The 57,069-nt window shown below is 73.2% G+C and carries 50 protein-coding genes and 3 pseudogenes (2 of these 53 only partly in view); 24 read left to right on the top strand and 29 right to left on the bottom strand.

Annotated elements, in window-relative coordinates; all coding sequences use genetic code 11:
- Positions 1-179 carry the 3' end of a LysR family transcriptional regulator gene (locus tag IE273_RS04905; protein ID WP_189813892.1) on the top strand. Its footprint begins 748 nt before the window's first position, so the window shows 179 of its 927 coding nt (coding positions 749-927); its start codon lies off the left edge, out of view; the stop codon is at positions 177-179.
- Between the two features lie 283 nt (positions 180-462).
- On the opposite strand, the gene treY is transcribed toward IE273_RS04905, so the two are convergent.
- Positions 463-2,832 (bottom strand): malto-oligosyltrehalose synthase, encoded by a 2,370-nt coding sequence (treY, locus tag IE273_RS04900; RefSeq protein ID WP_189813891.1) that lies wholly within the window; start codon positions 2,830-2,832, stop codon positions 463-465.
- A 618-nt stretch (positions 2,833-3,450) separates the two neighbouring features.
- Positions 3,451-5,562: a glycogen debranching protein GlgX gene (glgX, locus tag IE273_RS04895; protein ID WP_189813890.1), complete on the bottom strand. Its 2,112-nt coding sequence runs from the start codon at positions 5,560-5,562 to the stop codon at positions 3,451-3,453.
- Positions 5,563-5,760: 198 nt separating this feature from the next.
- On the opposite strand from glgX, the gene IE273_RS04890 reads away from it, so the two are divergent.
- The 4 genes from IE273_RS04890 to IE273_RS04875 all read left to right on the top strand — a co-directional run bounded on the left by IE273_RS04890 (position 5,761) and on the right by IE273_RS04875 (position 10,191).
- The gene (locus IE273_RS04890) at positions 5,761-6,573 is read left to right on the top strand and encodes a Tat pathway signal sequence domain protein (protein ID WP_189813889.1); all 813 of its coding nucleotides are present in this window, start codon (positions 5,761-5,763) and stop codon (positions 6,571-6,573) included.
- Between the two features lie 54 nt (positions 6,574-6,627).
- Complete coding sequence (locus IE273_RS04885) at positions 6,628-7,974, top strand: copper amine oxidase (RefSeq protein ID WP_189813888.1); 1,347 nt, start codon at positions 6,628-6,630, stop codon at positions 7,972-7,974.
- 116 nt (positions 7,975-8,090) lie between these two features.
- Positions 8,091-9,329 (top strand): DUF5919 domain-containing protein, encoded by a 1,239-nt coding sequence (locus IE273_RS04880; RefSeq protein WP_189813887.1) that lies wholly within the window; start codon positions 8,091-8,093, stop codon positions 9,327-9,329.
- A 136-nt stretch (positions 9,330-9,465) separates the two neighbouring features.
- Positions 9,466-10,191 carry a 3'-5' exonuclease gene (locus tag IE273_RS04875; protein WP_189813886.1) on the top strand — a complete coding sequence of 242 codons (726 nt, stop codon included), beginning with the start codon at positions 9,466-9,468 and terminating at the stop codon, positions 10,189-10,191.
- 90 nt (positions 10,192-10,281) lie between these two features.
- Here the strand turns inward: IE273_RS04875 and IE273_RS04870 are convergent, their stop codons facing one another.
- Positions 10,282-11,145, bottom strand: coding sequence for a phosphotransferase enzyme family protein (locus tag IE273_RS04870; RefSeq protein ID WP_189813885.1), 864 nt, complete (start codon positions 11,143-11,145; stop codon positions 10,282-10,284).
- Between the two features lie 176 nt (positions 11,146-11,321).
- On the opposite strand from IE273_RS04870, the gene IE273_RS04865 reads away from it, so the two are divergent.
- The 4 genes and pseudogenes from IE273_RS04865 (at position 11,322) to mgt (ending at position 15,695) form a co-directional block, all read left to right on the top strand.
- Positions 11,322-12,254: a carbohydrate ABC transporter permease gene (locus IE273_RS04865; protein ID WP_373309302.1), complete on the top strand. Its 933-nt coding sequence runs from the start codon at positions 11,322-11,324 to the stop codon at positions 12,252-12,254.
- Complete coding sequence (locus IE273_RS04860; RefSeq protein WP_189813884.1) at positions 12,251-13,084, top strand: carbohydrate ABC transporter permease; 834 nt, start codon at positions 12,251-12,253, stop codon at positions 13,082-13,084. The genes IE273_RS04865 and IE273_RS04860 overlap by 4 nt, the downstream gene beginning before the upstream one ends.
- Positions 13,084-14,382, top strand: coding sequence for an ABC transporter substrate-binding protein (locus IE273_RS04855; RefSeq protein ID WP_189813883.1), 1,299 nt, complete (start codon positions 13,084-13,086; stop codon positions 14,380-14,382). The genes IE273_RS04860 and IE273_RS04855 overlap by 1 nt, the downstream gene beginning before the upstream one ends.
- A gap of 64 nt (positions 14,383-14,446) precedes the next feature.
- Positions 14,447-15,695: pseudogene (gene mgt, locus IE273_RS04850) on the top strand (macrolide-inactivating glycosyltransferase).
- 6 nt (positions 15,696-15,701) lie between these two features.
- On the opposite strand, the gene IE273_RS44625 reads toward mgt, so the two are convergent.
- Complete coding sequence (locus IE273_RS44625; protein WP_268257493.1) at positions 15,702-15,836, bottom strand: hypothetical protein; 135 nt, start codon at positions 15,834-15,836, stop codon at positions 15,702-15,704.
- A gap of 52 nt (positions 15,837-15,888) precedes the next feature.
- Positions 15,889-18,132 carry an MMPL family transporter gene (locus IE273_RS04845; protein ID WP_189813881.1) on the bottom strand — a complete coding sequence of 748 codons (2,244 nt, stop codon included), beginning with the start codon at positions 18,130-18,132 and terminating at the stop codon, positions 15,889-15,891.
- 424 nt (positions 18,133-18,556) lie between these two features.
- Between IE273_RS04845 and IE273_RS04840 the strand changes: the two genes are divergently transcribed.
- A complete protein-coding gene (locus tag IE273_RS04840; RefSeq protein ID WP_189813880.1) occupies positions 18,557-19,567 on the top strand; it encodes a ketopantoate reductase family protein in 1,011 nt (336 codons plus the stop codon).
- Positions 19,568-19,646: 79 nt separating this feature from the next.
- Positions 19,647-20,297 (top strand): mycothiol-dependent nitroreductase Rv2466c family protein, encoded by a 651-nt coding sequence (locus IE273_RS04835; protein WP_189813879.1) that lies wholly within the window; start codon positions 19,647-19,649, stop codon positions 20,295-20,297.
- Positions 20,298-20,844: 547 nt separating this feature from the next.
- Here the strand turns inward: IE273_RS04835 and IE273_RS04830 are convergent.
- Positions 20,845-21,087 carry a hypothetical protein gene (locus IE273_RS04830; RefSeq protein WP_189813878.1) on the bottom strand — a complete coding sequence of 81 codons (243 nt, stop codon included), beginning with the start codon at positions 21,085-21,087 and terminating at the stop codon, positions 20,845-20,847.
- A gap of 332 nt (positions 21,088-21,419) precedes the next feature.
- Between IE273_RS04830 and IE273_RS04825 the strand changes: the two genes are divergently transcribed.
- Positions 21,420-21,737: a hypothetical protein gene (locus IE273_RS04825; protein ID WP_189813877.1), complete on the top strand. Its 318-nt coding sequence runs from the start codon at positions 21,420-21,422 to the stop codon at positions 21,735-21,737.
- A gap of 420 nt (positions 21,738-22,157) precedes the next feature.
- Here IE273_RS04825 and IE273_RS04820 read toward each other — a convergent pair whose 3' ends face one another.
- The 16 genes from IE273_RS04820 to IE273_RS04745 all read right to left on the bottom strand — a co-directional run bounded on the left by IE273_RS04820 (position 22,158) and on the right by IE273_RS04745 (position 37,614).
- Complete coding sequence (locus tag IE273_RS04820; RefSeq protein ID WP_189813876.1) at positions 22,158-22,541, bottom strand: hypothetical protein; 384 nt, start codon at positions 22,539-22,541, stop codon at positions 22,158-22,160.
- Between the two features lie 49 nt (positions 22,542-22,590).
- Complete coding sequence (locus tag IE273_RS04815) at positions 22,591-23,328, bottom strand: sirohydrochlorin chelatase (protein WP_189813875.1); 738 nt, start codon at positions 23,326-23,328, stop codon at positions 22,591-22,593.
- A 2-nt stretch (positions 23,329-23,330) separates the two neighbouring features.
- Positions 23,331-24,215 (bottom strand): ABC transporter permease, encoded by an 885-nt coding sequence (locus IE273_RS04810; RefSeq protein ID WP_189813874.1) that lies wholly within the window; start codon positions 24,213-24,215, stop codon positions 23,331-23,333.
- Positions 24,202-25,005 (bottom strand): ABC transporter ATP-binding protein, encoded by an 804-nt coding sequence (locus IE273_RS04805; RefSeq protein ID WP_189813873.1) that lies wholly within the window; start codon positions 25,003-25,005, stop codon positions 24,202-24,204. Before IE273_RS04805 ends, IE273_RS04810 begins: the two co-directional genes overlap by 14 nt.
- 12 nt (positions 25,006-25,017) lie before the next feature.
- Positions 25,018-26,130: an aliphatic sulfonate ABC transporter substrate-binding protein gene (locus tag IE273_RS04800; protein ID WP_189813872.1), complete on the bottom strand. Its 1,113-nt coding sequence runs from the start codon at positions 26,128-26,130 to the stop codon at positions 25,018-25,020.
- Positions 26,131-26,403: 273 nt separating this feature from the next.
- Positions 26,404-27,738, bottom strand: a complete 1,335-nt coding sequence (locus IE273_RS04790) for a sulfate adenylyltransferase subunit 1 (protein WP_189813870.1) — start codon at positions 27,736-27,738, stop codon at positions 26,404-26,406.
- A gap of 2 nt (positions 27,739-27,740) precedes the next feature.
- The gene (gene cysD, locus IE273_RS04785) at positions 27,741-28,676 is read right to left on the bottom strand and encodes a sulfate adenylyltransferase subunit CysD (RefSeq protein WP_189813869.1); all 936 of its coding nucleotides are present in this window, start codon (positions 28,674-28,676) and stop codon (positions 27,741-27,743) included.
- Positions 28,673-29,209 (bottom strand): adenylyl-sulfate kinase, encoded by a 537-nt coding sequence (gene cysC, locus IE273_RS04780; RefSeq protein WP_229887082.1) that lies wholly within the window; start codon positions 29,207-29,209, stop codon positions 28,673-28,675. Before cysC ends, cysD begins: the two co-directional genes overlap by 4 nt.
- A 26-nt stretch (positions 29,210-29,235) precedes the next feature.
- Positions 29,236-29,946, bottom strand: a complete 711-nt coding sequence (locus IE273_RS04775; protein WP_189813867.1) for a phosphoadenylyl-sulfate reductase — start codon at positions 29,944-29,946, stop codon at positions 29,236-29,238.
- On the bottom strand, positions 29,943-30,125 hold the full coding sequence (locus tag IE273_RS04770) for a hypothetical protein (protein ID WP_014675740.1): 183 nt from the start codon (positions 30,123-30,125) through the stop codon (positions 29,943-29,945). Before IE273_RS04770 ends, IE273_RS04775 begins: the two co-directional genes overlap by 4 nt.
- Positions 30,122-31,819, bottom strand: coding sequence for a nitrite/sulfite reductase (locus IE273_RS04765; protein WP_189813866.1), 1,698 nt, complete (start codon positions 31,817-31,819; stop codon positions 30,122-30,124). The genes IE273_RS04770 and IE273_RS04765 overlap by 4 nt, the downstream gene beginning before the upstream one ends.
- A 127-nt stretch (positions 31,820-31,946) precedes the next feature.
- Positions 31,947-32,030 carry a putative leader peptide gene (locus IE273_RS45065; RefSeq protein ID WP_309486338.1) on the bottom strand — a complete coding sequence of 28 codons (84 nt, stop codon included), beginning with the start codon at positions 32,028-32,030 and terminating at the stop codon, positions 31,947-31,949.
- A 127-nt stretch (positions 32,031-32,157) separates the two neighbouring features.
- Positions 32,158-32,730: a GNAT family N-acetyltransferase gene (locus tag IE273_RS04760; RefSeq protein WP_189813865.1), complete on the bottom strand. Its 573-nt coding sequence runs from the start codon at positions 32,728-32,730 to the stop codon at positions 32,158-32,160.
- A gap of 174 nt (positions 32,731-32,904) precedes the next feature.
- Positions 32,905-34,239: a hypothetical protein gene (locus IE273_RS04755; RefSeq protein WP_189813864.1), complete on the bottom strand. Its 1,335-nt coding sequence runs from the start codon at positions 34,237-34,239 to the stop codon at positions 32,905-32,907.
- Between the two features lie 165 nt (positions 34,240-34,404).
- Positions 34,405-35,700 carry a GAF domain-containing protein gene (locus IE273_RS04750; RefSeq protein WP_189813863.1) on the bottom strand — a complete coding sequence of 432 codons (1,296 nt, stop codon included), beginning with the start codon at positions 35,698-35,700 and terminating at the stop codon, positions 34,405-34,407.
- Positions 35,701-35,979: 279 nt separating this feature from the next.
- On the bottom strand, positions 35,980-37,614 hold the full coding sequence (locus tag IE273_RS04745) for an acyl-CoA dehydrogenase family protein (protein WP_189813862.1): 1,635 nt from the start codon (positions 37,612-37,614) through the stop codon (positions 35,980-35,982).
- A 129-nt stretch (positions 37,615-37,743) separates the two neighbouring features.
- Here IE273_RS04745 and IE273_RS04740 point away from each other — a divergent pair, with 129 nt between their 5' ends.
- From IE273_RS04740 to IE273_RS04730, 3 genes are all read left to right on the top strand, one after another.
- Entirely contained in the window at positions 37,744-38,934 is a 1,191-nt protein-coding gene (locus IE273_RS04740) for a YihY/virulence factor BrkB family protein (RefSeq protein ID WP_189813861.1), read from the top strand.
- 729 nt (positions 38,935-39,663) lie between these two features.
- Positions 39,664-40,377 carry a VC0807 family protein gene (locus IE273_RS04735; protein WP_229887081.1) on the top strand — a complete coding sequence of 238 codons (714 nt, stop codon included), beginning with the start codon at positions 39,664-39,666 and terminating at the stop codon, positions 40,375-40,377.
- Between the two features lie 308 nt (positions 40,378-40,685).
- Entirely contained in the window at positions 40,686-41,375 is a 690-nt protein-coding gene (locus IE273_RS04730; RefSeq protein WP_189813860.1) for a helix-turn-helix domain-containing protein, read from the top strand.
- On the opposite strand, the gene IE273_RS04725 is transcribed toward IE273_RS04730, so the two are convergent.
- Both IE273_RS04725 and IE273_RS04720 read right to left on the bottom strand, forming a co-directional pair.
- Positions 41,355-41,741, bottom strand: coding sequence for a VOC family protein (locus tag IE273_RS04725; RefSeq protein WP_229887104.1), 387 nt, complete (start codon positions 41,739-41,741; stop codon positions 41,355-41,357). The genes IE273_RS04730 and IE273_RS04725 overlap by 21 nt on opposite strands.
- Positions 41,626-42,210 (bottom strand): annotated as a pseudogene (locus IE273_RS04720) (VOC family protein); the annotation flags it as partial. The pseudogene IE273_RS04720 and the gene IE273_RS04725, both read right to left, overlap by 116 nt.
- Between IE273_RS04720 and IE273_RS04715 the strand changes: the two are divergent.
- From IE273_RS04715 to IE273_RS04700, 4 genes are all read left to right on the top strand, one after another.
- A complete protein-coding gene (locus IE273_RS04715; RefSeq protein ID WP_189813858.1) occupies positions 42,155-42,727 on the top strand; it encodes a membrane lipoprotein in 573 nt (190 codons plus the stop codon). The pseudogene IE273_RS04720 and the gene IE273_RS04715 overlap by 56 nt on opposite strands.
- Before the next feature lie 89 nt (positions 42,728-42,816).
- The gene (locus IE273_RS04710; RefSeq protein ID WP_189813857.1) at positions 42,817-43,473 is read left to right on the top strand and encodes a ThuA domain-containing protein; all 657 of its coding nucleotides are present in this window, start codon (positions 42,817-42,819) and stop codon (positions 43,471-43,473) included.
- Positions 43,474-43,632: 159 nt separating this feature from the next.
- The gene (locus IE273_RS04705) at positions 43,633-44,496 is read left to right on the top strand and encodes an isocitrate lyase/PEP mutase family protein (RefSeq protein ID WP_189813856.1); all 864 of its coding nucleotides are present in this window, start codon (positions 43,633-43,635) and stop codon (positions 44,494-44,496) included.
- A complete protein-coding gene (locus IE273_RS04700) occupies positions 44,493-44,747 on the top strand; it encodes a hypothetical protein (protein ID WP_229887080.1) in 255 nt (84 codons plus the stop codon). Before IE273_RS04705 ends, IE273_RS04700 begins: the two co-directional genes overlap by 4 nt.
- A gap of 92 nt (positions 44,748-44,839) precedes the next feature.
- On the opposite strand, the gene IE273_RS04695 is transcribed toward IE273_RS04700, so the two are convergent.
- Positions 44,840-45,043 (bottom strand): hypothetical protein, encoded by a 204-nt coding sequence (locus IE273_RS04695; RefSeq protein ID WP_189813855.1) that lies wholly within the window; start codon positions 45,041-45,043, stop codon positions 44,840-44,842.
- A gap of 148 nt (positions 45,044-45,191) precedes the next feature.
- On the opposite strand from IE273_RS04695, the gene IE273_RS04690 reads away from it, so the two are divergent.
- Positions 45,192-46,760 (top strand): carboxylesterase/lipase family protein, encoded by a 1,569-nt coding sequence (locus IE273_RS04690; RefSeq protein WP_189813854.1) that lies wholly within the window; start codon positions 45,192-45,194, stop codon positions 46,758-46,760.
- Positions 46,761-46,932: 172 nt separating this feature from the next.
- A complete protein-coding gene (locus tag IE273_RS04685) occupies positions 46,933-47,505 on the top strand; it encodes an ABC transporter ATP-binding protein (protein WP_229887079.1) in 573 nt (190 codons plus the stop codon).
- A 653-nt stretch (positions 47,506-48,158) separates the two neighbouring features.
- Here the strand turns inward: IE273_RS04685 and mmuM are convergent.
- Positions 48,159-49,082, bottom strand: a complete 924-nt coding sequence (gene mmuM, locus IE273_RS04680; protein WP_189813852.1) for a homocysteine S-methyltransferase — start codon at positions 49,080-49,082, stop codon at positions 48,159-48,161.
- A gap of 217 nt (positions 49,083-49,299) precedes the next feature.
- Between mmuM and IE273_RS04675 the strand changes: the two genes are divergently transcribed.
- The 3 genes from IE273_RS04675 (at position 49,300) to IE273_RS04665 (ending at position 53,221) form a co-directional block, all read left to right on the top strand.
- Positions 49,300-50,394 carry a glycoside hydrolase family 43 protein gene (locus IE273_RS04675; RefSeq protein WP_189813851.1) on the top strand — a complete coding sequence of 365 codons (1,095 nt, stop codon included), beginning with the start codon at positions 49,300-49,302 and terminating at the stop codon, positions 50,392-50,394.
- A gap of 137 nt (positions 50,395-50,531) precedes the next feature.
- Positions 50,532-52,253 (top strand): DUF2264 domain-containing protein, encoded by a 1,722-nt coding sequence (locus IE273_RS04670; protein ID WP_189814175.1) that lies wholly within the window; start codon positions 50,532-50,534, stop codon positions 52,251-52,253.
- Positions 52,254-52,318: 65 nt separating this feature from the next.
- Positions 52,319-53,221 (top strand): isocitrate lyase/PEP mutase family protein, encoded by a 903-nt coding sequence (locus IE273_RS04665; protein ID WP_189813850.1) that lies wholly within the window; start codon positions 52,319-52,321, stop codon positions 53,219-53,221.
- 552 nt (positions 53,222-53,773) lie between these two features.
- Here IE273_RS04665 and IE273_RS04655 read toward each other — a convergent pair.
- From IE273_RS04655 to IE273_RS04645, 3 genes and pseudogenes are all read right to left on the bottom strand, one after another.
- Positions 53,774-54,358, bottom strand: coding sequence for a TetR/AcrR family transcriptional regulator (locus tag IE273_RS04655; protein WP_189813849.1), 585 nt, complete (start codon positions 54,356-54,358; stop codon positions 53,774-53,776).
- Positions 54,359-54,414: 56 nt separating this feature from the next.
- Positions 54,415-55,950, bottom strand: a complete 1,536-nt coding sequence (locus IE273_RS04650) for a hypothetical protein (RefSeq protein WP_189813848.1) — start codon at positions 55,948-55,950, stop codon at positions 54,415-54,417.
- A gap of 60 nt (positions 55,951-56,010) precedes the next feature.
- A pseudogene (locus IE273_RS04645) lies at positions 56,011-57,069 on the bottom strand (glycoside hydrolase family 2 TIM barrel-domain containing protein); it runs 1,824 nt beyond the window's last position.

Raw genomic sequence — 57,069 nt, 5'->3', positions numbered from 1 at the left:
CCGTCGGCGAGGACTGCGTGGTCCTCACCCCCGACCCGCCCTGGAAGCGCTCCCTGACCGTCTACGCGCGCGTGCCGCCCACGGGCGCCGCCGCGGCCTTCGTGGACCTCCTGCGCGCGGCCTGGCCGTCCCCGGGCCCCCACGGCCCGCACGAGGACTGCGCGCCGCCCGCGGCGTGACGGCGTGCGGGAAGCCGCCCAGCGGACAGCGGTGTACCGGGCGACCGCGGCCCGGGCGCCGCGCGTCCGTCGGCTCGGCAGTCGCGTGTGGTGCGCTCGTCTGCCGCGCGGCACCGTCGGGCCTGTGGCTGTGGCTGTGGCTGTGGCTGTGGTGCGGGTGCCGCGCGTGCGTCGGCCGGGCGGCCGTGTGTCGTGCGACCGCTCGCCGCGCGGCCATCCGGGGCAACCGCCCGCCGGGCGGTCGTACACCCCCCTCGCCCCCGCTGGGCCGGCCCCGGTGCCCTCAGTCCTCCGCCACCCGTTCCAGCAGGGCCACCGGAAGTCGGTCCAGGAGCTCCGCCACGGGCGCCCGGCCGGTGAACTCGCGGCCCGGAGCGAGGACGTCCGCCCAGCGGCCCGGCGGGAGCGGGAGACGGGTGTCCTGCCAGCCGCCCGCCTCCCCGAGCCGCAGGGACAGCCGGGTCACCACCGTGACCACCGATCCGGAGCGGGCGAACGCCAGGCAGTGGTCGGCCGCCGGGCCATCGGCCGTCAGCGGCTCGTACGACGCGTCCGCGCCGAAGGCCTCCGGGCGCCGGGCGCGCAGCCGCAGTGCCGCCGCCGTCAGCGCGTCCTTCTCGCCGGGCGCCTCCGGCGGGAACGCCACCGGCCGCCGGTTGTCCGGGTCCACCAGCGCCCGGTACTCGCCCTCCGTGCCCTGGTACACGTCCGGCACCCCCGGCATCGTCAGATGGACCAGCGCGGTGCCGAGGACATTCGCCCGCACGTGCGGCTCCAACGCCTTCCGGAACGCCGCCACGCGCTCGCCGGGCGGCCCGCACGGCCCGGCGGCGACGAAGGACGCCACCGCCTCCTCGTACGGTGGTTCCTGTTCCGTCCAGCTGGTGTACATGCCCGCCTCGCGCACATGCTTCAGCAGCGCCTGCTGGACCCGTTCCTCCTCGGCCGGCCCCAGCCCGAACACCGTCTGCCAGGCCGCCCAGGCCAGTTGTCCGTCCGGCACGCCCTCCTCGGGCAGGGTCACCTCGGCGAGCAGTTCCGCCCAGCGGTCCGGGCACTCCGTGAGCACGGCCAGCGCGGCGCGCACGTCCGCGCTGCGCTTGGTGTCGTGCGTGGAGACGGCCGTGCCGGTGAGCGGCCGATCGCGCTGCACGCGCGCGCAGTACGCGTGGAACTCCTCCGGCGACACCCCCGGGCTGCCCGGGTCGCCGCCCACCTCGGTCGCCGACAGCAGCGGCACATAGCGGTAGAACGCCGTGTCCTCCACCGACTTGGCGCGCAGCGCCGAGGCGGTCTGCGCGAACCGGGTCCGGAACTCCACCCGGTCGGCGTGGTCCGGCGCCGACGGGTCACCGGGCGGCTCGACCAGCAGCCGGCGCACGACGCCGACGGCCTCGGCCTCCTCGGGCACCACGAAGGCCAGCCGGGCCTCCTCGGCGGCCCCCTCGGTGATCACGGCGGACGCGTCACCGGAGGCGTACGGCCGGTAGACCCGCATCCGGACCAGCAGCTCCTCCACGGCCGTCCGCAGGGCCCAGGGCGCGCGGTCGCGCAGCGAGAGGTCGGGCGAGGCGGCGCACAGCCGGGCCGCCACCCGGGTGAGCCGGTCCGTCTCGGTGGCCAGCTCGTGCGTGAGCACCTTGTACGCGGCCCGCCGGACCGTGGCCTCCCAGTTGCCGCCGCGGTCCGTCTGCGGGGCCGCGAAGGCCCGGTAGCGGCCCAGCAGTTCGTACGCCCCGGTGCGGTCCGTGAACAGGCCGTCGACGTGCCGCAGGGCGTCGTAGCCCGTGGTGCCCGCGACGGGCCAGGAGGCCGGCAGGTGCTCGCCGTCGGCCAGGATCTTCTCCACGACCGTCCAGCGCCCGCCGGTCGCCTCGTGCAGCCGCGCGAGGTAGCCGTCGGGGTCGGCGAGCCCGTCGGGATGGTCGATCCGCAGCCCGTCGAACACGCCCTCCGCCAGCAGCCGCAGGATCGTGCCGTGGGTGGCGTCGAAGACCTCCGGATCCTCCACCCGCACCCCGATCAGCTCCGAGATGCTGAAGAACCGCCGGTAGTTCAGCTCCGTGCGGGCCAGCCGCCACCACACCGGGCGGTACCACTGGGCGTCCAGCAGTCGGGGCAGCGGCAGGTGCTCGGTGCCGGTGCGGAGCGGGAAGGCGTGGTCGTGGTAGCGCAGCACATCACCGTCGACCACGAGGTGCGCCGACTCGGAGCCGACCGGGCCGCCGAGCACCGGCAGCAGCACCCGGCCGCCCTGCGCCTCCCAGTCGATGTCGAACCAGCGCGCGTAGGGCGAGTCGGGTCCCTCGCGCAGCACCTCCCACAGGGCGGGGTTGTGCCGGGGGGCCAGCGCCATGTGGTTCGGCACGATGTCCACCACCAGGCCGAGGCCGTGTTCGTGCGCCGTGCGCGCCAGCGCGCGCAACCCCTCCTCGCCGCCCAGCTCCGCGCGCACACGCGTGTGGTCCACGACGTCGTAACCGTGCGCGGAGCCCGGGACGGCCTCCAGGACGGGGGACAGGTGCAGGTGCGAGACGCCGAGCGACGCCAGGTACGGTACGGCCGCTTCGGCGGCGGCGAACGGGAACGCGGGCTGGAGCTGCAGCCGGTAGGTGGCCGTGGGCACCCCCGGTCCGGGTCGCGCAGAAGTCATGGGAAGCTACGTACCCCGCTCGCCGTCTTTCGTGTCATCGACCTCTGCCCGGATCACGCGCGCGTGTCCGGTTCCTAGCGCTGGGGACGACGGGAAGCAGGGGCGGCGCGGCCGTGGGACGCCCACCGCCGGATGGCCGGTCCGACGGGACCGCTGCCGCCGCCGTGCGCGTCCCACCTGGGCCGGGCTGCCGACGGCGATCGTCCGCTTCGCCAGTGTCGCCGCTCGTCGTCCGGACGAGAGCCGACCGGTGGCGCGCTCGCGCTCGGCCAGGGGGCCGCGCCTTCCCCGCGACGCGCCCACGGGGCCGCCGGCACCCGTCTGGCCCACCCGGGGCCGCCGCGGGCCGGGGGACAGGTCCTCACCCGGGCGTCGTCACCGGCCGCCCACGCGAAACACCCCTCGCACCCGTCCACGCGCGCGTGCGTCCGACGCACCCGGCACGCGCGCGTACGAGACGGCCCTCGCTCGCGCGGGTACGTCGACACGCGCGCGTACGTGACAGCCCCCACGCGCGCGTGCGCGACTAACGAGGCCGCCCCCACGCGCGCGTACGAGACGCCCCGCGCGCCCGCGGAAACGACTCCCGCACGCGCGCGAACCGTACGGCCCGGCTCCCTACGTCGGCCGTTGCAGCACCGTCAGGCTGCGGTCCGGCAAGGTGATGCGGTCGCCGGCCGCCACCTTCCCGCCCGCTCCCGGCGGAACCCCTTCCGGGCGGGCCGTGTCGACGACCACCTGCCACTGGCGGCCGTGGTCGACCGGCACCAGGAAGTCCAGCGGCTCGGGGGAGGCGTTGAACATCAGCAGGAAGGAGTCGTCGGTGATGCGCTCGCCGCGTGGGCCGGGCTCGGAGATGGCGTTGCCGTTCAGGAACACGGTCAGCGCGGACGCCTGCGCCGAGTTCCAGTCCCGTTGCGTCATCTCGCCGCCCTCGGGGGTGAACCAGGCGATGTCGGACAGCTCGTCGTGGGTGCCCTCCACCGGACGGCCGTGGAAGAAGCGGCGCCGGCGCAGGACGGGATGGTCGCGGCGCAGCCACACCATCGCGCGCGTGAACTCCAGCAGATCGCTCTCCAGGGACTCCGGCCAGTCCACCCAGGACAGCTCGTTGTCCTGGCAGTAGGCGTTGTTGTTGCCGCCCTGGGTGCGCGCGAACTCGTCACCGTGGCTGATCATCGGCACGCCCTGGGACAGCATGAGCGTGGCGATGAAGTTCCGCATCTGCCGCGCGCGCAGCCGCAGCACCTCCGGGTCGTCGGTCCCGCCCTCCGCGCCGCAGTTCCACGACCGGTTGTGGCTCTCGCCGTCCCGGTTGTCCTCGCCGTTGGCGGCGTTGTGCTTCTCGTTGTACGAGACGAGGTCGTGCAGGGTGAAACCGTCGTGGCAGGTGACGAAGTTGATGGAGGCCAGCGGGCGGCGGCCGTCGTCCTGGTAGAGGTCGGAGGAGCCGGTCAGCCGGGAGGCGAACTCGGCGAGCGTGCGCGGCTCGCCCCGCCACAGGTCCCGGACCGTGTCCCGGTACTTGCCGTTCCACTCGGTCCACAGCGGCGGGAAGTTGCCCACCTGGTAGCCGCCCTCGCCCACGTCCCACGGCTCGGCGATCAGCTTCACCTGGGAGACCACCGGGTCCTGCTGCACCAGGTCGAAGAACGACGACAGCCGGTCCACCTCGTGGAACTGCCGGGCGAGGGTCGCCGCGAGGTCGAAGCGGAAGCCGTCGACGTGCATGTCGGTGACCCAGTACCGCAGCGAGTCCATGATCAGCTGAAGCACGTGCGGGGACCGCATGAGCAGCGAGTTCCCGGTGCCCGTGGTGTCCATGTAGTAGCGCAGGTCCTCCGCCAGCCGGTAGTACGACGGGTTGTCGATGCCCTTGAAGGACAGCGTCGGACCCAGGTGGTTGCCCTCGGCGGTGTGGTTGTAGACCACGTCCAGGATGACCTCGATCCCGGCCTCGTGCAGTGCCCGGACCGCCGACTTGAACTCCAGCACCTGCTGGCCGCGGTCGCCCCAGGAGGCGTACGCGTTGTGCGGGGCGAAGAAGCCGATGGTGTTGTAGCCCCAGTAGTTGTTCAAGCCCATGTCGACCAGCCGGTGGTCGTTCACGAACTGGTGCACGGGCATCAGTTCGAGCGCGGTCACCCCGAGCTTGGTCAGGTGTTCGATGATCGCCGGGTGGGCGAGGGCCGCGTAGGTGCCGCGCAGTTCCTCCGGCAGCCCGGGGTGACGCATGGTCAGGCCCTTGACGTGGGCCTCGTAGATCACCGTGTGGTGGTACTCGGTGCGCGGCGGGCGGTCGTCACCCCAGTCGAAGTAGGGGTTGATCACCACCGAGGTCATGGTGTGCGGCGCCGAGTCCAGGTCGTTGCGCCTCTCGGGCGCGCCGAAGTGGTAGCCGTACACCTCCTCGCCCCACCGGACCGACCCGCTGATCGCCTTCGCGTACGGGTCGAGCAGCAGCTTCGCGGAGTTGCAGCGCAGCCCGCGTCCGGGGTCGTACGGGCCGTGCACCCGGAACCCGTACCGCTGTCCCGGCATCACGCCCGGCACGTACGCGTGCCGCACGAACGCGTCGCTCTCGCGCAGTTCCACCGCCGTCTCCGAGCCGTCGTCGTGCAGCAGACACAGCTCTACTCGGTCCGCGGCCTCCGTGAAGACCGCGAAGTTGGTTCCGGCGCCGTCATAGGTGGCGCCGAGCGGATACGCCTCTCCAGGCCAGACCTGCATGGATACGACTCTCCCAGGTGTGCCGTCCGCCGGGGGCCGCCTTGGCCCCGAGTCTCGTCCGAAAGTGACGCAACCTCCCGTGGCTCGTCCGCCCTCTTATCCAGTGACCAGTGCGCACGGCGGTTCTGGTACCCGCCGTGCGCCGAACCAGCGGGGCAGATACGTACTCCCGGGGACCAGGGGGAGTAGGGGGAGAATGTGCGTGAGACAGTCCACCGCCATCTGGGCAAAGTACTGACCGGTGCGGCCCTCGCGGCGGCGGGAACCGCCGCGATGGTCGCGGTCACCTTGCCGGGCACGGCGGGAGCGGACGACTCCGGAGGGGCCGGCGGCGGCACGCGGGCCGCGCGGCAGGCCGGACAGGACCCGGACGCCGCACCGCCCGGTGTCGTGGAACAGGCACCGGCCGAGGGGAAGCAGGGCACGGGCCGTGACCCGCTCACCGACGACGAGCTGGGGCGGGTCGAGAAGATCGCCGCGGCGGGACGGCTTTCGGCCACGGCCCGGGACGTCGGCGGCGACCGCGGACCGCAGCGGCTGAGCGTCGACCTCGCCGAGCCGGAGGCCGCCGAGGCGGACGACCCGGACGCGCCACGGCGCGCCGACGTGACCTTCTACGACTACGGGAACGACACACTCGTCACCAGGACCGTCAACCTGAAGACCGGGAAGGTCGAGCAGACCGGCACCCAGCGCGGCGTCCAGCCGCCGCCGAGCCGCGCCGAGAACGCCGAGGCCGCCCGGATCCTGATCGCCGACCCGCTGGGCGCGGGTCTCAAGGCGGACTACAAGGACGCCACGGGCAAGGAACTCACCTCGCCGGACCAACTGGAGCTGAGCGGCGGGATCTACGAGGCCTCGCCGGGCGCCCAGCCCGCGGTGCTCGACAAGTGCGGCGTCCACCGGTGCGTGCGGCTGTTCTCCAAGGTCCGCAACGGGCCGTGGATCGACACCAGGGACCTCGTGATCGACCTGAGCGCCCGCAAGACCGCCGCCCTCGACCGCGGCTGACCGGCCGCCGCCCGACCTTCACACCCGTACCTCCGGTAAGGGAGTCACCTCTTCATGCCCGAGAAGCACCTGTCCGGTGCGGTCCGGCCGCGAGGCCGAGGCCGTGCCGCCCGCAAGGCCGCGGCCGTCGGAGTGTCCCTGGCCGCGCTGGCCGCCGGCGCGACGACGCTCGCCGGTCCGGCCGCGGCCCGGCCGCAGACCGCGCCCGCCGCGGCGGCCCCTGGCTGTAGCACCGCCTACACGATCGAACAGAAGCTCACCACCGGCACGACCTGGCGGATGTGCTGGCGCTACGACAGCAAGGCCGGCCTCGTCCTGGAGAACATCTCCTACCAGCCCAAGGGCGAGGCCAAGCCGATCAAGGTACTCAACAGCGCCAGACTCGGCCAGATCCACGTCCCGTACGACGACGGGAAGCACGAGTACTACGACCTGACGGGCCAGGACTTCGCCCAGGAGCTGATGGAGCTGTCGCCCGGCGAGTGCCCCGGCGGCACCATCAAGACCGTCAAGGTCCCGGACGGCGACCCGGGCCACCCGAACGTCAAGGGCCTGTGCACGACCACCCGTTCCCGCGGCCACGCCTACCGGATGCACGACCTCTTCCAGTCGGGCAAGACCTACCAGCAGCAGGGCAAGGACCTGCTGGTCTACACGGTCAACCAGGTCGGCTGGTACGAGTACATCACCGAGTGGCGCTTCCAGGACGACGGCACGATCAACATGAACGTCGGCGCGACCGGCAGCCTCTCCTTCGACGACTACAACGCCCAGGACGGACGCGGCTGGCCCATCGGCAAGAACGCCCGGGACTACGCCACCAGCCACAGCCACAACGTCTTCTGGCGGCTCGACTTCGGCCTCGACGGCTCGTCGAAGACGAAGGTCGAGCAGTACGACTCCACCGTCAGCGCCCCCGCCGGGCGGGAGGGTCCGACCGCCAGGACCACCCGCACCAAGGTCGGCAAGGAACTCGCCGGCGACTACAAGACCTACCGCTGGTGGCGGGTGGTCAGCGCCACCGGCAAGAACAAGGACGGCCACGCGCGTTCGTACGAGCTGGTCCCCGGGCCGACCACCAAGTACCCGGGCCGCAGCTTCACCAAGCACGACATGTACGTCACCGAGTACGACAAGTGCGAGCTGTTCGCCAGCAACAACCCGACGTGCGCGACCGGCCACCCGAAGTCCGTCGACAAGTGGGTGGGCGGCCAGACCCTCACACACCCCGTGGTCTGGGTGAACGTCGGTTTCCACCACATCGCCCGGGACGAGGACCAGCAGCCCATGCCGGTCCACTGGCAGGGCTTCTCCATCGCCCCGCGGGACGTCACGGCTATGAATCCGCTCACGCCCAAGGAGCTGGCATGGCAGAACGGACACTGGGAATGGCGTAGTTGAGCACGGCGGTCGGGAAACCGACCTGTCCATCCGGCTGCACCGCCGACCGCTCGCGGAGTACCCTTCCTTGATCGTTGAGACGGGAAAGGCCCGGGGGAGCGGAAGGCGGTGCACGGGTGGGCTCGGGAGGGCTGGAGCTGCCTCCTGGTGACGAGGGTCACGAGGGGAACTCCACAGACGTCCCGCCCGGCGCGGTGTCCCTGGCCCGGCCGATGGACGCGGGTTCCATCGGTCCGGAGCTGGACTGGGACGCCGACGCCTGGCGCGAGGTGCGCACCCGCGCCCAGCGGGCCGGCCGGGCCTACATCTGGCTGAACCTCGTCGAACAGCGGCTGCGCGCGGTCGTGGCGGCCGTGCTGCGGCCCATCTACGAACCCGTCCACGGCGACGAGTGGGTGGTGGCGGCGGCCGGCCCGGCCGGGCAGGAGTGGGTGCAGCGCGCGGTCGCCGTCCGCGAAGTCAGCCGTCGCAAGGGCTACCTGCTCGACCCGGCCGACGACAACGTGCTCAGCTTCCTCACCCTGCCCCAGCTGCGCGAGCTGGTGGTGCAGCACTGGCCGTGCTTCGAGCCGTACTTCGACGAGCGCCGGGACCTCGAACTCGCCCTGGACGAGCTGGAGGTCACCCGCAACGTCGTCTCCCGCAACCGGGCCCTGTCCGAGGCGGTCCTCAGCCAGGCCGAGCGGGCCTCCGCCCGGCTGCTGGAGATGCTCGGCGCCGGCGGTGACGTCCCCTCGGCGCGCCGGCTGCCCGTCGACGCGGTCGAGGACCTGGTCGGCGACCGGTACGCCGACGTCGTCGCCGTCCACGCCGACCGGGTGCGGCTGCTGCGCCAGTTCCCGGCCGAGGACATCTTCGGCGGCGCCCGCCGGCTCGACGCCATCGGCATCGGCCTCAACCTGCTGGTGCAGAACTTCTCCGGGCGGCGCCTGGTCCGGCTCGCCGAGAGCGGCTGCCGGGTACGGCTGCTCTTCCTCAACCCCGCCTCCAGCTCGGTCAAGCGCCGCGAACGTGAACTCGGGATGAAGCGGGGCGAACTGAGCCGCTCGGTGGAGATGAACATCCTGCACATGCGCCGGGTGCGGTCCCGGCTGCGCGACCCGGGCGCGTTCGAGATCCAGGTGTACGACGAGACGCCCCGCTTCACCGCCTACCTGGTGGACGGCGACGGCGCCGACGGCATCGCCGTGGTGCAGTCCTATCTGCGCGGGGCGCGGGGGATGGAGTCGCCGGTGCTGGTGCTGCGCAACGGCAGCCGGCTGGTCAAGTCGGATGATGTGGGTGAAGTCGGTCTCTTCCCGACCTATCGCGAGGAATTCGAGCTGGCTTGGGCGGATTCGCGCCCGGTGTCCTGAACGGTCGGGGCCGGGTGCGGGTGCGGGCGCGGGCCGGTTCGGGGCCGGGAAGCGGAACGCTGTCGTCTGATTGTCAGTGCCGCGTGCGATGGTGGAGGCCACTGGGGGAAAGCACCACCAAGAAGGGGGGCCGCCCATGGGCTGGCACCGGGAGCTGCTGATCGGCTTCGACCTGGAGACGACCGGGACCGATCCGCGCGAGGCGCGCATCGTCACGGGCGCCGTGATCGAGGTCAGGGCCGGTGAGCCCATGGGGCGCCGGGAATGGCTGGCCGATCCGGGCGTGGAGATCCCGGCCGACGCGGTCGCCGTGCACGGCATCAGCAACGAACGCGCGACGGCCGAGGGCCGCCCGGCCGACCAAGTGTCCGACGCCATCGCCGACGTCCTCGTGTCGTACTGGAAGACGGGCGTTCCGGTCGTCGCCTACAACGCGGCGTTCGACCTCACGCTGCTCTCGGCGGAACTGCGGCGGTACGAGCTGCCGTCCCTGACCGACCGGCTGGGCGGCACCCACCCCGCCCCGGTCGTCGACCCGTACACCATCGACCGCTGGGTCGACCGCTACCGCCGTGGCAAACGGAACCTGGAGGCGGTCTGCGCCGAGTACGGCATAGTCCTCGACGCGGCCCACAACGCCACCGCCGACGCCCTCGCCGCGGCACGGCTCGCGTCCGCGATAGCCGACCGCCACCCGAAGATAGCGTCGCTGGGCCCGGCGGAACTGCACCGCCGCCAGATCGAGTGGTACGCGCAGTGGGCGGCGGACTTCCAGGCGTTCCTGCGGCGCAAGGGGGAGGCGGACGCGGTGGTCGACGGCACATGGCCGCTGCGGGAGCTGACCGAGGACCAGCCCGCCTAGGGTCCTTGGCCCCAGCCGTTCCGGCCCGCGGGCGCGTCGTGGCGGGTGGCGCGGTCAGCCGTCTTGCCCGGCAGCGTCCGACGGGCATCCTCAGAAGGGATACCACCGCACCGTCGCGTCCCCGTCCCGCAGCGACGCCACCCGGCGCCGGAACTCGGCCAGCGCCTTCGGGTTGGACGGCGCGTGCTGGGCCACCCACGCGCAGCTCGCCGTCTCCCGGGCGCCCCGCAGGACCGCGCAGCCCTCCCACTCCCGCACATCCCACCCGTACGCCTCGGTGAAGGAGTCGTACGCCTCCGCCGGCAGCCCGTACCGGTCGCGGGAGAGGGCCATGACGACCAGGTCGTGCTCGCGCAGATCGGCGGAGAAGGTCTCCAGGTCGACCAGGACCGGCCCGTCCGGTCCGACGTGCACATTGCGGGGCAGCGCGTCCCCGTGGACCGGCCCCGGCGTCAGACGCGGCGTCAGCGCCGCCGCCTCCGCGGCGAAGCCGTCGCGGCGCGCACGGAGAAATGCCGCGTCCTCAGGGTCGATCGCCTCGCCCGCAAGCCGCAGCCAGCGTTCCACACCGCCCAGCAGATCGCGGGGCGGCAATCCGAAGGGAGGAGAGGGCAGTGCGTGCACCCCGCGCAGCAGGACGGCCAGATCCCGCGGCTCGGCCGGCCGTACGGGATCCGGCAACCGGTGCCACACGGTCACCGGATGGCCGTCCACCAGCAGCGGCTTCGGCTCGGCCGCCCGGACCGCCGGCACGTGCGCCTCGGCCAGCCAGCCGGCGACGGCCAGCTCGCGCTCGGCCCGCCCCAGCAGCTCCGCGTCCCGGCCCACCTTCACCACCAGGTCGCCGGCCGCGAACACCGCGTTCTCACCGAGGGCCAGGAGCCGTGCGTCCCGGACCGGGTCCGGCAGCACTCCCGCCGCGGCCAGTACGTCCCGCGCGCGTGCCTCGTCCATCGTCCTGCCTCCGTGCCGTCTTCCCGTGCCGTGTCTGTCCGGTCCTCGGCCAGTCTCGCATTCGCCCAGGTCGGCCACCGGGCGCGGGCCCGGCCGTCGTGCGCGGTCCCTTGACGGGGTACCGGGCCTTCACGAACATGAACACGCCAACCGGGCCAGGCAAAGGGGCTGATTCCGTGACATCAGTGGCCGAAGTGCGGACACCACCGGCCGAAGCGCGGCGGCCGGCCGGCCGCCGCGCCGCCGATCACGGCGCCTGGTTCCTGGTCCTGCCCGCCCTCATCCCGATCCTCCTGCTCAGCGTCGGCCCGCTGCTCTACGGCATCCTGCTGGCCTTCACCGACGCGCAGTCCGGCCGGACGGCCGCCACCCGGTGGATCGGCGCCCTCAACTTCCGCGACCTGCTGCACGACACCCTCTTCTGGGAGTCGTTCCGGATCGGGCTGGTCTGGGCGGCCGGCGTGACCGTGCCGCAGTTCCTGCTGGCGCTCGGCCTGGCCCTGCTCCTGAACCAGGACTTACGCCTGCGCGGCCTGGCCCGCGCCCTCGCGATCGTGCCCTGGGCGATGCCCGAGGTCGTCGTCGGCATCATGTGGCGCCTCGTCTACAACCCGGACGCCGGCGTCCTCAACGAATCCCTGCGCGACCTCGGCCTCGGCACCGGCCGGGACTGGCTGAGCGGCCTGGCCACCGCGCTGCCCGCGGTCATCGTCGTCGGCGTCTGGGCGGGCCTGCCGCAGACCACGGTCGCCCTGCTCGCCGGACTCCAGAACGTCCCGCGCGAACTCCACGAGGCCGCCGCGGTCGACGGCGCGGGCGCCTGGCGCCGCTTCCGCACCGTCACCTGGCCCGCACTCAGACCGGTGGCCCTCGCCATCACCGCGCTCAACCTCATCTGGAACCTCAACGCCTTCGCGCTGGTCTACGTGCTCACGAGCGGCGGACCCGGCGGAAAGACCCGGCTGCCGATGCTCTTCGCCTACGAAGAGGCGTTCCGTTACGGCCAGTTCGGCTACGCGGCGGCGATGGGCTGCGTGCTCGTCGCGGTGGTCGCGGTCCTGCTCGCGGTGTTCCTGGCCGGCCGGCTGCGGGGCGGTGAGGAGGCATGAGGACCCGCCGCGCGGCCCGCGCCGGACAGTACGCCGCCCTCCTCGGCTACCTGCTCTTCCTGGCCTTCCCCTTGCTGTGGCTGCTGTCCACCGCGCTCAAGTCCCCCCGCGAGCTGGGCAGCCTGCACCCCACCTGGATCCCGCGCCACCCCACCCTGGCCAATGTCCGGCAGGCGTTCGCGGAGCAGCCGCTGGCGCACGCCGCGCTGAACTCCCTGGTGGTGGCGCTCTGCACGGCCGTCGTCGCGGTGCTGATCGCGACCCCGATGGCCTACGTCATGGCCCGGCACCGCTCCCGGCTGACCCGGGCCGCGACGGCGTGGGTGGTGGTCAGCCAGGCGTTCCCCTTCGTGCTGGTGATCATCCCGCTGTTCCTGGTGCTGAAGAACCTGCGGCTGATCGACTCCCTGACCGGGCTGGTGCTGGTGTACGTGGTGTGGGCGCTGCCGTTCGCGCTGTGGATGCTCACCGGGCACGTCCGGGCGGTGCCCGCCGAACTGGAGGAGGCGGCGGCCGTGGACGGCGCCGGGCGTCTGAGGACGCTCGTGTCGGTGACGGCGCCGCTGCTCGCACCCGGCATCGCGGCGACGGCCCTGTTCGCGTTCGTCACCGCGTGGAACGAGTTCTTCTTCGCGCTGGTGCTGCTCAAGAGCCCGCAGAGGCAGACCCTGCCGGTGATCCTCACCCACTTCATCGGCGCGGAGGGCGTGGCCGACCTCGGCCCGCTGGCCGCCGCCGCGTTCCTCGCCACCCTTCCCTCCGTGGCCGTCTTCGCGCTCGTCCAGCGGCGGATCACGGGCGGCCTGCTCGCCGGGGCGGTGAAGAGCTGATGGGCGGTGAAGAGCTGATGCGGACCAGGAGCGCCACGGTGCTCGTCGTGCTCCTGCTGCTCCTCGCGGGCTGCTCCTCGGGCGGTCGCACGGACGGCGGCCCGATCACCCTGCGCTTCCAGTCCCTGGCCTGGCAGCAGGAGTCCGTCACCGCCAACAAGGAGCTGGTGAAGGAGTGGAACGCGTCCCACCCGGACATCAAGGTCGAGTACGTCCAGGGCAGTTGGGACAGCGTGCACGATCAGCTGCTCACCTCCTTCGAGGGCGGTGAGGCCCCCGACATCGTCCACGACGCCTCCGACGACCTCGCCGACTTCGCCTACGGCGGCTACCTCGCCGACCTGACCCGCCTGCTGCCCGCCCGGCTCAGGTCCGACATCCCGGAGAGCGGCTGGGAGACGACCACCTTCGGCGACGGCGTCTACGGCGTGCCGTTCCTCCAGGAACCCCGTGTCCTGATCGCGAACGCGGACCGGCTGCGCGCGGCCGAGGTGCGCATACCGACACCGGAACACCCGTGGAGCTGGGCGGAGTTCCGGCAGGCGGCCAAGCGGCTCAGCGGGCCCGGGCGGTACGGCGTGGCCTGGCCGCTGAAGGAGCCCGTCTCCGCCACGCTCAACCTGTCCCTGTCGGCGGGCGGGCGGCTGTTCCACCGGGGCGCGGACGGGAAGGTCACCGTCCGGTTCACGGCCGGGGACGCGGTCGTACCGCGTACCGTGCATGACCAGGTCGCCGTCGACCACAGCGCGCCGGCCTCCACGCTGGGCAGCGGCGGCTCGGACACCCTGCCGGGCTTCTTCGGCGGCCGGTACGCGATGGTCCCGCTGGGCTTCTCCTACCGCCAGCAGATCGCGCAGCAGGCTCCCGAGGGCTTCCGCTGGGAGGTGCTGCCCGCGCCGGCGGGCGCCGACGGACTCACCCAGGGCGTCAGCCCGCAGACGCTGTCCGTCTCCGCCGACTGCCCGCACAAGAAGGAGGCGGTCGCGTTCATCGACTTCCTGCTGTGGCCGGAGAACATGGTCCGCCTCGCCCTCGGCGACTGGATGCTGCCCACCGGCACCGAGGCGCTGAAGGACCCGGCGCTGCACACCACGGAGAACGGCTGGGCCACCGGCACCGCCCTCGCGGCCCGGCTGCGCCCGGCGCCCGCCCAGTCCGTGCGCGGCTACCCGGAGTGGAAGGACAAGGTGGCCACCCCGGCCTACCAGGAGTACTACAGCGGCGCCATCGGCCTCGCCGAACTGCGCCGCCGTCTGGAGGGAGACGGCAATCTGGTGCTGGCCCGCTACCAGCGCTGAGCGTGGCCGTCGGCCCGCACGGGGCCCGGTCCTGCCCGGCAGGTGCCGTCGCGCCGGGCAGGGAATTCGATTGAACGAGACGTCTCGTCTCGCCTAGCCTTCCGGACATGACCGCACCCGCCCACATCGCCATGTTCTCCATCGCCGCCCACGGCCATGTGAACCCCAGCCTGGAGGTGATCCGTGAACTCGTCGCCCGGGGACACCGGGTCACCTACGCCATCCCGCCGGCCTTCGCCGAGAAGGTGGCCGCCACCGGGGCCCGGCCCGTGCCGTACACCTCCACCCTGCCGGGCCCGGACGCCGACCCGGAAGCCTGGGGGACCACCCTGCTGGACAACGTGGAACCGTTCCTGGACGACGCGATCCAGGCGCTCCCGCAGCTCATCGAGGCCTACGCCGACGACACGCCCGACCTCGTCCTGTACGACATCACCTCCTACCCGGCCCGTGTCCTCGCCCACCGCTGGGGCGTCCCGGCGGTCTCGCTCTCCCCGAACCTCGTCGCCTGGGAGGGCTACGAGGAGGAGGTCGCCGAGCCGATGTGGGCGGAGCCGAGGAAGACCGAGCGCGGGCGTGCGTACTACGCCCGGTTCGCGGCATGGCTGGCCGAGAACGGGATCAGCCAGGACCCGGACTCCTTCGCCGGCCACCCCGCGCGCTCCCTCGTGCTCATCCCGAAGGCGCTCCAGCCGCACGCCGACCGGGTGGACGAGCGCGTTTACACCTTCGTCGGCGCCTGCCAGGGCGACCGCGCCGACCAGGGCGACTGGCAGCGGCCCGCCGGTGCGGAGAAGGTCGTCCTGGTGTCGCTCGGCTCGGCCTTCACCAAGCAGCCCGCCTTCTACCGGGAGTGCGTGCGCGCCTTCGGCGACCCGCCCGGATGGCATGTCGTCCTCCAGGTCGGCCGGCATGTGACCCGCGCCGAGCTGGGCGAGGTACCGGCCGGGGTCGAAGTGCGCGACTGGGTGCCGCAGCTGGCGATCCTGCGGCAGGCCGACCTGTTCGTCACGCACGCGGGCGCCGGAGGAAGCCAGGAGGGGCTGGCGACCGGGACGCCGATGATCGCCGTACCGCAGGCCGTCGACCAGTTCGGCAACGCCGACATCCTCCAGGCGCTCGGGGTCGCCCGGCACCTGCCCGCCGAGGAGGCCACCGCCGACCGCCTCCGCGAGGCCGCGCTCGCCCTGGTGGACGACCCGGAGGTCGCGCGCCGGCTCAAGGAGGTGCAGGCGGAGATGGCCCAGGAGGGCGGCACCCGGCAGGCGGCCGACCTCGTCGAGGCCGAACTGCCGGGCCGCCGCCCGAGGTAGGCGGCGTCAGAGGTACGCCGTGGTGTCGAGCCGGGCCTTGTAGACGATCGCTCCCGGCCGGGCCCGGTCGACCCCGCTCACGTCGAAGTGGACGTACTTCGTGCCGAAGGCGTCGCCGCCCGCCACCGCACCCGTCCACATCTGCCCGCCGGTTCCCGGCGGGAACCGGCGGGCACTGCGGCAACGGGCGGAATCAGACGGTCAGCCGCTCGCCCCGCTCGGGCACCGGCGTCGCCACCGGCTCCGGGGCCTCGTCGTGGGTGAGGTCCGGCAGGCGGCGCAGCCACTTCGGCAGGTACCAGTTGCGCTCGCCGAGCAGCGCCATCACCGCCGGCAGCAGCACCCCGCGGATGACCGTGGCGTCGATCAGGACCGCCGCGGCCAGGCCCACGCCCATCTGCTTCATGGACTGCATGGAGAGCGTGCCGAAGATCGCGAACACGGCGACCATGATGACCGCGGCGCTGGTGACGACCCCGGCCGTGGTGACCACGCCGTGCCGGATCGCGTCCTTCGTCGTACGGCCGCGCATCCGGGCCTCGCGGATCCGGGAGACCACGAACACGTGGTAGTCCATCGACAGCCCGAACAGGATCACGAAGAGGAACAGCGGCAGCCAGGTGACGATCGCGCCGACGCCCTCCGCGCCCACCAGCGAGGCGCCCCAGCCGTGCTGGAAGACGGCGACGAGGATGCCGTAGGCGGCGGCCACCGACAGCAGGTTGAGCACGATCGACGTGACCGCGACGGTCAGCGAGCGGAACGACAGCAGCATCAGCAGGAAGGCGAAGACGACCACGAACACGAAGACCGGGACGACGGAGCCCATCAGCTGGTCGTTGAAGTCGTTGTTGCCCGCGACCTGTCCGGTCACCGGTGCCCGCACGCCGTCGACCTTGCCGAGCGTGGCGGGCCGCACCTCGTCGCGCAGCTTCTCCAGGCTCCGTGTCGCCCGGTCCATGTCGGAGCCGCCGACCAGCGGCACGGACACCAGGGCCACGTTCCTGGCGTCGTAGAGCTTGACGTCGACCGGGCCGCGCGAGGCGCCCGAGGTGACCGCCTGCCGCTTGAAGTCGGCCAGTGCCCGCCGGACTTCGGGGGCGTTGATGTCCTTGGCCTTGACGACGACCTCGGCCGGTTCGCTGCCGCCGGGGAAGGCGTCGTTGACGCGGTTGTACGTCTGCACCATCGGCAGCGAGTCGCCGAACTCCTGGTCCAGGGTGAGCTGCTGGGTCTTCATGCCGAGCGCCGGCGCGGCGACCGCCAGCAGCGCGCCGGCCGCGACGACGACCGAGACCAGCGGCTTGGCCAGCACGCCCCGCAGCACCGCCGTCCAGAACCGGCTGTCCCCGTTCCCCGTGCGCCTGCGGCGGCCCAGGAACGGAAGCCGCCCCTTCTCGACCCGCTCGCCGAGCAGCGACAGCAGCGCGGGCAGCACGGTCACCGAGCCGACCATGGCGACCGCCACCACCATCAGCGAGGCCAGACCCATCGCCTCGAACTCGGCCAGCCCGGTGAACAGCATGCCCGCCATCGCCACGCACACCGTGACACCGGAGACGATGATCGCCCGGCCGCTGGTGGCGGCGGCGATCCGCAGGGCGGTGCCGGCGTCCCGGCCGGCCACCCGCTCCTCGCGCTCCCGGCGCAGGTAGAACAGGCAGTAGTCGACACCGACGGCCATACCGACCAGCAGCATCACGGAGTTGGCGGTGTCGCTCATCGGCTGGAGGTGGCTGACCAGGCCCATCAGACCCATCGTCGCCATGATCGCGGTGATCGCGAGGGCCACCGGCAGCAGCGCGGCCACCAGCGCGCCGAACGCGATCAGCAGGATGCCGAGGGCCACCGGCACCGCCGAGTACTCGGCCTGCTGGAAGTCGTCACCGAAGGCGTCCTTGTACTGCTTCTGCATGCTGGCGCCGCCGATCTCCTCGATCCGCAGCGTGTCGTGGTCCTTCTGCACCCCGGCGACGGCCTTGAGCACCGGCTCGATCCGGTCGGCGGCCGTCTCCGCGTCACCGCGCACGTCGAACTGGACCAGCGCGCTGCGGCCGTCCCGGGAGACGGTGTGCGTGTCGTACGGGGAGGTCACGCCCGTCACCTTGCCGGTGCCCTCGACGGCCTCGACCACGTCGGCGACGGCCGCGCGGAACCGCGGGCTGGTGGCCTGGACGGCGCCGTCCTCCGACTGGATGAGGACCGTCTCCCCGGCCGGCTCCTTGATCCCGGCGTCATCAATGATCGTCGCGGCGGTGTGCGTCTCGCCCTTCAACTGATCGCTCTCGTTGACGTCGACCCGGCCCGCCGCCGAGCCGAGGCCCATCGCCAGGACGACGAACACCACCCATATGCCGACGGCCGCCCAGCGGTGCCGGGCGCTCCAGCCGCCGGCGCGGGCGGCCAGCCCCCGCACCCGCACCTCTGTGTTCCCCATGACGGGTCTGCCCCCTCGTGTGCGGTGACGGCCCCCTGCCGCCACCTCTGCTTGCTCCTGTTCGACGGTAGGGGCGGGATAAAGCCATCTCGTCGTACTGCCCGGTGAACCGCGCGGGGTACGGATCACCGCAGGGGAGGACGGGGGTCCCTTACATCTATCGCCGGTTCTCGGGGGCCGCTCTCAGGGGCGGGGTGTCCGATCCGCCGCCAGGGCCCCCTTTGTCATTACGAAAGCTTGTTGAACAAGTCACAGCTGTGCGCGGGAGTTGAACCCGGCCCCGCCGATCGGCCAGAGTTTGGCCAAGCCGGCCGACGCCGGACCTGGCGTGCGCCGAGCGCGGCCGTCGTGCCCGCCCCCACGGGGCGCGACGGCCGCACCGCACCAGCGCCGCCGGTCCGGACGTGTGTGCGAGGCTCTGCCCATGCGCTACATCATCATCGGGGCCGGCGCGGTCGGCGGTACCGTCGGCGGGCGGCTGGCCCAGGCCGGCCGGGAGGTCGTCCTCGTCGCCCGGGGCCCGCACCTGGCCGCCCTCCGCGAGCACGGACTGCGGCTGCGGGTTCCGCAGGGCGAGTCGACGTACCGGCTGCCCGCCGTCGACGGGCCGGAACCGCTCGGCGAACTGCGCGCCGACGACGTCCTCGTCCTCGCCGTGAAGACCCAGGACACCGTGGCCGCCCTGGAGACCTGGGGCGACGTGCCCGTCGCCGGTGGCGGCACGGCGGCCGGACTGCTGCCGCTGGTCTGCCTCCAGAACGGCGTCGAGAGCGGCCGACTGGCGCTGCGCCGCTTCCGGCACGTGTACGGCGTCTGCGTCTGGCTGCCGTCGACCTTCGTGGAACCCGGCGTCGTCTCCGCCGCCGGCGCCCCCCTCACCGGCATCCTGCACCTCGGCCGTCTCCCGCACGGCACCGACGACACCGCCCGCCGGATCGCCGCCGACCTCACGGACGCCCACTTCGAGGCGCCGGTGGTGCCCGATGTGGCCCGCTGGCAGTACGCCAAGCTGCTCGGCAACCTCGGCAACGCCCTCGAAGCGGTCAGCGGGCCGGTGGCGAGCGAGGAGGCGCGGGCCCTGTTCGCGCGCGTGCGGGCCGAGGGGGAGGCGGTGCTGGACGCCGCCGGCATCCCGTACGCCGGCGCGGAGGAGCAGCGCGCGGCCCGTGGCGACAAGGTCACCCTGGTCCCGCTGGACGGCGCTCCCCGCGGCGGCGGCTCCTCCTGGCAGTCCCTGGTCCGGGGCACCGGCACCATCGAGGCGGACTACCTCAACGGCGAGATCGTCCTGCTCGGCCGGCTGCACGGCGTCCCCACCCCGCTGAACGAACTGCTGCGCGATCTCGCCAACCGGTTCGCCCGGGAGCACCGGGCGGCGGGCTCGTTGCCCGTCGCCGACCTGGTCCGACTGGCCGACGAGGCGGTGCGCGCCTGATCGCCGGCTGAATTGGGCCAGGAGAATGGTGAGGGATTGGGTCGGGATCCCGGCCCACCTGCGCACTAGCGTCGGCGCCATGACGCACAGCAGCACCGCCACGGACCCGGACACCGCCACCACCGCCCCGACCCGGGTCGACTTCTTCTTCGACCCCGCCTGTCCCTTCGCCTGGATCACCTCCCGCTGGCTGCTGGAGGTCGAGCGGCTGCGCCCGCTCGACCTCCGGTTCCGGGCGATGAGCCTGTACCTGCACAACAACGGCAACGAACTGCCCGACTGGTACCGCGACTTGGTGGACCGCTCGATCGGACCCGTACGGGTCGCCGTGGCCGCCGCCGAACGGTACGGCGAGAAGGTGCTGCGCGACCTGTACACCGCGTTCGGCACCCGCATCCACGAACAGGGCGTCGAGGACTTCGACACCGTGATCACCGACTCGCTGGCCGGGCTCGGGCTCCCCGCCGACCTGTCGGCCGCCGCCCACGACCCGTCGTACGACGACGCGGTCCGCCGCAGCCACACGGCCGGCGCCGAGCCGGAGACCGGCGGATACGTCGGCACACCCACCCTGCACCTCGACGGCACCGTCTGGTTCGGACCCGTGCTGCGCGCCGTCCCGCGCGGTGCCGAGGCGGCCGAACTCTTCGACTCCTTGCGGGTGCTGGCCCGCCACCCCGACTTCTTCGAACTGAAGCGCACCCGCACCGGTGCGCTCCGGTTCGACTGACCCGGAACAGCTTGGCCGATAACCGTCCCTCCGGCGGGCCGGCCGCACCGGGCGTGTGACACGGCGCCGCCGTCCGGCGCAGAACCAAGAGCCGCCGCGGTCCGACGTCACAGGGGAGCGCCGGACCGCGGCGGCCGATACCACACGACCGTCCCCCGGCACCGCCCCTCACCGAACCAGGCGACAAACCCGCGGCGCTGTCCCTAGGGTGAACCGCGCGGAAGGCCTGAGGGGGACGGACGGATGAGTGTGACGGGCAGACCATTGCCGTCGTTGCCGCGGTACCCCGAGGACGGGGTGACTCGGAGCCTGAGCGCCCCGGTGCGCCTCGACGACGACTTCGCCCGGTACGCCGACCGGATGCGCACCGGAGACCGGCTCAACGCGATCGGGCCCGGCCGCGACATCGACGTCGCCGCCCACGCCCGGCACGCGCGCGTGGCCACCCGCCGCCGCGCCGCCCTCGACCACCGGCTCGCGTGCCTCCGGACGGCCCGTGCCCCTCGCACTCCTCGCCGGACTCCGGGGACTGGTCAACGGACACCGGTCACTCGGACGGGTGGCGATTTTCGGCCCTCTCGGCGCCTGTGCGATCACTTGGACACTGGTCCGCCGCACCCAGGCGCGCAGCCATGTCATGGCACGGGACGCGTTCCTCCGCGCCGAAGCGCAGCGCGGCCTCGGCCTCGGCTTCCACCGGGGGCGCGGTCTGGAGGATCGCCCGCAGGCGCGTGGAGACGATGGGCCGGCCGTCCTCGCCGACGCGTTCCAGGCACAGGTGGGTGCGCATGCCCGCGGGGTCGGCACATGGACGACATCTCCGGGCTCCAGGGACCGCGGGCCAGGAACCGGCTCCACGTCCTCGGCGGCAACGCCCACCTCATACCCGACCAGCTTGACCTGGGAGGTGGCCGCCTCCGCGATACCACCGCTGGACGGCCGCTTCCCACTTCGGCGCCCACGGGACGATCCTCCTGGGCGGGCAGCAAGGGCCCGGACCCCAGGGCGGCCCCGGCCCCGCGGGATCGGGCCCGCCCACGCCGAAGCCGTAACCGTAACCCCACCCATCCGACGGCTCCTCCGGTCCGGGGCGAGCCGCCGGACCGCGAGCGAGGACAGGACATGAGCACCTACAACTTCGGCAACGGCCCCGCCAACTTCGGCGACCCCGGCCGGACCCAGATCGACCACGCCCACCCCGACCTGCCCACCATGATGGACCTCGCCCAGCGGCTCACCGACACGCTGCGCGCCGAGTACCCGGAACTGGTGCCCCAGGGCGAGATCATCCAGGCCCAGTTCCAGGAGTCCGCCGAGGACGGCCTGCCGCCGAACCGCGGCCGGATCCGCTCCGCGCTGGAGACGATCGCCATCGCCGCCTCGGCCGGCACCGGCAGCCTCGCCTTCACCCAGCAGCTCATCACCGCCCTCGGGCTGTGACCGGCCGGAGCCCCGCCGCCACGGGGCCTCGGCCACGGCACGCCACCGGGCCCGCACCACCGCCCGGACCCCGCCGCCGAGGCCGAGCCCCGACCGCAGCGGCACCGTCCGGCCGGGCTCGACCTTCCGCACGGTGTCGTCCGCTCGGGTCCCCGTCCAGGTCTCCCGCGAACGGTTGGCGAGCTCGAACCGCCCCGGCTTCTCCGGCTGTTCGACCAGCTCCGCGACGAGCGCCGCGTCCGAGCAGTCGTGCCGCGTCGGCTCGGGCAGCAGATGGTGGGCCCGCACCCGGGCGACGCGGCGCAGCCTGATGTGGTGCTCGGTGCGCGGCGGGGGAGTGGTCACCGTCAGCCGCGGCGGCAGCACCGGCCGGCCCAGCACCCCCAGCGGTCCCGCGGCGGCGGTTCTCGCCCGGCTCCGTCATGTGCTGCCGCCCGCACGAGGCGGCAGCCGGCCCAGGGGGGCGCAGCCGGGCCGCTGCGAGCAGACCGGCCGCCTCGTCGGGGTGGCGCCCGCCTCGCGCCCGACGGAGCCGCGGTCGCCCTCGGGGCGCTCCGCGAGCAGGCTGATCAGCTGGTGGAGGACGATCCGGCGGGGTGCCCGCGGGTCGGCGCGGTGCAGCGCGGCGAGCGGTGCGACGGCGGGACCCGCGGACCGGGCCAGGCCCTCCAGCACCGGCGCGTCCACCCGGCGCCGGTCACGCGTCCCGGCGGGCACGAACAGCCCGTCCAGCACCCGTAACCCACCGGTGCCGGCCGCCGGCACCTCGCCGAGGCCAGGGGCGCGGACTGCGCGCCCAGCCACCACGGAGCCGCCGACGTCCGCGCACGCCAACGGCACGGCCGCGCGGCGGTTACGCGCCGAGTGCCGCCACGGCCGGCCGGCAGGCGTCGGTGTACCGCTCCAGCACCACCCGCGCCACCTCCGGGGCGGGGCCGAGCACCTCGGCGAGCACGTCCGCCCCGGCCGCGCCGCGCGCGATCCGGTCCGGCAGGAAGCCGGGGGCCAGGACGTACGGCGCGACGGCGACCCGCTCGCAGCCGAGGGCGCGCAGCTCACGTACCGCGTCCTCGGTGCGCGGAAGGGACGCGGAGGCGAACGCGGGCCGCACGGCGCACCAACCGGTGTGCCACCACTCCCGCGCGATGTCGGCGATCACCGCGATCGCCTCCGGATCGGAGGACCCCGCCGAGGCCAGTACGACCCCGGTCGAGGACTTGTCGGCGGGCGACAGGCCCGCCTCGTACAGCCGCCGTTCCAGCGCGGACAGCAGCAGCGGGGACGGGCCGAGCACGTCCGCCTGCCGGATCCGCAGCCGCGCCGGCGCGTCCCGCAGCACGGCGGGGATGTCGGCCTTGGCGTGGAACGCGCGGGTCAGCAGCAGCGGCAGGGCGACGACGTCCCGCACGCCCTCCGCCGCCAGCGACTGGAGCACCCCGTGCACCGACGGGACGTTGAAGTCCAGGAACCCGGTCTCCACGCGCAGGCCCGGTCGCAGCGACCGCACCTGCTCCACCAGGGCGTGCACGGTCGCCGCGTGCCGCGGGTCGCGGCTGCCGTGGGCGATGACGAGGAGGACCGGACGGCGCATGGTCAGCTCTTCACCAGCAGACCGCGGCTGCGCAGCACCCACCGCTCCAGCGGGCTGAAGATGAGCAGGTCGATGGCGATGCCGACGAACAGGATCAGGAAGATGGCCTCGAACACCATGGACATGGAGCTGGCGTTGCGGCCGTTCTCCAGCAGCGCGCCCAGGCCGATGCCGAGGTCGGGGGAGGAGGCGATGATCTCCGCGGCCATCAGCGAGCGCCAGGAGAAGGCCCAGCCCTGCTTCAGGCCGGCGAGGTAGCCCGGCAGCGCGGCCGGCAGGACGATGTGCCAGGCGCCCCTCACCCCGGTCGCGCCCATCGTGCGGCCCGCCCGCAGGAACAGCGGCGGCACCTGGTCGATGCCGGAGACCAGGCCGTTGGCGATCGACGGGACCGCGCCGAGCAGGATCACCGCGTACATCATCGAGTTGTCCAGGCCCAGCCAGATCACCGCCGGCGGCACCCACGCCACCGACGGCAGCGACTGGAGACCGGACAGCACCGGGCCGATGGCCGCGCGCACGAACTTCACCCGCGCCACCAGCAGACCGAGCGGGGTGCCGATGGCCAGCGCGAACAGGAAGCCCAGCAGACCGCGCGAGACGCTGGTCCAGATGTAGCCCAGCAGCGTGCCCTCCAGCCAGGCACGCTTGAACTCGCCGCCGACGGCGGCGGGGGAGGGCAGCTTCGTCGGGTCGTCGACGATTCCGAAGGAGATCAGCGCCTGCCACACGACCAGCACCACCACGGTGGCGACGACCGGCGGCAGGATCTTGCCGGTGAACGTCTGCCGGAACGGCGTACGGCCGGTGGCGACGACCTCCAGGGCGTCCAGACCCGCCTCGACGCTCCCCGCGTCCGTGACGGTCTTGGTCTCAGTGCTGGCCATGACGCCGGATCTCCCCACGCAGTACTTCGGTGATCTCCAAGGACAGTTCGGCGACCGGCGCGTCCTCGATGCGCCGCGGCTGCGGAATGTCCACCCGCCACTCACGGGCCACCCGGCCCGGCCGGGACGACAGCAGCACCACCCGCTGCGCCAGCCGTACCGCCTCGCGCACGTTGTGCGTGACGAACAGGACGGACACGCCCGTCTCCGCCCAGATCCGGGTCAGCTCGTCGTGCAGCAGGTCCCGGGTGATCGCGTCCAGCGCGGCGAACGGCTCGTCCATCAGCAGCAGCTGGCTGTCCTGCGCGAGCGCGCGGGCCATGGCCACACGCTGGCGCATACCGCCGGACAGCTCGTGCACCCGCTTGCCGTACGAGCCCCGCAACCGGACCAGTTCGAGCAGCTGCTCGGCCCGCTCGCGGCGCTCGGTCTTCGCAACGCCCCTGAGTTTGAGGGCGAGTTCGATGTTCTTGCCCGCGGTCAGCCACGGGAACAGGGCGTGCTCCTGGAACATCAGGGCCGGCCGCCCGTCGGTCGCGATGCTGCCGGCGGAGGGCCGGTCCAGCCCCGCCACCAGGTTCAGCAGCGTCGACTTGCCGCAGCCCGAGGCCCCCAGGAGGGTGACGAACTCACCCGGCGCGACATCGAGGCTGATGTCGTCCAGGACGAGCTGCTGTCCGCCCGGTGTCGCGAAGGACTTCGAGACGTGCTCGATGCGTGCCGCGTGCTCGACCGTCTCGGCGGCCTCGGCGAAGGTCGTTGCCATGGTCGTCACCTCCTGGGAACTCATCGGCTACGGGACTTACTCGGCGCCGAGTCCGGCGTCGCTGACGCTCTGCTCGCCCTCGGCCTTGAGGACCTTGTTCAGGAGGGTGAGGTCGTAGATGCCGGCCAGCCTGGGGTTCTCCAGCAGGCCGGCCTTGACGGCGTGCTTCGCCTCGGTGTCGAGGGTCGCGGCGAGCGGGTCGTCGGTGAACTGGATGGACTTCCACGCCGGGTCCAGCACCTTCGCGGGCAGTTCCTTGCCGGAGTCGACGCCCAGCTGCTTGTTCGCCGCCGCCTTCGCCTCGTCCGGGTTGGCGTTGATCCACTTGTTGGTCTCGACCGACGCCTTGAGGACCGCCTCGACGGCCTTCGGGTGCTCCTTGAGGAACTTCTGCGACACGATGACGTTCGTGATCACGAACTTCTTGTCCGGCCACAGCGCCGACTCGTCCAGCAGCACCTTGCCGCCCTCGGCGACCAGCTTGGACGCGGTCGGCTCCGGCACCCAGGCGCCGTCGATGGAGCCGGACTTGTAGGCGTCCGGGGTCACCTTGTTGTCCGTGCGGACGACGGACACGTCACCCTTGCCGCTCTGCGCGTCGACCTTCCAGCCCTGCTCGGCCACCCAGTTGAGGAACGCCACGTCCTGCGTGTTGCCGAGCTGCGGGGTCGCGATCTTCTTGCCCTTGACGTCCTTCAGGGACGTGATCTTCTTCGGGTCGACGACCAGCTTCACGCCGCCGGAGGCCGAACCGCCGATGATCCGCAGGCTCTTGCCGTCGGACTTGGTGTAGCCGTTGATCGCCGGGGAGGGGCCGATCCAGCCGATGTCGATGGCACCCGAGTTCAGTGCCTCGATCTCGGACGGACCGGCGTTGAAGATCTGGTACTTGGCCTCGGTCGCGCCCAGCTCCTTCTGGAAGAAGCCCTTCTGGTTGCCGACCAGGGCGGTGGCGTGGGTGAGATTGCCGAAGTAACCGATCTTGACGGAGCCGAGACCGTCGATCTTCTTGGCACCGGTGGCGATCTTGGCGCCGGCGTTGTCGTCCTTGGAGTCGGACCCGTAGCCGCAGGCGGCGAGGGACAGCAGGGGCAGTGCGGCGATCGCGGCGATCCCGCGGCGAAGCAGAGCGGAGCGGTTGGCAGGCACGGGAGGCTTTCCTCTCGTTGGCCCGGCGGTCACGGTCTCTCAGGTCGTGGCCGGGAGTCGGCAAAGGGTCTTCGTCGCTTCCGGGGTGGGGGTCCCCCCGCTTGCGAGCGAAGCCGAGCATGTGGGGAAGGGTGGGGGGACGGGGCGCGCAGGCAGTGCGCGTACGTCACAGCGCACATCGCGCGACCCCGCCCTGCCCGCTGCCGAGGGCGCCGCTGCCGACACGGCCGCCCTCCTTGGCGAACGTCGCGTAGAAATCGGTGGAGTTCATGCTCAGAAGTCCCAGCCGTCGTCGTCGGCCGCGTCCTTGACCGGCTCGGGGGACGCGAAGGACTCGCCGACCATGCCCGCGGTGAGCGTGGTGCCGTCGGCGGGGTCGATCAGGATGAAGGAGCCCGTGCGGCGCGAGTCGGCGTAGGAGTCGACCGGCAGCGGCTCGGCGGTACGGATCTTCACCCGGCCGATGTCGTTGGCGACGAGCTGTCCCGGGTGCGGGTGCAGGGACAGGTCGTCGAGGGTCAGCCGGGACGGGATGTCCTTCACGACCGCCTTGACCGTGCGGGTGCCGTGCTTGAGCAGCACCCGGTGTCCGACGGTCAGCGGCGCGTCGGCGACGTGGCAGACGGTCGCCTCCACGTCCTGCGTGGTGGCCGGGGCGTCCTTCGTCGGCACGATCAGGTCGCCGCGCGAGACGTCGACGTCGTCCGCGAGCAGCACCGTCACCGACTGCGTCGTCCAGGCCACGTCGACCGGCTCGCCGAGCAGGTCGATGCCGGAGATCGTCGAAGTACGGCCGGACGGCAGGACGGTGACCCGGTCGCCCACCCGGAACGTACCGGCCGCGATCTGTCCCGCGTAGCCCCGGTAGTCCGGGTGCTCGGCGGTCCGCGGCCGGATCACGTACTGCACGGGCAGCCGCGCGTGGCAGTGCGCCAGGTCATGGCTGACCGGCACGGTCTCCAGGTGCTCCAGCACGGTCGGACCGCCGTACCAGTCCATGTTCGCGGACGGCTCCACCACGTTGTCGCCGGCCAGCGCCGAGATCGGGATCGCGGTGACCTCCGGGACGCCCAGCTCGGTCGCGTACGCCGTGAACTCCTCGGCGATCGCGGCGAACACCCTCTCCTCGTACCCGACGAGGTCCATCTTGTTGACGGCGAGGACGACGTGCGGGACGCGGAGGAGTGCGGCGATGGCCGCGTGCCGTCGGGTCTGCTCGACCACGCCGTTGCGGGCGTCGACCAGGATCACCGTCAGCTCGGCCGTGGAGGCGCCGGTGACCATGTTGCGGGTGTACTGCACATGGCCCGGGGTGTCGGCGAGGATGAACCGGCGGCGCGGGGTGGCGAAGTAGCGGTAGGCGACGTCGATGGTGATGCCCTGCTCGCGTTCGGCGCGCAGGCCGTCGGTGAGCAGCGCGAGGTCCGGGGCGTCCTGGCCCCGGCTCGCGGAGGCGCGCTCGACGGCCTCCAACTGGTCGGCGAGGACCGACTTGGAGTCGTGCAGCAGCCGTCCGACGAGCGTGGACTTGCCGTCGTCGACGGAGCCGGCGGTGGCGAACCGCAGCAGGGTGGTGTCCGAGAGCGCCTCGGTCGTGGTCGTGCTCATGCTTAGAAGTACCCCTCGCGCTTGCGGTCTTCCATCGCGGCCTCGGACAGCTTGTCGTCGGCGCGGGTCGCGCCCCGCTCGGTCAGCCGGGACGCGGCGATCTCGGCGATGACCTTCTCGATCGTGTCGGCGCCGGAGTCGACCGCGCCGGTGCAGGACATGTCGCCGACGGTCCGGTAGCGCACCTGCCGCTTCTCGACCGTCTCGCCGTCCTTCGGCCCGCCCCAGTCCCCGGCCGTCAGCCACATCCCGCCGCGCTGGAACACCTCGCGCTCGTGGGCGAAGTAGATCTCCGGCAGCTCGATGCCCTCGCGGGCGATGTACTGCCAGACGTCCAGCTCGGTCCAGTTGGACAGCGGGAAGACCCGGACGTGCTCACCGGGGGCGTGCCGGCCGTTGTACAGGTTCCACAGCTCGGGGCGCTGGCGCCGCGGGTCCCACTGGGAGAACTCGTCGCGCAGCGAGAACACCCGCTCCTTGGCGCGGGCCTTCTCCTCGTCGCGGCGGCCACCGCCGAAGACGGCGTCGAACTTCTCGCTCTGGATCTTCTCCGTCAGGGGAAGGGTCTGGAGCGGGTTGCGGGTGCCGTCGGGGCGTTCCTTGAGCACGCCGCGGTCGATGTAGTCCTGGACGGAGGCCACATGGAGGCGCAGCCCATGTGCGGCCACCACACGGTCCCGGTACTCAAGGACTTCCGGGAAGTTGTGTCCGGTGTCGACATGGAGCAGCGCGAACGGCACCGGCGCGGGGGCGAAGGCCTTCAGCGCGAGGTGCAGCATGACGATGGAGTCCTTGCCGCCGGAGAACAGGATCACCGGGTTCTCGAACTCGCCCGCGACCTCGCGGAAGATGTGCACCGCCTCGGACTCCAGCGCGTCCAGGTGCGACAGCGCGTACGGGCTGTGCGTTCCCTCGTCCACCTTGGCGACCGTGGTCATGCCAGTCCCCTCTCGCTCAGCAGCGCGTGCACCGACGCGGCCGACTCCTGGACCGTCTGGTGCTGCGACTCGATCCGCAGATCCGGCGCCTTCGGCTCCTCGTACGGGTCGTCGACCCCAGTGAGCCCGGTCAGCTCGCCCGCGGCCTGCTTGGCGTACAGCCCCTTCACATCGCGCACGCTGCACACCTCGACCGGGGTCGCCACATGGATCTCCAGGTACGGCGTCCCGTTCTCCTCGTGCCGCCCCCGCACCGCGTCCCGGCTGTCCGTGTACGGCGCGATCACCGGGACCAGCGCCTTGACGCCGTTGCGGGCCAGCAGCTCGGCCACGAAGCCGATCCGCTGCACGTTGGTGTGCCGGTCCTCCCGGGAGAAGCCGAGGCCCGCCGAGATGAACTCGCGGATCTCGTCGCCGTCGAGCACCTCCACCCGGTGGCCCCCGGCGCGCAGCCGGCCCGCCAGCTCGTACGCGATGGTGGTCTTGCCGGCGCTCGGCAGACCCGTGAGCCAGACGGTGGCTCCGGTCGTCACGTGGTTCTCCTGAATCCGCTCGTTCGTCATCCGTGCAACCCGCACTCGGTCTTGGCCCGGCCCGCCCAGCGGCCGGCCCGCGCGTCCTCGCCCTCCAGGACCCTGCGGGTGCACGGGGCGCAGCCGACGGAGGCGTAGCCGTCCATCAGCAACGGGTTGGTGAGCACGCCGTGTTCGGTGATGTACGCGTCCACGTCGTCCTGGGTCCAGCGGGCGATCGGCGAGATCTTGACCTTCCGCCGCTTCTCGTCCCAGCCGACGACCGGGGTGTTCGCCCGGGTCGGGGACTCGTCGCGGCGCAGGCCCGTCGCCCACGCCTGGTAGTTCCCCAGGCCCTCTTCCAGCGGCCGCACCTTGCGCAGCGCGCAGCACAGGTCGGGGTCGCGGTCGTGCAGCTTCGGGCCGTACTCGGCGTCCTGTTCGGCGACCGTCTGCTTCGGCGTGAGGGTGATGACGTTGACGTCCATCACGGCCTCCACGGCGTCCCGGGTCCCGATGGTCTCCGGGAAGTGGTAGCCGGTGTCGAGGAAGACGACGTCCACACCCTTCAGCACGCGCGAGGCGAGATGGGCGACCACGGCGTCCTCCATGGAGGAGGTGACGCAGAACTTCGTGCCGAAGGTGTCCACCGCCCACTGGAGGATCTCCAGCGCGTCGGCGTCCTCCAGGTCACGGCCCGCCTGCCCGGCGAGCGCCTTCAACTCCTCAGTTGTACGCTCTTCCTGAGCTGTCGTCATATCAGCTCGTCCCCTCCGTTGTCGGCTCGCTGGAGCCCCCGGGAGAGCAGCCCGAGGAACTTCAGCCGGAATGCGCGGTTGCAGGCCCCGCACTCCCAGGCGCCGTGACCCTCGTCGTTCGGACGCAGGTCCTCGTCGCCGCAGTAGGGGCAGTAGAAGGGCGCGGCCCGCTCGCTCACGACAGCGCCTCCTCGCTCGCCCGCGCCGCCCAGGTCGCGAACCGCTCGCCGTCCTCGCGCTCGGCCTGGAACCGCTTGAGCACCCGCTCGATGTAGTCGGGCAGCTCCTCCGCGGTGACCTTCAGACCGCGCACCTTGCGGCCGAAGCCCGGCTCCAGCCCGAGGGCGCCGCCCAGGTGCACCTGGTAGCCCTCGACCTGCTCGCCCCGGTCGTCGAGGACGAGCTGGCCCTTGAGACCGATGTCCGCGACCTGGATACGGGCGCAGGCGTTCGGGCAGCCGTTGAGGTTGATGGTGATCGGCTCGTCGAAGTCCGGCAGCCGGCGCTCCAGTTCGTCGATCAGCGTCGAGCCGCGCTGCTTGGTCTCCACGATGGCGAGCTTGCAGAACTCGATGCCGGTGCAGGCCATGGTGCCGCGCCGGAAGGAGGACGGCCGGGCGGTGAGGTCCAGCGCCTCCAGGCCCTCCACCAGCGAGTCGACCCTGTCCTGCTCGACGTCGAGGATGATCATCTTCTGCTCGACGGTGGTGCGGACCCGGCCCGAGCCGTGCGCCTCCGCGAGGTCGGCGACCTTCGTCAGCGTGGCACCGTCGACCCGGCCGACGCGCGGCGCGAAACCGACGTAGAACCGGCCGTCCTTCTGCCGGTGCACACCGATGTGGTCGCGCCACTGCCGCACCGGCTGTTCGGGAGCGGGACCGTCGGTCAGCTCGCGCTTCAGGTACTCGTCCTCCAGCACCCGCCGGAACTTCTCCGCGCCCCAGTCGGCGACGAGGAACTTCAGCCGGGCCCGGTTGCGCAGCCGGCGGTAGCCGTAGTCACGGAAGATCGAGATGACGCCCTCGTAGACGTCCGGCACCTCGTCGATCGGCACCCAGGCGCCGAGGCGCACGCCCAGCTTGGGGTTGGTGGACAGACCGCCGCCGACCCAGACGTCGAAGCCCGGACCGTGCTCGGGGTGGCGGACGCCGACGAACGCGACGTCGTTGATCTCGTGCACGACGTCCAGCAGCGGCGAACCCGAGATGGCCGTCTTGAACTTGCGCGGCAGGTTGGAGTACGCCTTGTTGTTCAGGACGCGGCGCTTCATCTCCTCCAGCGCCGGCGTGGCGTCGATGATCTCGTCCTCGGCGATGCCCGCCACCGGGGAGCCGATCATCACACGCGGGGTGTCGCCGCAGGCCGTGACGGTGGACAGGCCGACGCCCTCCAGCCGGTCCCAGATCTCGGGCACGTCCTCGATCCGGATCCAGTGGTACTGGACGTTCTGCCGGTCGGTGATGTCCGCCGTGCCGCGCGCGAACTCCTGCGAGATCTCACCGATCACCCTGAGCTGCGCCGTGGTCAGCGCCCCGCCGTCGATGCGGACGCGCAGCATGAAGTACTCGTCGTCCAGTTCCTCCGGCTCCAGGATCGCGGTCTTGCCGCCGTCGATCCCGGGCTTGCGCTGGGTGTACAGCCCCCACCAGCGCATCCGGCCGCGCAGGTCGTTCGGGTCGATGGAGTCGAAGCCGCGCTTGGAGTAGATCGTCTCAATGCGTGTCCGCACATTGAGACCGTCGTCGTCCTTCTTGAACTGCTCGTTGCCGTTGAGGGGCGTGAAATGGCCGGCGGCCCACTGGCCCTCACCGCGGTGACGGCTCACCTTGCGGCGGGGCGCGGAGGCGGCGGGGTTCTGTGGGGTGGCGGCCATGGAGGTACGTCCTTCGGGACAGGCGGGAGCGCGGCTGACCTGCGCGTACGTGCGCATGCGGCATGGGTGCGCGTCATCGCGCACACGTGATCGGGTACGAGGGGGGGAACGGCGGTGCTGGGAGGCGTCAGCTCGCCGGACAGATGGCGCTGGACATGCGGCCGAGGTCGACGTGCCGCCGACTCACCAAGGCAATTCCAGTTCCGGACATGACGGAAGCGTGTCACGGCGATCTGAACGCAGTCCAGCTTCATCCATCATGTGGACACCCTTGTCCCGGAATGTGGGACAAGGGTGTCGTCGCTCACATGCGTCGCCGAAGGGCTTGTCCTGGCAGGTCAGGCGGGGTAGGCGCCGGGCCAGGGGCCCGGCGCGGCCACGTCCGGCTCCAGCTCCACCTTCGTGTCGAACAGCTTGAAGCCGCGCCGCTGGTAGTTGTCCATCGCGAACTCGCCGTCCTTGCTGCACGTGTGCAGCCACACCCGCTTCGTCGGCGTCCGCCCGGGCCACCGCTCGGCCAGGTCCCACGCGCGGGCCGTCCCGTACGCCAGCAGGTGGCCGCCGATGCGTCGGCCGCGGAAGGCGGGGACCAGCCCGAAGTAGACGATCTCGACCGCGCCCTCGTCCTGCGGCTCCAACTCGACATAGCCGGCCGGGGTGCCGTGGTCGTAGGCCACCCAGGTCTCCACGCCGGGCCGCTCCAGGAACTCCTGCCACCGCGCGTACGTCCAGCCCAGCCGGTCGGTCCAGCGGATGTCGCCGCCGACCGAGGCGTACAGGAACCGGCTGAACTCGGGGGAGGGCACCTCGGCGCGGACGATCCGGACGTCGCCGTCGGGGGCGGCGGCGGGCAGGAGATCGGCCGGGGAGGTCTGCTCAAGGGACCAGGTGGTGACAGGGGTGCTGCTCATGCGGGCCAGGGAACCATCCCGCGGCCCGGTCTGTCGATCGGGGCCGGGGCCGGGGCCGGGGCCGGGGCCGCCCGCCGGAGCCGGGCGGCGCATCGCCCTCGGGGGCGAGCGGTAACGCGGCCCCCCGGGGCCGGTCGGCAGGGCCGCCCCCGGAGCCGGTCGGCAGGACCGCCGTCAGTCCAGGGAGCGGTCCAGCTCGGCCAGGGGCAGCGCGAACAGCATGCGGTCGGACAGCGACCACACCTCGCCGGTCTCCTGCCAGTAGGAGAGGGAGCCCGCCTCCTGCGCCCAGCAACGGTCCGAGGCGTCGGCGCCGCACCGGGCCGCCCGGGCGCCCCGGGTGTCCTGCCGCCACAGTCCGCCGTGCCCGTCCTGCGACTCGGGCAGCCGTCCCACATACCAGGACGGCCGATCCGCCCCGGGCTTCCGGTACGGCAGCAGGCCTCGGATCCCGTCGGCCCGGGTCCGGTACGCCTCCACCGCGTCCGCCCGCCCCCAGGGGTCCGTGGCGAGCAGTCCGGCACGCGCCGGGTCGTCGCTGAACGCGTACCGCCACAGCCGGGCGCGCCGGTCGCCGCCGGGCGCGGTCCACTCCGCGGCGACCAGGCTGTCGGGCGTCGTGCCGCGGTCGAGGGCGAGCGCGCCGGGACAGGGCGGCCCGGAGGGGCCGCAGCGGCCGGACGTGAAGCGGTACGAAGCGACCGCGGGCAGTACGTAGTCGTGGCCGTCGGCGGACCAGCCGCCGGCCACGCGGCCGATCGCCGGCCCGTCGACCGTGGTGCGCTGGATGTGGTCCAGATCGTAGACGTACAGCGCGTCGGCGCCGCCGGCCGTGGTGGTGACCAGCAGCTTGTTCTGGTACCAGACCATGCCGGAGAGGCCGGAGGCCAGGCCCCGGTAGTCCCGGCCGCCGTCGACCGGCACCACCAGCAGTGCCCAGCGGTAGGTGAGGTGGGCCGGGTCGTCGGCGTCGACGAAGGCGACCCGGGCGAGGCCGCGCTCGGCGGGGCGGCCGGTGGTGGTGCTGTGGGTCCAGCCGGCGAGGACGACCCGGTGGGTGCCCCAGACGCCGTCCTCGTCGGCGTCCCCGGAGGTGGTCACCGAGGCCGGCCGCCAGTCGCCGGTCGCGGTGTCGGCCGGGTCCCAGCAGTAGGCGCGGGTGGCGGCCGGGGCGACGGGCAGCGAGGCGCGGTCGCCGGTGGCGCAGTCCCCGCCCTCGCGCAGGGCTCGGTCGGTGCTCCGGAGCACGGCGTCCACGCCGACCGGGCGGCCCATCGCGGTGGTGAGCCGGTCCAGGGAGCGCGTGGGGACCAGGTGCTCCTGGAGGCGGAGCCGGCTGGTGTCCGCCGGGGAGGTCAGCGGCTTCAGCGCGCCCGGGTTGTCGGTGACGTCGGCCTGGGAGGCGCTGATCAGGGTGGCCGCGGCGGTGAGCGCGAGCGCGGTGCCGGTCAGGACCGCGCGCAGCGCAGCGCCCCGTCTGCGTCGGCGGTGTCTGCCGCGATGCTTCATCTCTCCTCCAGAGGGCGGGCCAACTGCGCCGCGCGATCCGTGGGTTGACGCGAGGAGCAGGTGGGGAGGCCCGTACGGGATGCTACGGCAGGAACGGGCCGCGCAGGGCCAGGACTGCGCAGATCGGTGGAAGACGCGCGTGCGGAGCCGGGGCCGGCCGGACGGTCACCCCCGTCCGGACCGCTTGGTCCGGGCGTCGAGCACAGCATTCCGCTTCCGGGTCACCGCTGGTGCCATCGACTGGGGAAGCAGGTGGGACGGATCTTCTGGAAGGATCACGTCCACTTCCGCATCGTCGCGGAAACGATACGGCCGATGCTGGAGGAGTTCCCCAAGATACCTCCGAATCCTGGACATCTCGGCCCGTACGGTCACGGTCCGGGACGGATCGTCGAACAGGTCCTCGGCCAGCCCCGCCGCCCCGCGCCCGGCACGGTGCTCGGTGAGCAGGAACAGCAACTCGGCATGGCGCGGACTCAGTTCCCGCGACCAGGAACCCGCCGGCGCCGTGACCGTCACCGTACGGCGGCCCGGCCGGGCGAGGTCCAGCACGATCCGGCGGGCACCGGCCCGGGGCTCCTCCTCCGCCCGCAGCAGCCAGCCCCCGGCCAGCGGCTCCATCGCGCAGGAGCCGAGCGAGGGCAGCCACCGACGGCCCGGCGTCAGCGTCCTGGGCAGCGTCACCCGCCGCACGTACGGCATCCCGGTCACGGCCGCCGCCCAGCCGTCGCGGTCCACCACCAGCGCCCGCCCGGCCAGCCGGGCCAGCACCGGCGCCGCCACCACCCGCAGCCGCTCCAGCGAGGCCAGATGAAGCTCCCGCAGCCGGGCCTCGGCCAGCTTGGCGACCGAGTCCACCCAGGCGAGGGTCGCCGGATGCATGGTCTCCAGCGGGCCGCTGACGTCCACCACGCCGAGCAGCCGCCCGTCCCGCGGATCCGTGATCGGCGCGCCCGAACAGGTCCAGGAGACGTGCGACCGCACGAAGTGCTCGCCGGCGAACACCTGCACCGGCCGCCGCACCACCGCCGGGGTGCCCACCCCGTTGGTGCCGACGACGTCTTCCCTCCAGTCCGCGCCGAGTTCGAAGCCCAGCCCGTCGGCCTTCCGCAGTACCGACGGCACACCCTCCCGCCACAGCACGCGGCCGTCGGCGTCCGCGACGACCATGATGTGCTGGGCGACGTCCGCGACCGAAAGCAGTCCCTCCCGCAGCACCGGCAGGACATGCCGCAGCGGCGACTCCTCCCGCCGGCGCCGCACCTCGTCCGAGGGCAACAGCCCGGACCTGAAGTCGTGTTCGGGGTCGACACCACTGCGCAGCATCCGTCCCCACGACTGCTCGATCACCGGGCGGGGCGCGAGCCGCGTACGCTGCCCGGCGAGCGTGGCCTCGCGCACCTCGCTCAGTACCCGGGCCGCCTGCGCCGCGTCCACGGCGGCCAGGCGCGCCACGTTCATCGGCGGGTTCACCACTGCGGTCCTCCCGGAAAGGGGCGTCGAACACACGGGTAAAGCCGTCCGGGCGGCGGCTTCCGGTCCGACTGTGCCTCTCATACTGCCGTTCCGGACATGGCGGAGGCACAGACTCCGCGCATGTGCCTCCAAGAGTTGCAACCCCCTGCAACCCTGGTGAACCGCCGGAGCGTGGCCGAGACTTGACCCAGGTGGTGGGGGGTGGTGCCGTGTCGGCGCAGCACCACCCCCCTCCCGCCGAGGCCCCGGCCGGGTACGGCGGGTTCAGACCGGACGCGCTCGCTCCACCACCGACTCCAGGTCCAGGCCCGACGGCAACGTGCCGAAGGACGCGCCGCGGTCGCCGCCCAGGCGGGAGGCGCAGAAGGCGTCGGCCACCTCCGGCGGGGCGTACCGCACCAGGAGAGAGCCCTGGAGGACCAGCGCCAGCCGCTCCGCCAGGCGCCGGGCGCGCCCTTCGACGCCCTCCAGGTCGGCGAGTTCGGTGAACAGGTCCTTCACCGCCCGGTCCAGCCGGTGGTCCGCGCCGTGCGCCCGGCCGATCTCGGTGAGGCAGGCGTCCAGCGCGCCCGGCTCCCGCTGCAAGGCCCGCAGCACGTCCAGTGCCTGCACGTTCCCCGCGCCCTCCCAGATGGAGTTCAGCGGCGACTCCCGCACCAGCCGGGGCAGACCGGACTCCTCCACGTACCCGTTGCCGCCCAGGCACTCGGCGGCCTCCACGGCCACCGGGGCACAGCGCTTGGTGATCCAGTACTTCGCGGCCGGCACCGCGAGCCGCAGGAAGGCGCGCTCCTGCTCGCCGCCGTCGTCCCAGGCCGCGGCCAGCCGCAGCGCGAGCGCGGTCGCCGCCTCCGACTCCAGCGCGAGATCGGCGAGGACGTTGCGCATCAACGGCTTGTCGACCAGCTTCCCGCCGAACGCCTCCCGGTGCGCGCAGTGGTGCACGGCCTGCGCCACCGCCTGCCGCATCAGGCCCGCCGAGCCGAGCGCGCAGTCCAGCCGGGTCGCGGCGACCATCCCGATGATCGTGCGCACCCCGCGCCCCTCCTCGCCGACCCGGCGCGCCCAGGTGCCGTCGAACTCGACCTCCGCGGAGGCGTTCGAGCGGTTGCCCAGCTTGTCCTTCAGCCGCTGGATCCGGAAGACGTTGCGGGTGCCGTCGGGCAGGACCCGCGGGACCAGGAAGCAGGTGAGCCCGCCCGGCGCCTGCGCGAGCACCAGGAACGCGTCCGACATCGGCGCCGAGCAGAACCACTTGTGCCCGGTCAGCACGTACGTGCCGTCCTCCGCGAGGGGCCGTGCCGCGGTGGTGTTCGCGCGGACGTCGCTGCCGCCCTGCTTCTCGGTCATGCCCATTCCGAACAGGGCCCCGGGCTTCTGCCCGGCGGGCCGCAGCTCCCGGTCGTAGACCGTGGACGTCAGCCGGGGCTCCCACTCGGCGGCCAGCTCCGCGTCGGCGCGCAGGGCGGGCACCGCCGCGTGCGTCATCGACAGCGGGCAGCAGGTGCCCGCCTCGACCTGCGTCCAGACCAGGAACCCGGCCGCCCGCCGCACATGCCCCGACGGGCGCGTCCAGGCGCCGGTCAGCCCGGCCGAGACGCCCTTGCCGAGCAGCCGGTGCCAGGCCGGGTGGAAGTCGACCTCGTCGATCCGGTGGCCGTACCGGTCGTGGCTGCGCAGCCGGGGCGGATGCTCGTTCGCCTGCACCGCCCACTCCTGGAGCTGTGCCGAACCGGCGGCCCGGCCCAGCGCGGACAGCTCGGCGCGCACCTCCTTGAGGACATCGGCCCCGGTGTACCGGTCGACGGCCTCGGCGAGGGCCCGGTCGGCGGTGAAGACGTCGTAGCCGGCCAGCGGGGGCGGCTGGTTCGTCACGGTGTGGGTGGAGGTGCCTGCCATGAATCCGAACCTACCCGGGACGGCGGCGGTGATGGCCCCCGAGTGGCACAGCGCCGGAAATCGATGTGTCCCCTCGGTGATCGCCCCCGGAAGGTGAGGGCGGCCCGGTGCGGCGGCTACCGTTAGGTCGTGCAGCCAGCAAGTGAAACCCCCGAGCGGCCGGCCGGCCGGCTCCACCGCGCCAGAGCCCTCTACCGGAACGTCTCCAAGCGCAGGACCGCCTGGCTGTTGCTCAAGGACACCGTCAACTCCTGCATGGAGTACCGCATCCTGGGCCTGGCGGCGGAGGCGGCGTTCTTCACGCTGCTGTCCGTGCCGCCGCTGCTGCTGAGCCTGATCGGACTGCTCGGCTACGTCGACGACTGGACCGGCGCCGACACGATCCACAGCCTGGAGACCAACCTCCTGGAGGCCTCCCGCACGGTGCTGTCCGACAAGGGCGTCAAGGACATCGCCGAGCCGATCCTGCACGACGTGATGAAGGGCGGCCGGCCCGACGTCATCTCCATCGGCTTCCTGTTCGCCCTGTGGTCGGGCTCGCGCGCGGTGAACGTCTTCATCGACACCATCACCGTCATGTACGGCCTCGACGGTGTCCGGGGCATCGTCAAGACCCGGATCATGGCGTTCCTGCTGTTCATCGTGGCGTTGCTGATCGGTTCGGTGGCACTGCCGCTGATGGTGGCCGGGCCCGACGCGGTGGTGCGGATCCTGCCCTGGTCGGAGACGGTCGTCCAGGTCCTGTACTGGCCGGTCGTGATCGTCCTGTCCATCGTCTTCCTGACTACCCTGTACCACGTCTCGGTGCCGGTCCGCTCCCCGTGGATCGAGGACGTGCCCGGTGCGCTGGTGGCCCTCGCCATGTGGGTCCTCGGCAGCTTCCTGCTGCGCATCTACCTCACCAGCACCATCGAGGGCGCCACCATCTACGGCTCGCTCGCCGCCGCCGTCGCCGTCCTGCTGTGGATCGGTGTGTCCGCGTTCGCCGTGCTCGTCGGCGCGGCCGTCAACGCGGCCATCGACCGGGTCTGGCCGGCCGCGGCCACGGCCGCCGCGCGCGAGGCCAACGAGCGGGTGCGGCACGCGCAGGTCGCCGAGTACGTCGCCCGCGCCGCGGTGGTCCGGGAGACCGACCCCGACGACCCCGACATGCCCTCCGAGTTCCCCGAGCGCTGGTCCCGCTTCCTGCCCCCGGAGGACGTGACGGCCCGCCTGCGCACCCACGCGAAGAACCCGCACCACGCGCACAAGGGGACAGGGCGGGCCGGGGGTTCCGGGGGCGAGGACGGGGACGGGGGTACGGCGCACCCGGTGCAGTGACCGTCCGGCCGAGCCGGTCTGCTCGGGCTCGGTCTGCTTGGTCTGCTTGGTCTGCTCGGTCTGTGGGGGGCGGCCGTCCCTGACTCCCGTCGCGGCCGTCTCCACCCTCGGGTGTGGACCCTGCGGTGGAGAAGGCGGCTGCGCTTGTCCCCGGAATGTCCACCCGGCACTCCACCCCTGCGCCGATCCGCCGGACACCGTCCCGCACCTAGCGTGAAGGTCGTCCATGCGCAGGCCGGAGGCGTCCGGCCGGAGCGGACAGCCGGGCAGCGCCGTGGTTCGTCACGTCGCCCGGCACGGCTTGTGACACCGGGCGAGGAGGCGGCGGACATGGCGGATCCGACGGGATACACGGGACGGAGTGGTACGAGGGGGAGGGCGGGCGGCGCGGGCGGGGGCGCCGGGACCGGCAGGAGCGACGCCGGCGGCACGGCCTGGTCCCCCGGAGCGGGCGGCACGACGGGGGCGGCCGAGGCGACCAGGGTCCGCGGGGCTGCCGGGAGCATCAGGAATGCCGGGATTGCCGGGGCTGTCGGGTGGATCGAGAGCGCCGGGATTGGGGGCGTCGAGGGGACCGCTGGAATCGGTGGGGCCGCCGGGAGCATCGGGAGTGCCGGGATTCCAGAGATCGGCGGGGCCGCCGGGTGGGCCGGGAGCACCACGACGGTCGGGTGTGCCGGGACCGGCGGCATCCCTGGGGCAGACGGGACGGACGGGACGGACGGGTCCGTGTCCATCGAGCCGACCGAGCCTGTGAGGCCGTTCGGGACCGCTCGCGGCCCCCTTCTCTCCCTCGCCGTGGACCTCGTCCTCCCGCTTCTCGTCTACTACGTGACCCGGGCACTCGGCGCCGGTCAGGCGTCGGCCCTGCTGCTGAGCGGTGCGCCACCGGCGCTGCGTCTGCTGGCCGGCGCGGCCCGGCACCGCCGGATCGACGGCGTCGACCTGTTCTTCACGGTCCTGCTGGCCGCCGCCGCGCTGGTGTCCTTGATCGGTGGCGGCCCCCGCCTCCTGCTGTTCAAGAACGCGGCACTGTCCCTCGCGGTCGGCGGATGGGCGCTCGGCACCGCGTTCACCGGCAGACCGCTGGCGTTCCAGGTGGGACAGCGACTGCACCGGGGCGGCGCGGCCCGCGCACGGGACAGGATCTGGCAGGACAGTGCTCCGTTCCGCCGAGCCCTGCGTGTCCTCACTGCGCTGTGGGGGGCCGAGCAGCTCCTCGACGGTGCCCTCGGCTCGGCCGCCGCCGCGACGCTGCCGACCGACACGGTGCCGCTGCTGGACCGTGCCCTCTCGCTGCTCCTGCTGGGCCTGACCGCCGGGGCCACCGCCGTCTACACCCGCCGCTTCCGCATACGCCACGCCCTCCCGCTGTTCGGAACCCCGGCACCGGCGACGGTCCACCGAGGCAGCCCCTCCCCGGCGTCCCCGCGTCCGAGCTGACGGCACCCTCGCCTTCCGCGGACCACCCGGGTGCGCCCCGTCCGGGTGCCCTGGCCACCTCGCCCCGTCACCCGGCGGCGGCTCCGCCCGCGTGTGCTCGCCTTCCCGGTCCGCTGCGGGGTAGAGGTTTCGCCCCGGCAGCCCTTCCCTTCCCGGTCCGCTCCCCAATGGCAGCCCGCACCGTGGCTCTCGCCCTCCCGACCCGGCGCCGGGCCGCGACCCCGCTCGGGCGTGCCCGCTCCCGGCCTGCCCTGCGGGGCTTCCGAGGCGGCCCCGAAGGTATCCGCGGGCGGCGTACGCTGGCCGTCGTGTATGTGGAGCGGGTGTCCCGGTTGGCCGGTGCGGTCGTGTGGAGGAACTCCCCGGTCGGTGTCGCTGCCCGGCCCGTGTTGCCCGATGGGTGCATGGACCTGCTGTGGAGCGAGGGGCGGCTGCTGGTAGCCGGTCCCGACACTCGCCCCTACCTCCCCGAGGGCCCGGCGCGTTCGTGGGCGGGCATCCGCTTCTTCCCCGGCACCGCGCCCGCGCTGCTCGGCGTTCCTGCGCATGAACTGCGCGACCTCCGCGTGGAGTTGGCGGACCTCTGGCCCGCCGCGAGCGTCCGCCGGCTGAGAGACCGGGTCGCGGCGGCCCCCGACCCGGCGAGCGCACTGGAGGACATCGCCCTCGACCGGGCGGCGGAGGCGGGTGCCCCGGACCCGCTGCTGCGCCGGGTGGTGGAGTGCCTGGACGAGGGCCGCACGGTGGCCGCGACGGCCGCCGCACTTGGCCTCGGCGAACGCCGGCTGCACCGCCGCTGCCTGACCGCCTTCGGGTACGGTCCGAAGACCCTGGCCCGCGTCCTGCGCCTCCAGCGGGCGCTGGCCCTGGCCCGCTCCGGGACGCCGTACGCGGAGACGGCGGTCCGCGCGGGCTATGCGGACCAGCCCCATCTGGCGCGCGAGGTGCGGGAACTGGCGGGGATGCCGCTCGGGGAACTACTCGCCGGGCGCGGGTAGCGGGGCGAACAGGTCGACCGCGTTGCCGTCGGGGTCGTGCACGGTGGCGTACCGCTGCCCCCAGAAGGCGTCCCACGGCCCCAGTTCCCCGTGGTGACCGGCGGCCACCAGGTCCTCGTAGCGGGCGTCGACCTCGGCGGGGGAGTCGCAGCGGAAGGCGAGCGCGACCCGCCCTCCGCCGGCGGACGGCCGCCAGCCGGGATGGAAGGAGCGGATGGTCTCCTCGGTGTCCAGGGCGAGCACCAGCCCGCCGGGCAGTTCGGCCTCGACATGCGGCTGGTCCTCGGCTCCGTCGGGGAAGACCAGCCCGAGGCGGCGGTAGAAGGCGAGGGAGGCGGCCAGGTCGGAGGCGACCAGGCCGATCACGGCGAATCGTACGGTCATGCGGCCACCGTAGGCAGCGGGCGGTCAGCCGGTCTTGAAGGAATCGGACACCGGTGGCGGGCACGGGCGCGGACCCGGCTCCGGGCGGCCCGGCCAGCCGGTCGACGCCGAACGGCCGCGGCCCGGAAGGCTCGGGCTGCTCCGGATCGGGCCCGAGGATCTCCAGGTAGCTCGGGCCGCCCAGCCCCACCAGGTGGTTGCGCGTACCCAGCCCGAGGTGGACCCCGCCGGGCGCCGGGGTGACCCCGGTCCGCCGCGCGAACGCGGTGACCGTCGCGCCCAGGTCGGGCGTGGCCAGGACGAGATGGTCCAGCAGCGGCGGAATCGCGTTCATCGCGCAGGAGGTTACGGGAACGGGACCGTCCCCGGGAACGCCCGTGCGGCACCATGGGCGCGTGATCCGTACCGCACGCGTCCTGCCGCTGCTCCTGCTCCTCCCCGCGCTGCTCACGGCGTGCGGCACCGAGAAGGCGGACACCGGTGACACCCGGGGTCCGGCGTCCGCCGATGCCCGGGACCCGGCGTCCCCGCGCGTGCCGCGCGTCGAACTGGACGCCAGGCTGCGTGCGTTGGGCATCGCGCCCGAACTCGTCTACGTCACCGACGTACCCGGCTTCACGCTCGCGCAGCAGTCCGTCGGCGTGAACGGCGACGACGGCTTCTCCGCCGCGTACTGGGCGAAGAACGGCGCCGTGCTCCACCTCTACGCCGAGCGGGGCAGCGCGGCCGACTGCCCGGAGGGCTACACCTGCGTGGCACCGGCGAAGGGCCGGGTGGTGCGGATCAGCGGCGAGAAGGTCGCGGCCGACGTGCTCCGCGGCGCCGCGGACGCCGTCCACCGTCCCGCGCCGGCGGAGCTCGCCGCGCTGTTGCCGCCGGCCCCCACGGCGACGGTACCGGTGCGGCGCGGTGACCTGCCGTCGTACGGCGACGGAGCGCCCGACAACAGCGTGGGCGAAGGCCGTTGAGGAGAACGTCTGCTGACCCGACGGTGCCGGGCCAGGGCACGGCGGACCGCCCTGCCGGGCCGTCGGGCGTGCGCCTGGAGTCCCGTGGCATGCCTCCTCGTCTCCTCCTCTGCACCCGCACCACCGACTACCGCCACGACTCCATCCCGGACGCGGTCGCCGCCGTCCGGGCGCTGGGCGGGTTCGCCGTCGAGCACACCGAGGACCCCGCGGACCTGGAACGGCCGCTGGACGGGTTCGCGGCCGTGGTCTTCCTCTCCACCAGCGGGGACGTGCTGACCCCGGCCGGACGCGAGCGGCTGGAGCGGTACATCCGGTCGGGCGGCGGCTTCGCCGGGGTGCACGCGGCGGCCTGCACCGAGTACGGGTGGCCGTACTACGGCGAACTCCTCGGCGCCCGCTTCACCCGGCACCCCGCCTACCAGCCGGGCCGGGCCCTCGTCGCCGACCCCGCCCACCCCGCGACCCGGCGGCTGCCGTCCGTCTGGGAGTTCACCGACGAGTGGTACGACTTCGACCACGCCCCGAGCGGCGGGGCACGCGTGCTGCTGCGCGCCGACGAGACGTCGTACGACGGCGGCGGGATGGGCGCGGACCATCCGCTGGCCTGGTGTTACGAGCGGGGTCCCGCAGGCGGACGGGTGTTCTACACGGCCCTCGGTCATGCCGCCGACGCCTACCGCGACCCGGTCTTCCTGGCCCACCTGAACGGCGGCCTCACCTGGGCGGCAACGGCCGCCCAGTGACGTTTCTGCGGTGAACCGGTTGCGCCGTTGGAGTGAGTAAAGCTGGCGTAGGGGGAAGGTCACGTGACTATCTAGAGATGCTCTTGTCTTGGCAAAGGGCGTCGAGACGCGGCGGTCCCCTTCCGCCCCGCGTCACCCACCCACAGGAGGAGCCGGACCTTGACCTACGGTAATAAGCTGCGCGAACGCATCGCCGGTCCCGGAACCACGCCGCTGATCGGCGTGTACGACATGTACTCGGCGTCGATCGCGGCCAAGCACTATGACGGGATGTTCGTATCGGGCTTCGGCTTCGCGGCCTCGTACTACGGACTGCCGGACATCGGATTCATCGCCTGGCCGGACATGGTGGCCTTCGTCCAGCGGCTGCGCGGCGCGTTCCCCCACCACCATCTGCTGGTCGACATCGACGACGGGTACGTCGACCCCGAGGTCGCCTGTCACGTCGTCGAGGGACTGGAGCGCATCGGCGCCTCCGGGGTGATCCTGGAGGACCAGAAGCGGCCCCGCCGCTGCGGCCACGCCGACGGCAAGCAGGTACTGCCCCTGGAGGAATACCTGGAGAAGCTGCACAAGGTCCTGGAGACCCGCAAGGACCTGGTCGTGGTCGCCCGCACGGACGCCACCGACGAGCACGACATCCTGCACCGCGCCGAACGGCTCGCGGCCACCGACGCCGACGTGGTGCTGGTCGACGGGGTGCGCAGCGTCGAGTGGATCAAGCGGATCCGTGAGGTCGTCGGGGGCAAGCCGCTGCTGTTCAACCAGATCGCCGGCGGCAAGTCGCCCCGGCTGTCGCTCGGCGAGCTGTCCGACCTCGGCGTGGACGTCGCCATCTACAGCACCCCGTGCCTGTTCGCCGCGCACGAGGCGATGGACTCCGCGCTCGCCGGCCTGAAGGCGGCCGACGGCCGGCTGCCCGAGGTGGACCCGGCGAGCGGCGTCGGCGTGAAGGCCTCCACCAGCCTGCTGGAGCGCAACATCGCCCGCGAGCGGCTCACCCCCGAGGGCGTGGGCGTGTGAGCGGTGCCGTACCGCGGCTCGGCATGGCCACGGCGGTGGCCGCCGTGCTCCTCGGGGCCGGTGCCGTACCCGCCGTCGCGTCCGGGGGCCTGATCACCGTGATCGACAACTCCCACGCCGACTCATGGCTCGAAGTCGATCGCGCGGCCAACCTCCAGACCGGCAGCGGCACCGCCGGCAGCGACCACGACGGCAGCGCCGTGGACGTGGTCGAGGCACTCGTCGGGGCCGACCGGGGCGAGGAGGACTGAGCGGCCACCGGACGACACGACGGCCGGGCACCCCCTGCGGGAGGCGCCCGGCCGTCACGGTTGCACCGGTTCCCGGCGTCCGGTCGCCGGACTCAGTCCTCCTTGAGGTCGGGACGGCCGTTCTCGTCGAGCTCGACGTCCTCCTTCGGGTCGTGCTCGTCGACGGGCGAGGCCACGGTGGCGCGCTGCTGTCCCGGAGCGAGGGTGCGGCAGGCGGCATGGGCCGTGCCATAGGCGGTGACCAGGGCGACCGCGGCCACGGAGAGGGCCGCGGCGATTCGCGTGGGGTGCTTCATGCCCGGCGAACGATCACCGCTGGCGCGGGGTCACCCCCGCCGTACGCCGGACAGCCCACGCCTCAGACCCGTGCACCGGAATAGGTCCGGATGCCATGGTGCTCTTGCTGGGACGAGGCACGCGCGCGTGGCGAAGGGCTGGTGGGCGATGACGGCAGACCAGACGGGCCCCGTGGTCGGAACGCCCCACGGGGCCGTACGCGGCCGGTACGAGCGGGGGATCGCGGTCTTCCGGGGCATCCCGTACGCCGCCCCGCCCTTCGGTCCGCTGCGCTTCCGCCCGCCCCGGCCGCCCGAGCCCTGGGACGGGGTCCGGGACGCCGGAGCGTTCGGGCCGACCGCGCCGAAGCCGCCGTACTCCGAGGCGTTCGCCCAGTACCTGTCCGACCCCGTGATCCCCGGCGACGACTGCCTCAACCTGAACGTGTGGACCCCCGAGCCGGGGCCCGGCGCCCGGCTCCCGGTCCTGGTCTGGCTGCACGGCGGCGCGCTGACCAGGGGTTCCTCGGCGGTGCCGGTGTACGACGGCAGGACTTTCGCGCGCGACGGGGTCGTCTGCGTCTCGGTCAACTACCGACTGGGGGTGGAGGGCTACGGCCTGTTCCCCGACGCGCCCCCGAACCCCGGCCTGCGCGACCAGCTCGCCGCGCTGCGCTGGGTGCACGAGTCGATCGGGGCCTTCGGCGGCGACCCCGGCCGGATCACCCTGTGCGGCCAGTCGGCCGGTGCCATCAGCGCCGGCGTCCTCCTCGCCGCACCCCAGACGCGGGGCCTGATCCGGCGGGCGGTCCTGCAGAGCGGCGCGCCCGAGGCCGTCGACCGCGACAAGGTACGGCGGATGGTGCGCCGGATGGCCACCCGGCTGAAGATCCCCGCCACCGCCGAGGCGTTCGCCGAGGTCGACCGCGCACTGCTGCTGCGCACGCAGGCCGAGGTCGGCCGGCTCAGCAGCCCGGTGCTGGGCGGGCCCGCGTTCGGCATCGTCGTGGACGGCGACCTCGTGCCCCGCGACCCGCTGAAGGCGCTGACCGACGGCGCCGCCGCCCGGGACGTCGACCTGCTCATGGGGTGGACCCGGGACGAGTACCGGCTGTGGCTGGTGCCCGGCGGACTGCTGGAGCACGTCGACCGGCTCGGCGCGGTCGCCCTGGCCGGGGCGATGGCCCGCTGCCACGCCGGGCACGAGGTGGCGCGCGGCTACCGCGCGCTGCACCCGGACGCCGGGACCGCCGAGATCGTCGGCCAGATGGTCACCGACCACCTGCTGCGGGTGCCGCTGCACCGGCTCGCCGACGCCCGCCCCGGCGCCAGTCACCTCTACGAGTTCGCGTGGCCCTCCCGGCTGCCCGGCCTCGGTGCCTGCCACGCCCTGGAGCTGGGGTTCGTCTTCGACAGCGGGGACGTGCCCGAGTCGCGGATGCTGGCCGGTGAGGGCGCTCCGCAGGAGCTGGGCGACGCGATGCACGCCGCCTGGGTGCGGTTCGCGGCCACCGGGGACCCCGGCTGGGCCGCCTGGGACGCGACCCATCCGGTGCGGGTCTTCGGCGAGGGGGAACCGCATACCGTACACGGTCCACGGGATGCGGAGACCGGCCTGTGGCCGACCGCTCGCGCCGTCCCGGAGCCCGCCCCCGCGCCCGGGGGCCGGGCGCCGGGGGCCGAACTGGCGGCGGCGGTACGGCGTCTGCGGCGCTCGGTGGCGGCCCGGCGCCGCTGAGGGTCCTTCAAGAACGTTGCCCGCCACGGCGGTTGCTCCGGCGGGGCGGGCTGTCGGCGGCCGTCGGTCACCGCACATCACGATCTGTCAGATGTGCAGTCTTTATGAAGGGTTCACGCACCTTTTCGGGCGTCAAGTCCGTTCTCTTACCAAGAACTTGGCAGACCTTTACGTGCTTGAAAGAGTCCTGCCCGAGTCGACGCTGCTGAACTGCCTCGGCCTCCTCGACACCCCGAGCTCCGGCGCCATCCGCCACGAGGGCCGGGACATCACGGAATTCGGCCCGCGCTCCGCCCGGCACTACCGGCGCGACGTCCTCGGCTACCTCTTCCAGAACTACGCCCTGATCGAGAACGCGAGCGTCGCGGCCAACCTCGAAGTCGCCATGAAGCCACGGCGGAAGAGGCCCGACGCTCCGACCGTCGCCGACGCGCTGGGACGCGTCGGGCTGGCGGGCCGGGAGAAGGAGCAGGTGCACCGGCTCAGCGGTGGCGAACAGCAGCGCGTCGCCCTGGCCCGCCTCATCGTCAAGCAGCCCGCCCTCGTCCTGGCCGACGAGCCCACCGGCGCGCTCGACCACGACAACACCACCCTGGTCGTCGACATCCTGCGCACGATGAGCGAGGACGGCTGCGCCGTCGTCATCGCCACCCATGACGACGCGGTCCGCGACCGCTGCGACACCGTTCTGACCGTCGGAAGCACGACCCAACCGGAACCCGTGAAAGGAAGGCAGCTCGCATGAAGATCCGTCTCACCTGGGCCGCTCCCCTCGCCCTTCTCGTCCTCGCCGTCATCGCGGTCCTCCCGTCTACGGCACGCACGCCTTCACCATCCTCGGGCGGATAGGAACGAGGATCTTCTGAGCCGCCCGCCCGGTCGCCGCAGGGGCGGCGCGGTACCCGGCCGGGCCGCGCGAGTCGCCGGACGCGGGTCGCGTGCGGACGGGATGCCGTCGTGCCCGGCCGGCGACACGCCCCGGGCACGTCCGGCCCGGCCGCGCGCAGCGCGCCCGCCGCGCCCCCGCCGGTGACGGCCACCACCGCCGCGCCGGCGGTCCCCGGAGTCGCGGATGAAGTCGCCGTGCGGCACCGGAACCGGACCGGGTCCGAGGCCGCGGGCCCGGTGGGAGCCCGGGTAACCGCACATGCGGCCCCGGGCCGTTGGTGTGGTCCGGCCGACCGCGGGAGAGCGGAGCCCCCCGGGGCGGGCCGACCCGGACGGGGAAGCGATCGGATCGGCTCGGCTCGGTTCGGCTACGCGGTGAGTGCTTCGCCGATTACCTTGATCGTCTCCAGGCCGACGTGGCAGTGCCCCGTGGTGTGGTCCGGCCCGCCGTGAACGGAGCTTCCCCCGGGCGGTTCCGGTCCGGACGGGGAAGCGATCGGCTCGGCTCGGCTACGCGGTGAGTGCTCCGGCGATTCCCGTGATCGCCTCCGGGCCGACCCGGCAGCACCCTCCGATCAGCCGCGCTCCCGCCTCCCGCCACGCCTTGACCTGCTCGGCGCCGAACGTGGTGCGTCCGCGCCAGGCCCGGGCCCGCGCGTCCCAGGTCTCGCCGCTGTTGGGGTACACCACGACCGGCTTGCCGGTGACACGCGCCGCGATCTCCACCGCGCCCCGCACATCCTCCGGCGCACAGCAGTTGACGCCGACCGCGATCACCTCGTCCGCGTCGGCGGCGAGGCCGAACGCCTCCTCCAGAGGCTGCCCGGCCCGCGTCCGCAGGCCCTCGACGGTGTACGACAGCCACGCAGGCACCCCCAGCCCCCGCACCGCCCGCAGCAGCGCGGCGGCCTCGTCGGCGTCCGGGACGGTCTCCAGCGCGAGCACGTCCGGCGCGGCGGCGGCCAGCACCTCCATCCGGGGCCGGTGGAACCGCTCCAGCTCGCCCACGCCCATCCCGTACCGGCCCCGGTACTCGGAGCCGTCCGCGAGCATCGCCCCGTACGGACCGACGGAGGCGGCCACCCACAGCGGGCGTGGGACACCCGCTCCATGGGCTTTCCGGGCCGCCTCCCGGGCCAGTTCCACGCTCAGCCCGAGCAGCCGCGCGGCTTCGTCCCGGCCGATGCCGCGCTTGCCGAAGCCCTCGAAGGTGGCCTGGTAGCTGGAGGTGATCGCCACGCTCGCGCCCGCGAGGTAATAGGCGAGGTGGGCCTCGGTGACCGCTTCGGGCCGCTCGGCGAGCAGCCGTGCCGACCACAGCTCGTCGCTCAGGTCGTGCCCGGCCGACTCCAGCTGGTTGGACATGCCGCCGTCGAGCACGACGGTCCCGGCGGCGAGGGCGTCGGCGAGGCTGGGGGAGGTGTGGCTGGTCATGGTCACGACGCTAGTCGAAGGACCGGGGGAAAGGGCTTTCCCTCCGGTCGCGCGTTCTCCGCCGGACCCATTGACCCCCTGGTGGCCCGCCCGTACCTTTTCGGCGTTCGGAATCACAGATGGCGTACGGGATACCGAACGGTCATGGGATGTCGAACGAGCAGTCCTCGACCCGGCAGTCCTCAAAGGCACCGCTTCCCCACGAGAGGCAGTCCGCATGAGCCGCGACCACGATCTGCCCGAAGCCCCCCGCCGCAGACTGATGCTGAAGGGCGCCGCGCTCGCCGCCGGCGCCCTGACCGCCGCCCCCGGCCTCGCCCAGGCCGCCCCCACGCCCCGGGAGCCGCACCCGGAGGCCACGACCCCCTACGGGAACCCCCTTGTCCTCCAGCGCGCCGACCCGCACGTCACCCGCCACACCGACGGTCTCTACTACTTCACGGCCACCGTCCCCGAGTACGACCGCATCGTCCTGCGCCGCGCCCGTACCCTGAACGGCCTGGGCGCGGCCGACGAGTCGGTGATCTGGCGGGCGCACCCGACCGGTCCGATGGGCGCCCACATCTGGGCGCCGGAGCTGCACCGGATCGGCGGCAAGTGGTACATCTACTTCGCCTCGGCCCCGGCCGAGGACGTGTGGGCCATCCGCATCTGGGTGCTGGAGAACGCCCACGCCGATCCCTTCCGGGGCACATGGGTGGAACGGGGCCAGATCAAGACCGCGTGGGAGACCTTCGCCCTGGACGCCACCACCTTCAAGCACCGCGGCACCCGCTACCTGGTGTGGGCCCAGCACGAACCCGGCATGGACAACAACACCGCGCTGTGGATCTCGAAGATGGCCGACCCGTGGACCCTGACCGGGCCCCAGGTACGGCTGTCCACCCCCGAGTACGACTGGGAGTGCGTCGGCTACAAGGTCAACGAGGGGCCGTACGCCCTGGTACGCAACGGCCGTGTCCTCCTCACCTACTCGGCCGGTGCCACCGACTGGCACTACTGCATGGGCCTGCTGACCGCCGACGCGCACAGTGACCTGCTGGACGCGCGGAGCTGGGCCAAGTCGCCCGTCCCGGTCTTCACCAGCGACGACACCACCAAGCAGTACGGCCCCGGGCACAACTGCTTCACCGTCGCCGAGGACGGCCGTACCGACGTCCTCGTCTACCACGCCCGCCAGTACAAGGAGATCACCGGCGACCCCCTGCACGACCCCAACCGGCACACCCGGGCCCAGAAGCTCGGCTGGAAACCGGACGGCACGCCGGACTTCGGCGTACCCGTCGCCGACACCGTGGAGGAGGGCGCGTGAGATGAGCCGCCCGTACGCGATCCCACCCGCCCTGCGTCCGGCGCCCCCGGGCGAGGTATGGGTGGGATGAGCCCCGGGGCGCCCCGACCGGAACCGGGGCGTCCAGGCTCCCGCGAGGAAGGACAGTCGCCGCCGTGATCGAACTGCCCGCCGACGACCGGGTGTCGAGCCCGTACACCGGCTTCACCCGCGCCCACTGGGAGGCCGCCGCCGACGCGTTGCTCGCCGCCGTCGAACCGTACGCCACCCCCGACCGCGCCCTCTACCACCTGCCCGGCGACCGTGTGAGCCACGCCGGCCGCCTCTCCGACGGCCTCGAAGGGTACGCGCGCACACTGCTGCTGGCCGCGTTCCGCCGTGACGAGACCGCGCTCGGCCGGTACGCCGAGGGCCTCGCGGCCGGGCCCGGCGGGGTCTGGCCACGGATCACGGACCGCGGCCAGCCGCTGGTCGAGGCCGCCTCGATCGCGCTCGCCCTGCGGCTCACCCGACCCCTGCTGTGGGACCGCCTGGACGACGCCGTCCGCGAGCGGACCACCGCCTGGCTGGCGGACGCGCTCACCGCCGAACCCTGGCCGTGCAACTGGGAGTTGTTCCCGGTCGCCGTCGGCGGCTTCCTCGCGGAGACCGGCCACCGGGAGGAGGCGGCGCGCAAGGCGGTCGACCGGGGGCTGGAACGGGTCGAGGGCTGGTACGTCGGCGACGGCTGGTACACGGACGGCGACGGCCGGAAGTTCGACTACTACAACGGCTGGGCCCTGCACCTGTACACCGTCCTGCACGCATGGCTGGCGGACGACGGCGAGCTGCTCGCCCGCTACGGCCGCCGGCTGTCCCGCCACCTCGCCGACTACGCCCGCCTGTTCGGCGCCGACGGCGCCCCCCTGCACCAGGGCCGCTCCCTCACCTACCGCTTCGCGACGACGGCCCCGCTCTGGCTTGGGGCCCTGACCGGACACACCCCGCTGCCGCCGGGCGGGACACGGCGGCTGGCCTCCGGCACGCTGCGGTACTTCCTCGACGGCGGCGCGGTCGACGAGCGGGGCCTGCTGCCGCTCGGCTGGCTCGGCCCCGACGAGTCCGTCGCGCAGCCCTACTCGGGCCCCGCCTCGCCGTACTGGGCGAGCAAGGGCTTCCTCGGGCTGCTGCTGCCGCCCGGGCACGAGGTGTGGACGGCACGGGAGGAGCCGGGTCCGGCGGACCGCGCCGACGGGGCACACCCCGTGCCCGCCCCCAACTGGCTGCTCCAGACGACCCGTTCGGACGGTGTGGTCCGGCTGCACAACCACGGCAGCGAGGACGTCCGCTACGACCCCTACTACACCCGGCTCGCCTACTCGACCGCCACCGCGCCCGTGCCGTCGTACGACAACAGCGTGATCGTCGACGGCGATCCCAGCCGTACGCGGATCGAGCCGCTCGGCACCGGCGAGGGGTGGATCGCCTCCCGGCACACCGTGCGCGCCGGGATCACCGTCACCAGCCTGGTGGCCGTTCGGGGAGCGATGGAGGTGCGGGCCCATCTGGTGGCGGGCGCGGCACCCGGCACGCCGGTACGGGTGACGGGCTGGCCGGGCGGGAAGGGCCTGCGCGCCGAGCTCACCCCGGTCACCGGCCTGTCGGCGGAGCTGACCGGGGTGACCGGGGACGGCGCGGCCACGCTCTTCGTGGCGCTCGCCCGGCTCACCGGGGAGCCGGACCCGCTGCCGCCGGCGGAGCTGGCGCGCGTGGAGACGGACGGCGACGAGCACGGCCACGAGGTGCGGGTGAGCTGGTCCGGGGGGCCGGCCGCCGCCTTCCGGTTCACGGCGGCGGACGAGGTGTCCGTCGGCCCGTCCTGGTCGGTGTCGCCCCTGTGAGGCGGCGCGGAGGGGTGCCGTACGTTTCGGCGGGCGCCGAAACAACCGGGGTGCAGCATGGCCGTATGACCGCAGAGCCCGCTCCCGCCCCCTCCTTCGCCGGCCTCCACCACCGTCCGGGCGACCCGCTGCTGCTGCCCAACGCCTGGGACCACGCCTCGGCCGCCGCCCTCGCCGACCGGGGGTTCCCGGCGATCGGCACGACCAGCCTGGCGGTCGCGGCGGCCGTGGGGCTGCCCGACGGGGAGGGCGCGACCCGCGAGCACACCGTGGGTCTCGCCCTGATCCTCGGCTCCGGGCCGTACCTCCTCTCGGTCGACGCCGAGGACGGATTCAGCGACGACCCGGACGAAGTCGCGGAACTGGCACGCGAGTTGTGGGCCGTCGGAGCCGTCGGCGTCAACCTGGAGGACGGCCTGGGCCCGGTCCGGCGGCACGCGGCGAAGATCGCCGCCGTCAAGGCGGCCGTGCCGGGCCTGTTCGTCAACGCCCGTACCGACACCTACTGGTCGGGCGACGGCGACGAGAAGGAGACCCTGCGCCGGCTCGACGCCTACCAGGAAGCGGGCGCCGACGGGGTGTTCGTACCCGGCGTCACCGACCCGGGGCGCATCGCGGCTCTCGTCCGGCACACCACCGTCCCCCTCAACGTCCTCCACTCGCCCACCGGACCCACGCTCGGTCACCTCGCCGGGCTCGGCGTGCGCCGCGTCAGCCTCGGCTCGCTGCTGTACCGGCGGGCGCTGGGCGCGGCCCTGGACGCGGTGACCGACATCGCGGCCGGGCGCGCCCCGGCCGGTACGACCCCGTCCTACGCCGATGTCCGCGCACTGGAACGCAGTGTCTCGGCGAGCGAGTCGGCGAACTCCACGGGGTGGTCCAGCGTGCCGAGGTGCCCGCCCGGGAACTCGGTGAAGGCACAGCCCATGCGTGCGGCGAGGAACTCGGTCGTGCGGTGCAGGAGTTGACCGCGTGACGCGGCGCCGGCGGTGAGGGTGAGCCGGCCCGGGGGCGGGGTCAGGGCGGGCGCGTACGCGGAGAACGGGCGCAGGACACGCGCCAGGAAGACGCCCATCGGGGTCGCCGACCCGCCCTCGGCGGGCGGCCGTCCGGGGCCGTCCAACTGCTCGATCAGCTCGGCCCGGCGCGCCGCCCCGTCCGGCAGGACCGTCACGCACGGCGGTTCGTGCGCGACCACGTGCGCCAGCCGCCCGGGGTACCGCGCCAGCAGGTCCAGCACCGCGATGCCACCGGAACTGGTGCCGAACACCGACGCCGTCCCGCCCTCCGGCAGCACCTCCTCCAGCACCCGCCGCGCGCCCTCGCTCCAGTCCGCGACCCGCTGCTCGGCGACCGGGTGCCCGAGCCGGCCGTGCGCGAGGCCCAGCGGGTCGTACGTCACCACGGTGAAGCGCGTGGCCAGCCGCTCGGTCAGCGGTCCGAGGCCCATCGGATGCCCGGCCCCGCCCGGCACGAGCAGCAGCACGGGACCTCGGCCCGTGACGTCGTAGGAGGGTGTGTCAGCCATCGTTCTCCTGCTCCCGGGGCCAGTGGGCGAGGGTGAGGTGCAGGGCGTCGACGGCCTTGTCCCAGGAGGCCTGTACGTCCCGGTCCGCGCCGAAGCCGCCCGCGCCCTCCAGGAGGCAGTAGCCGTGGAAGGTGCTGCGCAGCAGGCGCACCGCGTCCGTCAGGTCCGGTTCCTCCAGGCCGTACGCGCGCAGCATGCCGTAGGTGATCTGTGCGGTGCGGTGCAGTGCGGGGGAGTCGGCGACGAGGGCCTGGTCCATGCGGATCTGCGTGGCCGCGTACCGGCCCGGGTGCTCAAGCGCGTAGTCCCGGTAGGCGCCGGCGAAGGCCCGCAGCGCCTCCTTGCCCGAGCGGCCGGCCACCGCCGCCGCGATCCGGTCGATCAGTTCTTCGCCCGCGTACAGGGCGAGGCGGGTGCGCAGGTCCTTGAGACCGCGGACGTGCGAGTACAGGCTCGCGTCCTTGACGCCGAAGCGGCGCGCCAGCGCCGAGATGCTGACGTGGTCGAAGCCGGCCTCGTCCGCCAGCTCCGCCGCTGCCGCCACCAGCCGCTCGACGGTCACTCCCACCCGGGCCACCGGCCACCTCCCTTGGGTTCCTAGGTCATAGCCTAGAGTCCCTAGGTAGCGGGGTGTCAACAGTGGGTGCCCCCGGCCCTCACCAGTGCCACGTCCTCCGCGCGCAGCCGCAGCGCGTGCAGGGCGGTGTCCCCGCCGCGCGCGGGGTCGGGGTCCCACAGCCAGACGGTGTCCCCGCTCGCCTGGAAGGACAGCACCGGGTGCCGGACGGGCACCGGGCCGTTGATGACCGGCACCTTGGCGTCGAGCGGCCTGACACAGACCAGTTCGCCGCGCAGCCCGAAGTACGCGGGCGGACGCCGGCCGGCCCGTACCGCGTCCATCGTCCGGTCGGCGGCCTCGCCCACGCCGTTGAGCGCGCCGACCGTCACCGTGAGCACCGCGACCACCAGCATCAGCGGCAGCACCCACGGCACGAGTCCGGTGGCGCCGGTCTGGAGGTGGAAGTGCCGGGCCCAGCCGCCCAGCGCCAGCAGCACCAGGCCGCAGCCCACCGCCGTGGCCAGCGGCCGGAACGCCACCGCGTACTGCCAGTAGAAGGCCACGTGCACCGAGTCCACGGGGATGCCGAAGAAGTCCTCCAGGTACATGGCGTGCAGGAAGGACCCGGCCCACGGCATCACGAACGGCACGGGTGCGGCGAGCACGGGCAGGAACCACTGCATGTTGCGGCTGAACCAGGACTCGCTCAGCGCGTACCACAGGCCGAACACCGTGAACGCGACGAGCGCGACCACGGCGAACGCGGCGAGCTGGCGGCGGACGCCGATGTCGCCGGAGTCCGCCCACATGAAGCCCAGGAAGGCGGGGCCGCCGGTGAGGACGGCCCCGCAGCCCAACGCCACGAGCCACGGCCGGGGTTCGTTGGAGGTCACCCACCGGCCCACCGGCCGGCACAGGGCCGCCGGTATCAGCAGGGCCGGGAACCGCCAGGGTGTCGCGTAGGTGCCGACGACGATCCCGGCGGCGAGGCACGCGAACGCGACCAGACAGCCCAGCGCGATCGTGAGCGACGCGCGCCGTGGACCGGCCCGGCCGTCGCGCGGGGCCGGCCCGATCGACCTGCGCAGGTCGTGCGCCTCGGGGTCGAACGGCGCGCCGCCGAGGGTGCGGCTCGTCAGCTCGGCCTGTGCCTGGTCCCGCTGCTCGTCCGTGTGCGGGCCGCGCAGGTGCAGGGTGCGCCCGACGTCCCAGCCGCCGACGGCGATCCAGTGCTCGGCGAGCCACCGCAGCACCGGACCGGCGTCGTCCGGCACCTTGTGGTGGACGTGGTACGTCGTCACCGGCTCGGCGTCGCCCGGGCGGATCAGGGCGGCCTCGCGCACCCACACGTCGAGCCGGCGCCGGGACGCCAGCCGGGTCAGCCGTTCGACCGCCGTGGACCGGGCGGTGAGGCGGGAGCCCCGGAGCGGGACGTCGACGACCAGGGCGGCGTAACCGTCGTCCGCGCTGATCGCGTCGGTGTCCCGGGCCGGGCGCACCCGCCAGCCCTCCTGGGCGCCGAACACCTCGGCCGCCAGCTCGCGTTCGTCCGGTTCGTCACGTACCTCCACCACCAGGCGGACTCGGCGGTTGTAGGGCTGGGCTGCCACGCGCGTACTGTACTCAGCCGATCGGCGCGTACAGCACCCCCGGCTTCTCGGCCGTGTCGGTCACCTGGTCTCCGCAGCGGGGGTCGGGGAGAAGACGAACGAGAACTCCGCCGGCTCGGCCCGCAGGTGGTACCGGGGCAGCGGGCCCGGACCGCAGGGACTGGGAGCCGATGCCGTGCTGGCCGTGGTCGAGGTGCACCCACACGCCCGCGCCGGAGCCGCTGCCGGGCACCAGGTCGGTGCGGTGGGCCGCCGCGTCCAGCTGCTCGGTGGTCCAGCGGCGGGCGGTGAACCAGTACGCCGGGTCGCCCTCGACGCGCAGGCCGTCCAGCTCCGCCCGGCGGACGTCGATCCGGGCGCCGTTCTCCTGGGGGCGCACGTACGGCGTCTGGAGCTCGTCCACGGTCGACTGCCAGCGGGCGATCCGGGACGCCGTGCGCGTGTCCGGGTACGCCTCGCCGGGCCCGCCGCCGTACCACCGCACCCGGTCGGCCGCGGCCAGCCCGAAGCGGATGCCGAGGCGGGGCAGCGGGACGGTCCAGTCGCCGTCCGGAACGGTGGACACGGTCAGCCGGAGCCGGTCTCCGTCCGACGTCCAGCGGTACACCGCCGACAGTCCCAGCTCCCGGCCGGCCGGCGCCACCCGGGTGCGGACCGTCAGCGCGTCCTCGCCGGCCTCCACCGTGTCCAGGCGGTGCCGCGTCCGGTGCAGGCCGAGCCCCCGCCACAGCGGGCCGTAGCGCAGGTCGCTCTGCCAGGCGGCACCGTCGTCGTTGTCGGTGGTGGCCCGCCACACGTCCAGGCGCAGACCGGTGACCGGCACCGCGCCGATCGTCCGCAGCGCCCCGGTGCGGGCGTCGAAGACGGCCGGGCCGAGGGTGATCACCCGTCACCGGGTGCCGGGCGCGCGGTCGCGGCGACGTACGGCGTCCGGCGCGCCGACACCGGGAGCCGGCCCCAGGCGACGACATGGTCCCGCGGCGCCCACGCGGTGCCGGAGGCGAGCACCGCCCGGACGGTCCAGTACGCCTCGCCCGCCGGGGCAGCGGCCGGTACGGCGGGCAGCTCGACCTCGGCGGACTCGCCGGGCGCCAGCGCGGGCACCGACAGGCTCCCCGA

It is taken from the genome of Streptomyces olivaceoviridis, assembly GCF_014650115.1.
Taxonomy (GTDB): domain Bacteria; phylum Actinomycetota; class Actinomycetes; order Streptomycetales; family Streptomycetaceae; genus Streptomyces; species Streptomyces olivaceoviridis.
Note: the sequence above shows the minus strand (reverse complement) of the source record. Positions and strands in the feature narration are given on the sequence as shown.

What these genes read in the sequence shown, in the direction of transcription:
- IE273_RS04855 (WP_189813883.1), top strand. Translation starts at nt 13,084, where the DNA reads ATGGGCGGTGAAGAGCTGATGCGGACCAGGAGCGCCACGGTGCTCGTC.
- IE273_RS04840 (WP_189813880.1), top strand. Translation starts at nt 18,557, where the DNA reads ATGCGCTACATCATCATCGGGGCCGGCGCGGTCGGCGGTACCGTCGGC.
- IE273_RS04825 (WP_189813877.1), top strand. Translation starts at nt 21,420, where the DNA reads ATGAGCACCTACAACTTCGGCAACGGCCCCGCCAACTTCGGCGACCCC.
- IE273_RS44625 (WP_268257493.1), bottom strand. Translation starts at nt 15,836, where the DNA reads ATGTGGACGGGTGCGGTGGCGGGCGGCGACGCCTTCGGCACGAAGTAC.
- glgX (WP_189813890.1), bottom strand. Translation starts at nt 5,562, where the DNA reads ATGCAGGTCTGGCCTGGAGAGGCGTATCCGCTCGGCGCCACCTATGAC.
- IE273_RS04860 (WP_189813884.1), top strand. Translation starts at nt 12,251, where the DNA reads ATGAGGACCCGCCGCGCGGCCCGCGCCGGACAGTACGCCGCCCTCCTC.
- IE273_RS04775 (WP_189813867.1), bottom strand. Translation starts at nt 29,946, where the DNA reads ATGACGACAGCTCAGGAAGAGCGTACAACTGAGGAGTTGAAGGCGCTC.
- IE273_RS04875 (WP_189813886.1), top strand. Translation starts at nt 9,466, where the DNA reads ATGGGCTGGCACCGGGAGCTGCTGATCGGCTTCGACCTGGAGACGACC.
- IE273_RS04845 (WP_189813881.1), bottom strand. Translation starts at nt 18,132, where the DNA reads ATGGGGAACACAGAGGTGCGGGTGCGGGGGCTGGCCGCCCGCGCCGGC.
- IE273_RS04870 (WP_189813885.1), bottom strand. Translation starts at nt 11,145, where the DNA reads ATGGACGAGGCACGCGCGCGGGACGTACTGGCCGCGGCGGGAGTGCTG.
- IE273_RS04675 (WP_189813851.1), top strand. Translation starts at nt 49,300, where the DNA reads ATGAGCCGCGACCACGATCTGCCCGAAGCCCCCCGCCGCAGACTGATG.
- IE273_RS04710 (WP_189813857.1), top strand. Translation starts at nt 42,817, where the DNA reads ATGCCTCCTCGTCTCCTCCTCTGCACCCGCACCACCGACTACCGCCAC.
- IE273_RS04695 (WP_189813855.1), bottom strand. Translation starts at nt 45,043, where the DNA reads ATGAAGCACCCCACGCGAATCGCCGCGGCCCTCTCCGTGGCCGCGGTC.
- IE273_RS04765 (WP_189813866.1), bottom strand. Translation starts at nt 31,819, where the DNA reads ATGGCCGCCACCCCACAGAACCCCGCCGCCTCCGCGCCCCGCCGCAAG.
- IE273_RS04805 (WP_189813873.1), bottom strand. Translation starts at nt 25,005, where the DNA reads ATGAGTTCCCAGGAGGTGACGACCATGGCAACGACCTTCGCCGAGGCC.
- IE273_RS04665 (WP_189813850.1), top strand. Translation starts at nt 52,319, where the DNA reads ATGACCGCAGAGCCCGCTCCCGCCCCCTCCTTCGCCGGCCTCCACCAC.
- IE273_RS04885 (WP_189813888.1), top strand. Translation starts at nt 6,628, where the DNA reads ATGCCCGAGAAGCACCTGTCCGGTGCGGTCCGGCCGCGAGGCCGAGGC.
- IE273_RS04690 (WP_189813854.1), top strand. Translation starts at nt 45,192, where the DNA reads ATGACGGCAGACCAGACGGGCCCCGTGGTCGGAACGCCCCACGGGGCC.
- IE273_RS04815 (WP_189813875.1), bottom strand. Translation starts at nt 23,328, where the DNA reads ATGCGCCGTCCGGTCCTCCTCGTCATCGCCCACGGCAGCCGCGACCCG.
- treY (WP_189813891.1), bottom strand. Translation starts at nt 2,832, where the DNA reads ATGACTTCTGCGCGACCCGGACCGGGGGTGCCCACGGCCACCTACCGG.
- mmuM (WP_189813852.1), bottom strand. Translation starts at nt 49,082, where the DNA reads ATGACCAGCCACACCTCCCCCAGCCTCGCCGACGCCCTCGCCGCCGGG.
- IE273_RS04810 (WP_189813874.1), bottom strand. Translation starts at nt 24,215, where the DNA reads ATGGCCAGCACTGAGACCAAGACCGTCACGGACGCGGGGAGCGTCGAG.
- IE273_RS04755 (WP_189813864.1), bottom strand. Translation starts at nt 34,239, where the DNA reads ATGAAGCATCGCGGCAGACACCGCCGACGCAGACGGGGCGCTGCGCTG.
- IE273_RS04750 (WP_189813863.1), bottom strand. Translation starts at nt 35,700, where the DNA reads ATGAACGTGGCGCGCCTGGCCGCCGTGGACGCGGCGCAGGCGGCCCGG.
- IE273_RS04760 (WP_189813865.1), bottom strand. Translation starts at nt 32,730, where the DNA reads ATGAGCAGCACCCCTGTCACCACCTGGTCCCTTGAGCAGACCTCCCCG.
- IE273_RS04830 (WP_189813878.1), bottom strand. Translation starts at nt 21,087, where the DNA reads ATGCGCACCCACCTGTGCCTGGAACGCGTCGGCGAGGACGGCCGGCCC.
- IE273_RS04745 (WP_189813862.1), bottom strand. Translation starts at nt 37,614, where the DNA reads ATGGCAGGCACCTCCACCCACACCGTGACGAACCAGCCGCCCCCGCTG.
- IE273_RS04790 (WP_189813870.1), bottom strand. Translation starts at nt 27,738, where the DNA reads ATGAGCACGACCACGACCGAGGCGCTCTCGGACACCACCCTGCTGCGG.
- IE273_RS45065 (WP_309486338.1), bottom strand. Translation starts at nt 32,030, where the DNA reads ATGTCCGGAACTGGAATTGCCTTGGTGAGTCGGCGGCACGTCGACCTC.
- IE273_RS04835 (WP_189813879.1), top strand. Translation starts at nt 19,647, where the DNA reads ATGACGCACAGCAGCACCGCCACGGACCCGGACACCGCCACCACCGCC.
- cysD (WP_189813869.1), bottom strand. Translation starts at nt 28,676, where the DNA reads ATGACCACGGTCGCCAAGGTGGACGAGGGAACGCACAGCCCGTACGCG.